Below are 45,504 nucleotides of genomic sequence, written 5' to 3'. Positions count from 1 at the left end.
AGATTTGAAGATTTGAAGATTTGAAGATTTGAAGATTTGAAGATTTGAAGATTTGAAGATTTGAAGATTTGAAGATTTGAAGATTTGAAGATTTGAAGAAGAATATTATTTTTATCAAATTTAAAGCAAAAAAAAGAAGATAAAGCTTTAGGCTTGATCTTCTTGTTGACCGTAGAACCAAGTTGCTGCGATAAACAGAGAAAAACCAATAACTGACAACACTGGAGTAACCATATATTTCACACTCTAACTTTAATGACGTCATTATGTAAAAGTTTTATGACAGTTATATGACAAATATGAAATATTCAAAAATAATAAATATCTTTTATTTTCAACAATTTAAAAATAAAAACATATCTCCCTTTCTAGTTTTGTGACAAATATTTCATGAAATATGACAGTGAAAACGTCATTTTCAGGCCATTTATGACAGCGAGACATGGCACTGTTAAACCCTATTAAACTTTCGGCCAAAGATTAAGCGAAATACCCACACAACTGTGTTTTTGTCTTATAATTTAGCCCGCTAGCTATCAGCCCGCTCAAGAGATATTTGTATGACAACTATTATCAAGCAAGATGACTTGATCACATCGGTAAAAGATGCGCTTCAGTTCATTTCTTACTATCACCCACAGGACTTCATCCAAGCGATGAGCCGTGCGTATGACCGTGAAGAAAACAAAGCCGCAAAAGACGCGATTGCACAAATTTTAATTAACTCTCGTATGTGTGCAGAAGGCCATCGTCCTATCTGTCAAGATACGGGTATTGTGAACGTATTTCTTGAAGTGGGCTTAGACGTTAAATTTGATTTAACCATGAGCCTAGACGATGCAATCAACGAAGGTGTACGTCAAGGTTATCTTGAAAACTCAAACATTCTTCGTGCATCAGTATTAGCTGATCCTGCTTTTGGTCGTAAAAATACCAAAGACAACACCCCTGCTGTAATTCACTACAAACTCGTTCCGGGTAATAAAGTTGATATTACTGTTGCTGCTAAGGGTGGCGGTTCAGAAAACAAATCTAAACTTGCAATGCTTAACCCTTCTGACTCTATCGTAGATTGGGTACTTAAAACTGTTCCAACAATGGGTGCAGGTTGGTGTCCTCCTGGTATGCTCGGTATCGGTATTGGTGGTACTGCTGAAAAAGCCATGATGCTTGCAAAAGAAGCATTGATGGAAGAAATCAACATGGACGAATTACTTCGTCGTGGCCCACAAAACCAAATCGAAGAACTTCGTATCGAAATCTTCGAAAAAGTAAATGCTTTAGGTATTGGTGCTCAAGGTCTTGGCGGTTTAACGACTGTTCTTGATATCAAAATCAAAGACTACCCATGTCACGCTGCGGGTAAACCAGTAGGTATGATTCCAAACTGTGCTGCAACTCGTCATGCGCATTTCCAATTAGACGGTTCAGGTGTAGCGCATATTCAAGCGCCTAGCCTTGAAGACTATCCTGCAGTAACTTGGGATTCATCAACGTCTAAACGTGTTGACTTAGATAACATCACTCAAGAAGAAATGAACTCTTGGCAACCAGGTGACACACTACTTCTTAACGGTACAATCTATACAGGTCGTGACGCTGCGCACAAACGTATGGTTGACATGTTAAACAAAGGTGAAGAACTTCCAGTTGACCTAAAAGGTAAATTTATTTACTACGTTGGTCCTGTTGATCCAGTCGGTGACGAAGTCGTTGGTCCTGCTGGCCCAACAACTGCAACTCGTATGGATAAGTTCACACGTCAAGTGCTTGAAGCAACTGGCATGTTCGGTATGATTGGTAAAGCGGATCGCGGCCCTGCTGCTGTTGAAGCAATCAAAGACAACAAAGCAACTTACCTCATGGCTGTCGGTGGTGCTGCGTACTTAGTATCGAAAGCGATTCGTGAAGCTGAAGTGGTTGCTTTCGCTGACTTAGGTATGGAAGCGATCTACAAATTTGTTGTAAAAGACATGCCTGTATCTGTAGCTGTTGACGTAAATGGTACTTCTGTTCACGCAACTGCACCAAAAATCTGGCAAGCAAAAATTGGTAAAATCCCAGTAGTTGATGCTGCTGCGAACTAATTTCGCCACATTCAAGATCTAAAAAAAGCACCCCATCGGGTGCTTTTTTTAATGTCAATATTTAGGCTGTTTGTCGAATGACATTCGCTATTTAATATTTTCACACACTCAAAAACACGAGCTAATTACATTACCAAGTTAATGGATTCCACAGTTTAAAAGGCTTGGTCAACTGCACATCTTCCGCAGGATCATAATGAGGTGCTTTCAACTTCTGCGCACTTTTCCGCACTTTTCCAGTGTTTTGATCTTCTGCCACAAAGTTAAAACTGTTGGATTTCAACTCTGTAAATGCGATTTCATTTCGACCAATTTTTTCAGGCATGAGCAGCAATGGCCCTGAAACCGTTCTTTTACTGGATAAATTCTCTTCATCATATTTAATGAAGTAAGTTTGACCTGCTTCAACATCAAAGTCTAAATATTTAGGTTTTTGAAAATGATTCACCCCCAAAGGGCGACTCGATGATAAGCGGTAATTCCCCGCAGGTAACTCCACCCAGTAATAATGATTATTCAATAAACTTGGAATACGCTCACTGTTCAGAAATAAGCTGCTGGCCACAATTTCTTGACGATTCCATTTACTGTCTGGACGATATAAATACACAATCGCTGCTTGATCATGCTGAGCTTTCACTTCTTGAAAATGTCGACCTTGTTTCTGATTGACCCAACCACCAATGGTAAACATACCTAAGCGATATTGCTCAATATGACCCGGTGTACTTTCGGGATCCACGGGCTTTAATGTTGAAGCCAATGACGTTTGCTCAACGGCTGATTTTCCATGACAACCCAGCAGCGCTACACTGCTTAAAAGTAGAATTGCAACTTCACGCATGATTATCCCTCACTGCGTCTTTTTTTATTTTTACACTTTTGTTTTCAGTTTTTTACATTCAGGCATCCACGCCATCCTGCTGAGATTAACATTCTGCTTTTATTTTTGGAAATAAAAAACGTGTGCAAATCTTGGATTTACACACGTTTCAGACGAATAGCGCTTAAGCAGATTTAGAGTTCACAACTTTTAAATCTGACTTCGGTCCAGCTTCTTCAGTTTTCTTTGGTTGACGTTCTGATTTAAATTCAGGTTCCGCTTCACCATTAATCACCGCTTCATTGACGACAACCGTACCCACATCTGAACGACTTGGTAGGTCATACATCGTTTCAAGCAATGAATTTTCTAAAATCGAACGTAGACCACGTGCACCCGTATTACGATCAAGGGCTTTTTTAGCCACGGCACGCAATGCTGAGTCTTCAAATACGAGGTCAACATTTTCCATTTCAAATAAATATTGGTACTGACGTGTCAATGCATTTTTTGGTTCAGTCAGAATCTGCATCAATGCTTCTTCGTCGAGTTCTTCCAAGGTAGCAATCACAGGTAAACGACCAATAAATTCAGGAATCAGACCAAATTTAACCAAATCTGTCGCTTCAACTTGGCGGAATAAGTCAGATAATTTTTTAGTTTCATCTTTCTTACGCACTTCAGCTGTAAAGCCGATACCACCTTTTTCTTGACGCTGCTGTACGATTTTCTCTAGACCAGAGAATGCGCCACCACAGATAAACAGGATATTTGAAGTATCAATTTGAATAAATTCTTGCTGCGGATGCTTACGACCACCTTGAGGCGGAATCGACGCAACCGTACCTTCGATCATTTTCAATAACGCTTGCTGAACACCTTCACCCGATACATCACGAGTAATAGATGGGTTTTCAGACTTACGGGTAATTTTGTCGATTTCATCGATATAGATAATGCCCTTTTGCGCTTTTTCTACATCGTAATCGGCTTTTTGAAGGAGTTTTTGAACAATGTTCTCAACGTCTTCACCCACATAACCGGCTTCAGTTAAAGTCGTTGCATCTGCCATCGCAAATGGCACATCTAAAAGACGCGCAAGTGTCTGAGCAAGCAGCGTTTTACCTGAACCTGTTGGTCCAACCAACATGATGTTACTTTTCGAAATCTCTACACCGTCTTCTGGTTTTTTACCACTGGTGCCAACTTTTAGGCGTTTATAGTGGTTGTATACCGCAACAGAGAGGGTCTTTTTCGCAACATCTTGACCAATCACATATTGGTCAAGCGCAGCACGGATTTCATGCGGTTTTGGTAAAGGACGAGTTGCCCAGTCATTTGATTCAACTTGCTGACTGGTCTGAACTAGGTCAAGACATACGTCCACACACTCATTACAGATGTACGCGTCCTCACCTGCAATCAGTTTCCCGACTTCAGACTGCGTTTTACCGCAAAATGAACAATGCTTTTGTCCTTGAGGATGTTCGGACATATTCACTCCAATAATTAATTCTTTAAAACTTATGGGCGTTTAGATAAAACTTCGTCCACAAGACCGTATTCTTTCGCAGCTTGCGCTGTCATAAAATTGTCACGGTCAGTATCTCGAGCAACAGTTTCGTAGTCTTGACCACTATGCTCTGCCATTAAACGATTTAAACGTTCTTTGATGAATAGAATTTCACGTGCATGAATTTCAATGTCAGATGCCTGACCACGGAAACCACCGAGTGGTTGGTGAATCATGACACGGGCATTTTCAAGACAGTAACGTTTGCCTTTAGCACCGGCGTTAAGCAGGAATGCACCCATCGATGCTGCTTGCCCCATGCAGTAAGTCACAACATCAGGTTTAATAAATTGCATGGTATCGTAAATCGCCATACCTGCAGTAACCGAACCGCCTGGTGAGTTGATATATAAATGAATATCTTTATCTGGGTTTTCTGCTTCTAAGAACAACATTTGGGCAACAATCAAATTTGCCATGTTGTCTTCAACTTCACCGGTTAAAAAAATCACACGTTCACGCAAAAGGCGTGAATAAATATCAAAAGAACGCTCGCCACGAGATGACTGTTCTACCACCATTGGCACTAGTGCGTTTTCAATTGTTGGAACATACATACGTTATTTATTCCTAAATTTTTCTGACTCAACCCATAATTCACAATATGAGGGATATTTGTCGAAATTGCAAAAGATTCCCAATTAAATAACAGATATTTTTTTCATAAGCATTGTGAAATCAGGACAACTTATTTGGGGGCAAATTTCGATAAAAAAAGGCGCTTAATGCGCCTTTTTTTGAAAGCTAGAAATTAGCCTTGTTGACGAGCTTGTTGCTCTTTCAATAAGTCTTCATAGCTCACAGTTGTATCAGTTACTTTAGCAGAAGCTAAGATGTGATCTACAACTTGGTCTTCTAGAATAACAGCTTCGATTTGAGCACGTTGCTGTTTATCGTTGTTGAAGTATTCAATTACTTCTTTAGGATCTTCGTAAGAAGAAGCCATGTCTTCGATGTAAGCATCAACACGTGCAGCATCAACTTCAATTTTAGCATCAGCTAATACTTTGCTGACTAATACGCCAAGTTTAACTGATTTTTCAGCTTGCTCTTTGAATAGGTCATCTGGAAGCATGCTTGAATCAAACGCTTTAGCGCCTTGAGCACCAAACTGTTGAGTGAATTGTTGGATCATTTGTTGACGTTGACGGTCAATTTCTTGAGCAACCATTGCTTCTGGAAGTTCTACTTCGTTTGCAGCTACAAGCGCATCAAAAGTTGCACCTTTCACTTGGTTACGAAGACCGTTTTTCACTTCACGTTCCATGTTTTTACGCACGTCAGCTTTCAGTTTTTCAACGCCTTCTTCTTCAGTTAGACCGAAGATTTTTAAGAATTCAGCATCAACTTCTGGAAGTTTTTGTTTTTCAACAAGCTTAACAGTGATTTTGAATTGAGCAGCTTTACCAGCAAGGTTTTCAGCTTGGTAGTCTTCAGGGAAAGTTACATCGATAACTTTCTCTTCGCCTTTCTTCATACCAACGATACCGTCTTCGAAGCCAGGGATCATACGACCAGAACCAAGAACGAGTTTAAAGTCTTCAGCAGCGCCGCCTTCAAACTTCTCGCCATCAACAGTACCTTCAAAGTCGAAAGTTACTTGCATGTCTTTTTTAGCCATGCCTTTAGTTTCAACCCATGAAGCGCGTTGTTTTTGAAGATTTTCAATCATCTTCTCAACGTCTTTGTCGTCAACTGAAGTTGCTTTACGTTCAACTTCTAGGCCTTCGAACTTAACTTCAACTTCTGGATAAACTTCCACAGTTGCTTCATAAACTAAAGCATCATCTTTCATTTCAGTTTTTTCAATGTTTGGCATACCAACAGCATTGATTTTTTCTTGTTGGATCGCTTCGAATACTGTGTCACGAATGATGTCGTTTACAACTTCTTGATAGATACCAGCACCGTATTCACGACGAACAACGTTTACAGGTACTTTACCTGGACGGAAGCCGTTGATCTTCACAGTTTTGGCAGTGCGTTTCAAGCGAGCTTCAAACTGCTCGTTAATACGGCTCGTCGGTACAGATACATTTAAACGACGGGCAACGCCCGAAACCGCTTCAGAAGTTACTTGCATGGCTTCCTCGATAATTTGTTAGTTAAAACAGTTTTAAAAAAAAGTGCCACATTATATGACAACAATTAAAGATATACAAAAATGGATTATAACACTATAAATTCAGGCATGGATGCCCTTCTTATTTTTAGAATTTTTCAGCTTTTTTCGAAGAAATATTGATTATTTTTTAATTCACTATTGAAAATGAGAAACTTTCTCACTATTATTCTTAATGATATTTTTTTAATTTATTTTCATATATTTATCTTGTCCATATTTGGTATTCTTTTATGAGTAAATTTAATCTCAACCCACTTTCCGCTGCTTTATTTGGGGCAATTGTAACCACCACGAGTTTCGCACATGCTGAAACGACTGAATCTCAAGCTCAACAGATGGAAACCATTGTTGTTTCTGCAGCGGGCTTTGAACAAAAGATCAAGAATGCTCCTGCTTCAATTACCGTGATTACGGCTGAAGACTTAAAAAATAAACGAATTACATCCGTTGCAGATGCATTAAGTGATGTAGAAGGTGTCGATATTAGCCCTACAGCAGGGAAAACCGGCGGATTAAATATTCGTATTCGTGGTATGGACGCCGAATATACCTTGGTTTTAATTGATGGCCGCCGACAAAATAGTACAGGTGACATTGCCCCTAATGGATTTGGTGAGTCGAATAATAGTTTTATCCCCCCTGTTTCGGCTATCCAACGCATCGAAGTCATCCGCGGACCAGCTTCTACTTTATATGGTTCTGATGCAATTGGTGGTGTAGTCAATATCATTACCAAAAAAGTTTCACCTGAATGGACTGGTTCGGTCACGTTAGAAGGGACAGTACTGCCAAATCACTCAGACTTTGGTAACCAACGCGCTGTCGATGCATTTTTAACAGGGCCAATCATTCAAGATTTATTGGGCTTACAAATCCGTGCACGTAAAGCGGAACGTGATCAATCAGATTTAATACGTAGTGATGACGATGATACTGGTGCTGAACTTAGTGGCGGAAATAGCCCAACTAAATCAGATCTAGAAACTATCGGTGCTCGCTTAACCCTGACACCGCACAGCGACCATGATATTTCAGTTGAATATGAAAAAACTGAACAATGGTATGACAATAGCAAAGGTCAATTAGGGACGCTTGGCGCAAACGGTGGTTATGGTGATGCTCAAGAATATAACCGTGAGAAAATGATCCTCGCACATACTTGGAATAATGCTATTGGCAAACTTGAGTCAAGTATTATCAATACTCAAACAGAAACGGTTGGACGTTTAATTCCTGCACGTGCACAAGGAATGTCAACAGCCATCACTCCTCGTGTGTTAGAAAGTGAAGATACGATTTTTGATACTAAATTTACCACTCAACATTTTGAAGACCACCGTATTACTCTAGGCGGTCAATGGTGGGAAGCCAGTATCAGTGATGGTTTGCGTGTAAAAAAAGAAGTTTCTTTTGAGCAATTGGGTCTATTCGCCGAAGATACTTGGTCGCTGAACGACAATCTTGCATTAACACTTGGTCTTCGTTATGACGACCACGATACGTTTGGTGACTTTTGGACACCACGTGCATATTTGGTATGGAATGCAAATGAAAACTGGACCTTCAAAGGCGGATATAGTGAAGGTTATAAAGCCCCACGTTTAGAACGTTTAACTGATGGTGTGGTCAATGTCAGTGGTCAGGGTCGTACACCAACTTTTGGCAACCCAAATCTAAAACCTGAAACCAGCAAGAACTTTGAGTTTGGTACATACTTTTCTACCAATAATAATTTTGACTTCAACGTAACAGCTTTCTTTAGCCAAATTGAAGATAAAATTATGACGGGCAATAAAGAAATTAGCTGTAATACTGATAACACAACAACTTCGGGTATTAATTGGTCTAAAGCGGACTGTGAAGCATTCATGGCGTCGGTGGGAACGCCGTGGGTGATGGATTATAACCGTGGCAAACCAGATTCATGGAATGTGACTCGTCCTGTGAATGCCGAAGAAGCTGAAGTTTATGGTATTGAAGCTGGTTTAAACTGGGCATTTGCCGACAATTGGAAATTTGGACTGAACTACACTTGGACTGAAACTGAAATTAAAGATAGCAGTTTAGGCAATCCTGTACTTAATGACACACCAGAACACATGGTCAATGCGTCGCTTAAATGGCAAGCTGCTGACTTTGTGAATTTATGGGCGCGTGGCGAGTATCGAAGTGAACGTGCACGTTTCACCTCAACCTATGACAATCTAACTGTAGCGAATCAACAGGTTTATGACGCCCTAGGTGACTACAAGGAATATGCATTATTACACGTCGGTTCAAACTTTAATGTAACGCCAAACTGGGATATAGGTGTTGCTCTGTACAATATATTTGATAAAAACTTTAACGATTACGAGAAAGTCGCAGATAGCTATTACAACCATTATAGCAATACTCAGGAAGGCCGCCGTGTACAATTAAGTACAACCTTTAAATTCTAAATAACCGCATAATAAAAAACCTGTTTCGGCAGGTTTTTTTTGCATTAACAATTACGATTTATGCTTATTTAATTCACAATCATGTCTATATTTATAATCTCAATTAAACATAAAAAAACAATATATTTTATCAATATTTAAATAAAACATAGTCTTAATTAATACTTGTTATATCATTACATTAAATACTACTATCACAATATGATTATTTATCGTGATTTACAATTACATAAAGATGTAAGAAAAAATAAGAATCATTATTATTCGCATACAAATTCACTATTCCAAATCGGGTTCGAAATGGCCTTCATTAAAACACGTAAGAAAATTGTTTCTTCAGCAATTGCTTCTTCACTTTCTGTTATTGCTGTTAATGCAGTCGCGCAAGAGCAAGTTACTCAACTTCCAACGATTAACCAAGAAGTTGTTGCTGAAAAGGCACCAAGCTTAAAAGTTGATAAATCTGCGAATGCTAAATTTGTTGCTCCCCTTCTTGATACACCAAAATCTGTATCAGTGATTTCTAAGCAACTGATTGAAGACACGCAAGTCACAACTTTAAGTGATGCTTTACGTACAGTACCTGGTATTACCCTCGGTGCTGGTGAAGGCGGCAACCCAAATGGCGACCGTCCATTTATCCGTGGCTATAGCTCTGAAAGCTCAATGTATTTAGATGGTATTCGTAATTCAACCTCACAAAACCGTGAAATGTTTGCCATAGAACAAGTTGAAGTCACCAAAGGTTCTGCTTCTGCTATGGGTGGTGCAGGTACTGTTGGCGGTAGCATCAACATGATTTCTAAAGTGGCTAAAAAAGGCGACCACTTAGAAGGTACTGTTGCTGGCGGTACAGATGCTTATGCACGTGTAACACTAGATGGCAATAAAGATTTTGGCAATGGGATTGCTGCACGTGTTGCCGTTATGGGACACATGAATGAGAAAGCAGGTCAAGCTGACGGTGCTGAATACAAACGTGCAGGTATTGCCCCTAGTATTACTTTTGGCTTAGACACCCCTACTCGTGCAACTTTAAGTTATTACTATTTAAAATCGGATGACACTCCAGATTCAGGTGTTCCATATTGGGATGCTGGTTTAAGTAAACCACAGGGTAAACCTGCGGAAGTAAAACAAGGCGTTTATTATGGTTGGAAAGATCGTGACTTCCAAAAACAAGAAAACCAAGCAGGAACAATCAAGTTAGAACATGATTTAACTGACAACTTAACCCTCACAAACACTGCAATGTACAGCAAATCTAAAAATGATTATGTTTGGACAAACCCTGATGACTCCAAAGGCAATGTAGCCAATGGCAAAGTATGGCATCGTCAAAACTCTGCCATCACAGATAGCGATACCTTTACAAATCAATTAGCATTGACAGGTAAATTCGCTACAGGTGCCATTAATCACAGTTTTAATGTCGGTGCTGAATATAGCAAGCAAGAAACTGACAAAGGTGGTTATAACATCATTAACAGTAAAGATGGCAAAGTTTCCTCAACGGGGTTTTACAGCGACTGTAAAGACCTTTCAAGCAATTGGTGTACTTCTCTAAACAATCCAACTCAAAAACCATTTTTAGACCGTTTAGAAGCCCGCCAAGACTTTGATGCCACGGTTGAAAGCACTTCTGTATATTTATTAGACAGCATTGAAATCACACCACAATGGTTACTTGATCTTGGTGTGCGTTGGGACAAGTTTGAAGCTGAACAAAACTTTCGTGCTACATCTTCAGCTGCTGCATATACAGCTAACAATGATTCAGACTTCTTTACATATCAATCAGGTATAACCTTTAAACCTGTTGAAAATGGTTCAATTTATGCAAGTTATGCTACCTCTGCCAGTCCTGTTGGCTTAAATGCTGGTTGGGGAGATAACAGCGAAACCATAAATGCTAATAACCAAATGATCGATCCTGAAGAAGCGCAAACTTACGAGTTGGGTACTAAGTGGGACTTGTTAAATGATCGTTTGAATTTAACAGCAGCGATCTTCCGTACTGAAAAACAAAATACTCGTGTACAACTTGACCCAACAACTTATGCGAATGTAGGTGAAAGTAAAGTTGATGGTGTTGAATTAGGATTAAATGGTCAAATTACTGATAAATGGGATATTTCGGCAGGTTATACTTATCTTAATAGTGAATTAACAAAAAATGGTAAATCATGCCGTGGTTCAGGTTCAACAGCAACTTGTACAGATAATGCCATTTATAATGGCAACCAAATGCCTAATGTACCTAAACAAGCAGCAACATTATGGACTACCTATAAGATATTGCCGCAATTAACTTTGGGTGGTGGTGCAGTATATTCAGACAAAGTTTATGGTGATGTTGCAAACATCAAATGGGCTCCATCTTATGTACGCTACGATGCTATGGCGCGTTATACCGTTAACAAAAATGTGGATTTACAGTTGAATGTAAATAACCTTTCTGACAAACGTTATTTCACTAAAGCCTATGCATCTCACTATGCCACTGAAGCAGAAGGTCGCAGCGCAGTTCTATCTGTTAACTTCAAATATTAAGTTAAAGATTAACCCCATAATGATTCTATGGGATTAACTCAAATAGCCTCTTCAAAGAGGCTATTTTTGTATATGATCAAAACATAAATATTACAGTTCCAAAGGGTTAGGCCGTGATTCACCATATCCCAAATGTATTGAGTAAAGAACAGGTCAACTACTTCCGCACAGAAATGCAAAAAGTAGAATGGACTAATGGTCAAAAAACTACAGGCTCACTGTCTAAAAATGTAAAAAATAATCAGCAACTCGATGTTGAACATCCACTCACCCAGCATTTGGGCGATATCATTTTGCATGAATTGTCACAACACGCGCTTTTTACATCGGCAGCCCTACCCCTCAATATTTTGCCGCCCTATTTTAACCGCTATGAAAATGGTGAAACGTTTGGTTTCCATGTCGACAATGCCATTCGCTGGATGCCTGACAGCAATCAAAAAATTCGTACCGATTTGTCCTGCACGATTTTTCTAAGTGAACCCGAAGAATATGAGGGTGGTGAACTTGTGGTAGAAGACACCTATGGCTACCACGAAGTGAAATTGCCTGCCGGAGATTTGATTTTGTATCCATCTACCAGTGTGCATGAAGTTACTCCTGTGACTGCAGGCTGTCGTATTGCATCATTTTTTTGGTTGCAAAGTATGATCCGTGAAGATGCTGAGCGTCACATGTTATTTAATCTCGATCAAAGCATTCAAAATTTGCGTATGCAATTGGGTGATGCACATAGTGAAGTCGTCAAGTTGACTAGTCTGTATCACAACCTTATCCGCAAATGGGCCGAAATTTAAAGCTTAAGGTCAATAGACATGGACAAACTACCAATGACTGATCACAACATTTTAGCGCCACTGACACAAATACCAGCTCATTTGCAAACCATTGCAGATTATGAAGTCGAGGCTGAAAAACACCTTTCTCAAATGGTGTGGCAGTACTTGCAAGGCGGCTCGATGGATGAACACAGTGTCCGTGGCAATTTGTCTCAGTTTGAACAGATACAACTGCTACCACGTATGCTGAAAGATCTAACCCAAGGTCATACCCAAATCGAAATCTTAGGGCAACGTTTCCCACATCCTATTTTTGTAGCCCCGATAGGTCATCAACAACAATTTCATCCTGATGCTGAAGCTGCAACAGCCCTCGCTGCCGAAGTCCTTGGCAGCAATATGATCCTCAGTACGTTTACCAATACAGATATGCGTGAGTTAAAGCAGGACAATCCTTACAAATGGTTCCAATTGTATTGGCAAGGAGAACGCGAAAAGTCATTATCGCTGGTCAAGATGGCAGAAGAACATGCCTATAAAGCGATTGTGGTGACTGTTGATTCCCCACATACCGGTATTCGTGACCGTGAGCGTCGAGTGTTTTTTCATTTGCCTGAAGGCATGCAACATCCGCATACCCCTACACATATCCCATTGCCTGAGCTCAATGATGGAGACCATCCCGTATTTAAAGGTCTGATGAAAATCGCACCAACATGGGCGGATATCCTTTGGCTCAGTCAAAACACCTCATTACCGATTATTTTAAAAGGCATTGTCAATCCACATGATGCTGAACTTGCCCTGCAACACGGTGTGCAAGGCATTATTGTGTCGAATCATGGAGGGCGCGTACTGGATAGTTGCATTTCCCCTCTCACCGCTTTAGAACTGATTAAAAAAGTTGTGCCTACGGATTTTCCAGTTTTATATGATGGTGGTATTCGTCGAGGTTCAGATGTGTTTAAAGCGATAGCCTTAGGTGCGTCTGCCGTATTAGTCGGACGTCCCTGCATTTATGGTTTAGCGACTGCGGGTGCTTTAGGCGTTGCCCATGTACTTAAAATACTGAAAGAAGAATTTGAGATTACGATGGCATTGATGGGAACAGCCACCGTCGATGAGATTAATAAAGATTATATTTTTCAAAAAAGCTAATTTTATAGAAAAATATTTTCCAGTAATGGCATCTTGACGCAAAAATAGGAAATTATTTCCGGAATATATGGACTAATATTTAGTTATACATTTACGAGCTTACGGTAAAGCTAAGTCATGTGAATCTTTACGGATTTATTTCGACTTTCGACTAAAGACTCCGAAATTAAACTTGTAAATTGCTAGAATAGACACAATCTATATAAGTAGTACCTTGCCGTTTATCCACGACATTTATCCACGGTGCTATAAGGAGTTTTCACATGATGTTGGCAGATCCAAGCAAAAAATACCGTCGCATGTACCAACGTGTAGACTTACCAGACCGTCAATGGCCAAATAACGAAATCAATAAAGCGCCGATCTGGATGAGTACCGACCTTCGTGACGGTAACCAAGCGATCTTCGAGCCAATGAACATTGAACAAAAGTTCAAAATGTTCCAAATGCTTGTGAAAATTGGTTTCAAACACATTGAAATCGGCTTCCCTTCTGCATCACAAATCGACTTTGATTTCACCCGTTTGTTGATCGAAGGCGGCCATATTCCCGATGATGTGTACATCGAAGTTTTGGTTCAAGCACGTGATCATTTGATTCAACGTACATTTGAATCATTACAAGGTGCAAAACGTGCCATCGTGCATATCTACAACTCAAACTCTCCAACTTTCCGCAATAAAGTGTTGAATGTTGATGTTGCTGGTGCAAAACAATTAGCAATTAACGCCGCAACGAAAGTCAAAGAATACGCTGCAAAACAGCCTGAAACTGAATTTGTATTCCAATACAGTCCAGAGTGTTTTACTGCAACAGAATTAGAAGTTGCTAAAGATGTCTGTGATGCGGTCACTGAAATTTGGGAAGCATCTCCAGAGAACAAAGTGATTTTAAACTTGCCTGCAACGGTTGAAGTTTCAGGTCCGAACGTCTATGCCGACCAAGTGGAATGGATGCATCGTAATATTGAGCGCCGTGACGGTGTGATTATTTCTGTACACTGTCATAACGACCGTGGCTGTGGTATTGCCGCTTCTGAGTTGGCGATTATGGCTGGTGCTGACCGTGTCGAAGGTTGTGTGTTTGGTAACGGTGAACGTACAGGTAACGTGGACGTTGCAGCGATTGCATTGAACATGTATACCCAAGGTGTTGCGCCAAACTTAGATTTCTCAAACATTAACGAAATTATTTCAATCATTGAAGAATGCACAGGCTTGCCGGTACACCCTCGTCATCCGTATGCTGGTGATTTGGTCTTCACCGCGTTCTCTGGCTCACACCAAGATGCCATTAAAAAAGGTTTCGAGTTCCAAAAGAACGAAGAAATGTGGGATATGCCTTATTTGCCAATCGACCCGAAAGATTTGGGCCGCGACTATGATGCCGTGATTCGTGTCAACTCACAGTCTGGTAAAGGCGGTATTGCGTACTTGTTAGAATCAAATTACAACGTGGTTTTGCCTCGCCGTATTCAAATTGAATTCTCACAAATCGTACAGCAAAAAACAGATGAAGACGGTACCGAAATTTCTGCGCAAGCAATCTGGTCTTTATTTAAGGACACTTATGTGGCGGCCAAAGACACGCATTATGCGGCGAAAAACTACCGCTTACATGATGAAAATGGCAAACAAGTCATTGAGCTTGATGTCGAAGTGAACGGTGAGATCCAGCAATTGCGCGGTGAAGGCAACGGCCCAATCTCTGCTATCTTAAATGCCTTGCAGTTGCCGATTGATGTCTTGAACTATGAAGAACGCAGCATCAGTTCAGGCGCGCATGCCAAAGCCTTGGCGTTGATTGAGCTTCAAGTGAAAGGCACAGGCAAGTCTGCATTCGGCGCAGGTGTACATGACAACATCGTGACTGCATCCATCGAAGCGATTATTGCCAGCACTAACCGTTTAATTGAACAAGGTGTTTTAAGTACTGAACAAGTGATTGCTGCTGCAGTCTAATTCAATGCTTTAAATATCAAATAGCAATAAAATGACTTTAGAAGGATACCCTCAAGTGGTATCCTTTTATTATTCATACTAAAGATTTAAGGCGAATTATTCCTGTGTCTTTTCCAGCTGACTCAGTGGGCTTAGTTACCCCACAAAAGTTTATTTTTGAAGAGCCGTTAGAGCTCGAATGCGATCGCATACTCCCACGTTTTGAGCTCATGGTTGAAACTTATGGCGAACTGAATGCGGACAAATCCAATGCCATTTTGATTTGTCATGCTCTGTCAGGCCATCACCATGCAGCAGGTTATCATCATGAAGATGACCGTAAGCCGGGTTGGTGGGACGCATGTATTGGACCAGGCAAAGCTATTGATACGTCAAAATTCTTTGTCGTAGCACTAAATAATATCGGCGGCTGTAGCGGTTCTACTGGACCGACCTCTCCAAATCCTGAAAATGACAATCGCCCTTATGGTCCTGATTTCCCATTAGTGACTGTCCGTGACTGGGTCAAAACCCAAGCCATGTTATCTGATCGTTTAGAGATTCAGCAGTGGTATGCGGTGATTGGCGGCTCTTTAGGGGGCATGCAAGCTCTACAATGGTCTGTGGACTATCCAGATCGTTTACAAAAGTGCGTGATTATTGCCAGTACACCAAAACTGTCTGCGCAAAACATTGCCTTTAACGAAGTGGCACGTCAGTCGATTTTGTCTGACCCAGATTTCCATGATGGTCGCTATTTAGAAAATGACAGTTATCCTAAGCGTGGTTTGATCTTGGCCCGTATGGTGGGTCATATCACTTACCTCTCTGAAGAAGCCATGAAACAAAAATTTGGCCGTGACTTAAAGTCAGGTAAATTTATGTATGGCTTTGACGTCGAATTCCAAGTAGAAAGTTATTTGCGTTATCAAGGTGAGCAATTTAGCCGTAACTTTGATGCCAATACCTATTTGATCATGACCAAGGCTTTAGATTATTTCGATCCATCACGTGAATATGAGCAATCATTAAAAACCGCGATGTCTAAAACCAAGTGTCAATTTTTAGTTGTTTCGTTTACAACGGACTGGCGTTTTTCCCCTGCTCGTTCGCAAGAAATTGTAGATGCATTAATTAGCAATCATAAGCCTGTGAGCTATGTGGATATTGATGCTGAACAAGGCCATGACTCTTTCTTGTTCCCGATTCCGTTATATGTGAAAAGCTTACGTGCATTCCTAGGCGGTGTAAAACACCTGCAAGAAACACCGAAGGAGACCAACTAATGCGTATTGATCATCAACTGGCTGAACGTTGGATTAAACCAGATTCAAGCGTACTCGATTTAGGGTGTGGTGACGGTGAACTGCTTGCACATATGAGCAAAAAGCACAATATTCGTGCATATGGCTTAGAAATTGATCAAGAAAAGATTGCAATTGCAATCAGTCGCGGGTTAAATATCATCCAACAGGACTTGAACTTAGGTTTAAGTCGCTTTGCCGACCAGTCTTTTGACTATGTGGTTATGGCACAAGCCTTGCAAGCTGTAGATGCACCAGACGTTCTCTTAAGAGACATGGTGCGTGTGGGGAAACAGGCTATTATTACCTTTCCAAACTTTGCACATTGGAAGACTCGTTCTTTCCTTGCATTAAAAGGAATGATGCCCGTTTCAGACGCGTTACCCTATATGTGGTATAACACGCCCAATATTCATTTATGTACTTTCCGTGATTTTGAAGCGCTGTGTGCTGAAAATAACATCCGGATTATTAACCGACTTGCCGTGAATGGGGATCAACAAGACAGTTTACTCAGTAAACGTCTCCCAAATCTATTTGGTGAAGTCGCAATTTATCGAGTGAGCGCTCTATGAAAAAATTATTATTAAGCACGACGCTACTGATTGGACTTTTTAGCATACAAGCCCATGCGGATTATGTTGCTCCATCATCTTCAGTTTCTAGCCAAGCTGCTCAATATTCAATTATGGATATTCACAGCTTAAGTAAAGCTGCTAAAGCAGGTCAGCCCGGTGCTCAGTTTTACTTAGGCACTAAATATCAACAAGGTAAAGACGTTGCCAAAGATGAACGTCAAGCTTTTGCATGGTATAAGGCTGCTGCTGATCAAGGTTTATCTGCAGCACAGCTTAATGTAGGTCGTATGCTTGCAGATGGCATTGGGACTAAAAAAGATGAAGCGCTTGCTCGTCAATATTTCGAAAAAGCAGCCAGCCGTGGTGATAACCGCGCAAGCTTTAACTTAGCCATGATGGAAGAGCAAAAGAAAAACTACATGGGTGCATACCAATGGTATGAGCTTTCTACCCGTGATGGCATGCTCGACAACAAAGTGATTAGCTTGTCTGAAGGTAAGAAAACTGCTTTGGCAGCCAACTTAAGCCAAGACCAAATTCGTCAAGCACGTGACCGTGCAGACAAATGGATTCAAGCGCAATAAGTTTTTGAATCTTAAAAAGCACCTTCGGGTGCTTTTTTATTGCCTGTCAACCACAGCATCTTGTTAAAATAGCCTCAAATCTTGTTTTATGGTGAATATTCACATGGCTTCAACTGATTGGTTATCTCAAGGCACTTTGGTGCTTGCAAGTAATAACAAAGGTAAAATTGCAGAATTTGAAAAAATGTTTGCGGAACTGAATTTGCCTGTTGAAGTGATTCCACAAGGTCAGTTGAACATTGAAGATGCCATTGAAGACGGTCTAAGCTTTGTTGAAAATGCCATTATCAAAGCGCGTCATGCGTCGAAAATTTCAGGCAAGCCAGCCATTGCAGATGATTCTGGCATTTGCGTACCTGTGCTTGGTGGCGCACCGGGGATTTACTCTGCGCGCTATGCAGGTGAACATGGCAATGATGCCGCAAACAATGCCAAGTTGCTTGCTGACCTCAAACCACTCCGTAAAGAGGGTGAAGCCATCGAAGGGATGTTTGTATGTGTCTTGGCTTTGGTCCAACATGCAGAAGACCCACTCCCACAAATTTTCCAAGGGGTTTGGCGCGGTGAAGTGATGGAAGCAGCACGTGGTGAAAATGGCTTTGGCTATGACCCACTGTTTTGGCTGCCAGAACTGAATGTTTCTAGTGCTGAATTATCAAAAGAAGAAAAAAATAAAATCAGCCATCGTGGTCAAGCGATGAAATTATTTAAAGCAAGTTTGAAATAATTTAAATTGGAGTTAATCTTAATGCCAAAGTTTAACTCCAATCCCTGAATAAAAATAGAATAATTTTGGCACTTCAACCGATACAGATCATATGCAACACTTGCCATCACACTTCAACTGAAATACCGACACGCTCTTTTCTTGGTTTTCAAAAACTAAGCTGCCCTCATTGCCATGCGCAACTAACCTACCCGCTCACCTCAGGCTTTCGTACCACTTACGCTATTTTTGCAGTGTTGATCGTACTGTCGATCATGCTTAATCTGTCGCAAGGTCAGATTGGATTTCCAGGCCTGATAGGTATCGCGATGATATATGCCCTCGTGCGTGATTGGCAGATTCGCAAACAGCTCAAGTAGTCACCCTTTGTGGGCATCTATAATTCACTTTCATTTTAAAGCGAAAAAAGATGCAAAATTAACCCATAAAAACTGACGACGATGCAGCTCATAATCGTGCCTGAAGCAATATAACGTACCGAAGTTCCTGTTCCTTGATAATGCGTTTCTAAAGCCACAATATTGGCGGCAGGGGGTAAGCAGAACAGCATAAACATCACCCCAATATATTTCTCGATCTGGGGAATCGGAAGAAAGGCATAACTCAAACTACAGATCACCGCGCCAACGGTGAGTTTCATCGCATAAATACGACTACTGTTCATCAGATCACGCCACTGTACCTTAGTTTGGCGCAGCCACATGCCTAAGACGCACATCCCTGTGAAACTCATTCCAATTTTTGCAGCCTGATACAGCCAATCTAAGAGCTGATGTTCTTCTATATGCTGTAATCCAACTATTCGACAGACACCTGCAATCATCAAGGCAAATACAGGCGGTGACATCGCCACTTTTTGAATCACGCTCGACCATGGGAGTTGGGCTGAACTGACGGCTGTCACGGCCCACATATTGCCAAAGATAGAGCCACCGACATACAGAGCCACCATCGCTGCACTAATTTCAGGACCGAACAGTGCTAATGCAAAAGGAAAACCCAGCCAAGCCAAGTTCAAATAACTGACACACAAGGCACGTAAACTATCTTTTAACAGCCAGCGAAATAAATAAAACATCAGCACGGCAACACTAAAGCTAAAGAGCATGAGCGCTAAACTGCCTGCTTGATAGAACACCATGTTGTAGATGATTACAGCTGGAATAAAACAGCGTGCAAGTAAGCTAGAGAAAATCGATTTGAGCGATGCCGTTCCTGATAATGATGCCAATCCGAGGCCACTTAAAAAACCCAATATCGGAAGAAGAAACGCCACTACACCACCCTCACTGCTCAATCCATGCATAGTAACACTGAACATAAGCTTCGCGGCTGTCTTTAAACTGCAACATCTTGGTCACTTCACTGTCATCTACAACTGCTGAAATGTTGTGCAGACCAACAAGAGGATAACAAGATGGCTGGACTATCGATTTGGCATGTACTGATTTTTGCAATTGTGGTGATTTTACTCTTTGGTACATCAAAACTAAAAAACTTGGGCAAAGATGTCGGAGGCGCAGTCAAAGATTTCAAAAAATCGATGCGTGATGAAGACGCAGCAAATACACAGCTTAATGAGCCTCGCACGCTAGAGCATGAAGCTCAAAATAAAACCAATTCCTCAGTTCAAAGCTAAGGAGTTGTCATAATGCTTAATATTGGTATTAGCGAATTACTGGTGTTCAGCATTATTGCGCTGATCGTACTTGGCCCAGAAAAACTGCCTGAAGGTATCCGCTTTGCAGGTAAATGGTACGGGAAAGTTAAACGACTGATCAGTAACGTGCAAACAGATATTGACCGTGAACTTCGCATGTCCGAACTTCGTGAAGAAATGCAAAAAGAAATGCAACGTATTCAACAGCTCGAAGCGCGTATGCAGGCGCAGATGAATGAATTGCAACAAACGCAACATCCCATAGAACAGACTGCGCAAAAACAACAAGAAGCAGTCCTACCTGACAATAAAAATTTATCCCCACGTTATCAATACATCGAACGTGATCAGAGCACGATCTTTGCCATGGTTACACCCCAAATGAAAATAAAGCACGAAATTAAAACAGATCAATCTGCTGCATTAAGCTCGACCGAAGCATTAGCAGAATATCAGGTGGCCGTATGACAGATCTTTCACTGAATAATTCACAGAACACTGTGCCTGATTTGGAAGAAATGCCGATCACCAAACATTTGGTGATTTTGCGTCGGCATTTGATCAAAATTACAGGGCTCATTTTGATTCTGTTCTTTTGTTTATTGCCCTTTGCCAATCAAAGCTATCAATTGATGTCAGAGCCTCTGCGTGCGCAGTTGCCGATGACCTCATCCATGATCGCAACGGATGTGACCGCCACCTTTATGGCGCCGTTCAAGTTGAATTTCTTTGTCGCGCTTATGCTCGCGATGCCTTTCGTGATTTATCAACTTTGGGCCTTCATCAAACCTGCACTGTATGAAAAAGAGCGGCATTTGGCGATGCCCTTATTATTCGGCAGTATCGTCCTCTTCTATATCGGAATTGCATTTGCCTATTGGGTTGCTCTGCCCTCCATCCTACATTTTTTTATGAGTGTTTCCCCTGAAACAGTCGCCCCGATGACGGATATCAATAGTTATTTAAGTTTCTGCTTAAAGCTTTTTTTGGTGTTTGGGCTGACCTTTGAAATTCCCATCATCACGCTAATTTTGATTTTGATCGGGGTGGTGTCTACTCAAACCTTGGTGGAGAAGCGTCGTTTTATTATCGTCGGCTGTTTTTTTGTCGCCATGTTTGCCACGCCACCCGATGCGCTTTCGATGATCATGCTGGCCATTCCCATGTGGATGCTCTTTGAGCTGGGTTTGTTCTTTGGCAAGCTGATTGAAAAACGACGTACATCTGCAACTTAAACAAACTGATGTTTCGACAATTTTGGTGAGTTTTACACCTAAGAGGCTGAGATAGCCTCTTTTTTTATGCGCCCATTTAATGTTTTGCAATTTTCACGCAGCGAAATCTAAACGCCTATTTCATCAGTTTGCAACATTAGCTTCAAAGCATTGTCATATTTTATCGATAGTTTTATGTGATCAACTTTTACCCAGCACACCTTTGCCAGGATTTAAATTCATGACAAACATGCCATATAACGAAGATCAAGAACTTGATAACAACACTTCGGATAACCTTCATTTTCGTGACATTTTAGAACAGCGCATCAGCCGTCGTAGCTTGATTACCAAGACTGCGAGTGGTGCAGTCGCACTTGCATTGGCATCTTCATTAACGGGGTGTAATGATGACAATGACTCAGGTTCAAATAGCAATACCAAACCTCCTGTCACTGATCCAAATCAAAAACCGACCAAGTTCAATTTCACACCGGTGAAAAAAAATTTAGACGATATTGTGACTGTTCCTGAAGGCTATCAAGCGCATGTGCTATATGCGATGGGTGACTCGATTAACCCTGCATACCCAGCGTGGGATGATAACAATGTTCCTTCTGGCCCGAGCTTCCAATTCCGCTCTGGTGACTGCCATGACGGTATGAGCTTCTTTGGTTTAAATACCACCTCTGGACGTTATGATGCCAAGCAGTCTGATCAAGGTTTGTTGGTGATGAACCATGAATACATCAACCCGACCTTCTTGCACCCGCAAGGCCCAACCAAAGTGGAAGATCGTCGCCCTGAAGATGAAGTTATCCGTGAAGTCAATGCACACGGTGTTTCTGTGATTCAAATTGAAAAAGACAGCAAGACTCAAGCCGTTAAACTGGTACAAAACTCTCCATTTAACCGTCGTATCACAGCATCGACCGTAATGGACTTTAAAGGCCCTGTTGCAGGCTCAAGCTTAGTTTGCACGAAATTTTCAACCAATGGCCAGCAAACCCGTGGTACACACAACAACTGCGGTAATGGCTATACCCCTTGGGGCACTTACCTGACAACAGAAGAAAACTTCATTGGTTACTTCGCTCGTGCAAAAGAAGATGATGCCAAACGTAGTCCTGCTGAAATTGTGGCACTCAACCGTTATGGCCTAAAAGCGGGTGCGAACTCGCGCTATGGTTGGGAAACAGCGATTGGAAGTAATGAGTCTCAAGATTTATATGACCGTTGGTCAGCGAATGTTACCGGTACTCAGGCAGCGGAAGATTACCGTAATGGTCCAAACACTTTTGGTTGGATTGTCGAAATCGATCCATTTGACCGCCGTGAAAACCCCGTAAAACGTACAGCACTGGGTCGCTTTGCACATGAAGACTGCCGTGCAAGTCGCTTACGTGAAGATGACAACCTTGCGTTTTACATGGGCGATGACTCGCGCGGTGAATACATCTATAAATTTGTATCAGACCAAAAATGGAATAAAAAAGATGTCAACGGTGGCTATGCCGCGGGCGACAAATACATGAACAACGGTAAGTTATACGTTGCCAAATTTAACAATGATGGCAAAGGTCAATGGATTGAATTGAGCTATAACGTCAATGGTTTAAACCAAAGCAACAGCGTGTATCCGTTTAGCTCACAAGCAGATGTGCTGACCTTCGCACGTCTTGCCGCAGATGCTGTCGGTGCTACCAAAATGGACCGTCCTGAATGGGTCGCTGTGCATCCAGACAATGGTGAAGTCTATGTGACCCTCACCAATAACTCGAACCGTGGTACGACGCATACACTAGATGCTGCCAACCCTCGTAACTACATCGACCCTGAAGGTGGTAAAGGCAACGTCAACGGTCATATTATCCGTTTCCGTGAAGATGGTGATACAACCACAGCACTCAGCTTTACTTGGGATATTTACCTGTTTGGTGCTGAAGCAAAAATGGCGAGCAACATTAACTTATCTGGTCTAAATGACAATAATGACTTGTCATCACCTGATGGGATGTGGTTCGACCCACGTGGTGTGTTATGGATTCAAACCGATGACGGTGCTTATACCGATACCACCAACTGTATGATGCTTGCTGCACTTCCGGGTCAAGTCGGTGACGGCTCGAAAGCCACGACCTCATCGGGTCAAGAAACCATTGTGGGGGCAAAACTGAATGATGAAAACTTACGTCGCTTCCTGACCGGACCAAAAGAGTGTGAAATCACAGGTGTAACAATGACACCTGACTACAAAGCAATTTTTATCAATGTGCAACATCCCGGTGAAGATTCAGCATCCTATGCTGAACCGACCAGCCACTGGCCGGCATCACAAACCAATGCTGCAGCGACCTCACGTCCTCGCTCAGCGACCGTTGTCATCACCCGTAAAGATGGTGGAGTGATTGCTGGTGAAGCGGTAGAACAAGCTCAGCCAACGCAAAAAACCGCATAAGACACCTCTAAAAAATAAGCCGACGAATCGTCGGCTTTTTTTATGGCTTTAAATGCACTTCTATCTGGGTGATCTGTCCTTGTTGCTCACCCTGCTGCTGTTTTTCCTGCCAATGCCACTGTGAATCCCGCATACACAATAAATTTGAACAGCGGGTGCCATACACCGGACTTTGAATAAAGGTTGAAGACAACAAATGTTCCATTTCCGCCTGAATCCCAGTATTGGGTAACAATGCTGGAATGATTTTACGTTCATCTTCCAAAATATCCCACGCAGCGGCATCTATGTCCGCCTGTGGTTGCTGGCTTTGTAGCATCGGCAAAAATTCTTGCGTGAAACGTTTACGTAAATGTCGGGTCTTTTCCCAATGTTCAGTCATTAAACCATTGGATGTGACATACACCCCTTTTGCTAAGACTTGTGGTGCTTCGCCGCGATTACTCATATAAACGGCTTGAGTAGCGTCGCCAACGAATAAATTAAAGCCAGCATAATTACATTGGATTTGTTCAAGTGCTTGCGCAAAACGAATGGGCGTTTGCTCAGATTCTAAAAATTGCTGAATCAAAGCGCCACGTGAAGTGGGATATGCAGTCTGATCACGACCATCACGAAAATTGGTCACAATCGCCCAACGCCCTTGAGCGGTTATCCCCATCCATGTTCCACCAGATTGTAAGTCCTGCCCTGCAATAATCGGACTATCTACCCATTGCTTTAGGCCTGCCGTCGGTCGATGATAAAACTCGTCACGATTCGAAATCAGGCAGAGTGGCATGTCATCCAAGACCTGCCAAGCAAAAGCCACAATGCACATATTCAACTCTCAATATCTTTACACATTGAATGTACAACATTTTTCAGCACATTCAGCTAAAATCTGTGCAAAACATAATGACAAGGAACAGCAATGCTGACATATCCAAATATCGACCCTGTGGCGATATCACTGGGGCCACTACAAGTTCACTGGTATGGTCTGATGTATTTATTGGCCTTTTTATTTGCATGGGGCTTGGCAACCTACCGTGCAAAACAACGTGACGGCTGGAACGCAGAAATGGTCTCTGACCTGATTTTCTATGGTGCATTAGGTGTCGTGATTGGTGGACGCTTTGGCTATGTCTTCTTTTATGGTTTCGATCAGTTCCTTGCCAACCCATTGTGGCTATTCCAAGTTTGGACAGGCGGCATGAGCTTCCATGGCGGTTTCCTTGGGGTCATGATTGCCATGTTACTGTGGTGCAAGAAATATAAAATGACTTGGTTCCAGACCCTCGACTTTATCGCACCCTGCGTTCCAACAGGCTTAATGTTTGGTCGTATTGGGAACTTTATTGGTGGCGAACTATATGGTCGTGCAGTGACCGACCCTAATTTTGCTTTCGGCATGATCTTCCCGACCGATCCGCTTCAGTTGGTGCGCCATCCGTCGCAGCTCTATCAAGCCCTCTGTGAAGGTTTAATTCTGTTTATTGTGCTGTGGTGGTTTAGTTCAAAACCTCGTCCACGTTATGCCGTTTCAGCTTTGTTCCTCATCGGATATGGTATCGCACGCTTCACCGTTGAATTCTTCCGTGAGCCGGACAATGGTCAACTGTTCATTGGATGGATGAGTAAAGGTCAGTTCCTGACGGTTCCGATGATTCTGATTGGCCTATGGATGATGTGGTATGCCTACCAGAAAAAAGTCTATGACTGGGGTCCACAAAAGAATCACTAATATTTTCTAAATGTCTTTAAGCAAGCGAGGTTTAAGCCTCGCTTTTTTATGCGCTGAAATTTACTCCTTCATACGCATTTACTGCACATGAAGTGACTGAATTAGACAACTGATCTGTGCTAAAGTTTATTCAGCTTATTTTTAAACTATCGATCCATGCTTGAATTTTGGTTTAACCCCAGCGTTTCTGTACTTAAAAAAATCCTGTTTTTTATTGCGATGGCCGTACTGACCGGTGTTCTCTACTGGATGGAACCCCTAACACTTCAAGCCATTCTAATGTTCATGGGTACAGGCGTCATTTTCCTGATTTGTCGTTATTGCAAGATTCATTTTGCAGCAAAAAAACCAACAGGTTTGCTCTATCGTTTATTGACCTGGATACCGATTGCACTGCTGTTAGCATTGGTTTTTATCAACATGAATAAGGGTGAAATTTTGATTCCGGGTGCTCAAGGCATTGGCTTTATGGCTTTGGCGATCTGCCTGCTCTCCCCGATTTCTCTACTGAATAAAAACGAGAAAACTTCACCCCAAGGTAAAGTTTAAATGCTGACGTTTTGGTACTCTGAGCGCTGTAACCGACAAATCAAGCTCTTCATTTGTATCAGTACCTGTGTACTTATTTTTCTATGCGCTGAACAAAAACAACTAGATCCCCGCTTTGCGGGCTTCAGTTTAGCGATTGGTTTGATGATTGATCTGCTTTATAAGCTCAGACAAGACAAACTAAAAACACTGTCTCCGTCATTAAAATGCGGTTTGGCTAGTTTGCCCATTTTATGTTTAGTGTGCTTAATTTATTTTCTACCCGATGAGCAACGCTGGATTTTAGCGCTGCAATGTGTGGGCTTTACTGCAATTGGATTATTTATCGTCTCGATCTACAGTCAGCGTGCAAAAAGATTTGAAGACTAATCTTTTTTGCAGCCATGAGCTTTAATCTGCTAAGCGGTAATAGCTGTATTTCACATTTGGAGTTCGATAGACCGCATAACCCGCTTGACGATAATCAGATACCCAGTCCTTACCTGAATATGCTGCGATATGACCATAACGGCTACTTTGATTGCGGTCGATAATATAGATATCGCCTTTCTTAGGTCGATCAAACGCTAAATTAATTTTTTGATAACCAATTTTTTGTAATGTGCTGCCCCAATCTGCTGCGGCAACGGGGTGACCGTTAAAACGTGCCCCAGCGGACTCAAGTGCTAGACGAACACTGCGGGCACATTTCTGAGTACTGCTTTGGCGGGTAATGCCTTGTAAAAATCCAGTCAAACGATCGATATCGATGCGCTGACCATTTCGGGATACCACATTTTTAGTCGCTGCTTTTTGAGTGGTATTGGACTTGCCCGTATTTTTACTCGCCTGAGAACGAATTATGATATTTGCCTGAACTGGAGCATGCACTTCACTCAAGTTTACATTGTGATCATAAGCCATTCTTTAACCCACACTCCCGCCTATATTTAGGCATTCAAAAATTTTAACGAGGGTGATAGTACCGCGTAAATCATGTTTTTTCATGTAAAAAATGTAAGATTTCTTAAACAAATCTTCACATTTAAATACGACCGTCTATTTTTAATTCAAATAGATTTATTTTTGATATCAAACTCTTATTCAGAAATAATAACCCAAAATCATCTCTTCACAATGAGAAAAATCACGTTTATTTTTTAATCAAACTTATCTGTATTTTTTTCAACGCCGAAAATAAAACATCACTCAATATAAAAACGATAGAGCTTAAATTTTCTAAGATCATGCTTGATTTAACAGACATATTGTCTCGTTAACGCTTGATGTAATTGTTATTAATAGACGTCTTCAGTTCAGGTAACTCAGCGCTAGTTGCCTGCAAAATTTGGTCATCACCCAATAAACACCGTATGTTTTGGATTTTTTAAACCTGACTATATTCAAGCGCCCATCACAGTTTCTTCCACACGCAAAACAAGCTAATATGTGCCATAAGAAATTTAGCAAATTATGAGAGAGACATGCGCCAGTATTTAGACCTTTTACAACACATTCTCGACAACGGCGGCGACAAGGGCGACCGTACGGGTACGGGAACACGTTCTGTATTTGGTCATCAAATGCGCTTCGATCTTTCTCAAGGTTTCCCTTTACTCACCACCAAGAAAGTTCATTTCCGCTCTATCGTGATTGAACTGTTGTGGTTCCTTAAAGGCGATACCAATGTTCAATATTTGCAAGACAACAAAGTCTCGATTTGGGATGAATGGTCTACAGCAGAACAAACTGCACGCTTCGGTCGTCCTGCCGGAGAATTAGGTCCTGTTTACGGTCATCAATGGCGTAATTTCGGTGCAACCAAAAAAGCCGATGGCCTATATGAACAAGATGGTTTTGACCAAATCAAATGGTTGGTCAATGAAATCAAAACCAATCCTAACTCACGTCGTCTAATCGTGTCTGGTTGGAACCCAAATGAGGCAGGTAATGTTGCATTGCCACCATGCCATACCTTGTTTCAATTTTTTGTTCAAAACGGAAAATTATCTTGCCAATTATATCAACGTAGTGCTGACGTTTTCCTGGGTGTGCCGTTTAACATTGCCAGCTATGCCCTGTTAACACACATGATTGCGCAAGTTTGTGGTCTAGGTGTAGGTGACTTCGTTTGGACCGGTGGGGATACACATTTGTATGCCAACCATTTCGAACAAGCGCAGTTGCAACTGACACGTGAACCAATGGGTCTGTGCCAATTAAAACTCAATCCTGAAATTACCGATCTTTTCGATTTTAAATTTGAAGATATTGAAATTGTAGGTTATGAATCACATCCTGCGATTAAAGCTCCAGTTGCGGTTTAATTTTTAGAAATCCCAAGTGAAAAGCAAAATCCCGCTTTACCTCAAGCGGGATTTTGCATTCTAATAGACGGCAAATAATTCGGCTATTTGAGTTCAAACTATGGCATTTCAAAATTTAGAAATCGTGCACGTTGTCGCTATGGATCAGCAGCGCTGCATTGGTAAAGGGAATGATTTGCCGTGGCATATTTCTGCCGATTTACAGCACTTTAAAGCCATCACCCAAGGTGGTGTGGTGGTTATGGGACGCAAAACCTTAGAGTCTATGGGACGTACCCTACCGAAGCGTGTCAATTGGGTCATTACACGAGATAGCAATTGGTCATTTGAAGGCACCAAAGTCGCATATAGTATCGACGAGGCGTTAACGCAAGCTGTTGCTGATGTCGCGAGTTCAGAAAAACCAACGAGTTTGTTTATTATTGGTGGTGGTGAAATTTTTAAGCAAACCATCGGCATCGCAGACCGTTTAGAACTCACGCATGTTGAACTCGATGTTCAAGGTGATGCGCATTATCCTGAAATTCCTGCGGACTTTCAAAAAGTGGCGTCAGAACAACATATCGACGACAAAACTGGGATTGCTTTTGAGTTCGCAACTTACCGAAAATAAAGAAAAATCTTAAGCTAAAAGAAAAATATGCAACAGAGTGACCAACAAGCAATGTTCAAAAAAATAGGGCGAAGTATTCTTCATGCTCTATTTAGTGTGTTTGTCCTCTGTTCTTCGATTTGGCTCTGTGCCGCCCTGTGGATACAGCAACCGGCAGGCTGGTTAGGCAGCCGCATTATCATTGGGATCTGGATTGCTTTCGCCCTGAGCATTTTAGGCATCTATATTACCCAACACTTTTTTAGCCGTCGTAAAGATGTCTTAATTTATATTGTGGGCTTTATCTGTGGTCTATTTTGGTATTTTGGCATGGAAGCACGCCAAGATCGTGAATGGAATCCTGAAGTAGCAGAAATTCTACATTATGAAAAGCAAGGCAATCTTGTCACCTTGCACAATGTGCGTAATTTCGACTGGCATGCCGATGGCAGCTATACCCCGCACTGGGAAACCCGCCAATATGACCTGAGTCAAATCAATGGCGTCAACATCATTACCTCGTATTGGATGGGGCCGCAAATTGCCCATACCTTGGTCAGTTTTGATTTTGCTGACCGACCACCGCTGACATTTTCGATTGAAATTCGCAAAGAGAAAAACGAAGAATTCTCTGCGATTGGTGGTTTTTTCCGTAAATATGAACTGAGCCTTATTGCATCTGATGAAAAAGATATCATCTATACCCGCAGCAATACACGCGGAGAACAGGTTTATTTCTTCCCCGTAAACATGCCAAAATCTGAAATGCAGGCGCTGTTTATTGAATATCTACATAAAGCCGATGAACTGCAGACTCAGCCCAAATGGTACAACACGCTCACCAGTAATTGTACAACACTGGTGTTTGATATGATTCAAGCTGTTTCCAAACATCAACTTCCAACCGATTACCGCTTATTTGCATCGGGTTATTTGCCGAATTATTTGCATGACCTTCATGCCATAGACCAAAATTGGGATATGAAAACATGGTATCAAAAAGCCCATGTTAACCCTCGTGTCTCTCAAATCAAGCAACTGAGCAGTGAACAATATTCCAAATTAATTCGACAAGGTTTGCCGCATTCACAGTCCAATCCAAGCGCCAATCAATTGTAATTCTTAAATATTGATACAAATATGGCTAGCTTATCTGTGCGATATTTGCTTAGATAGTTGAAATGCTTCCACGGGGAAATTCCGATGCTAAAACAAATATTTGTTGCTGCAACTTTGGTTTCAACTTTAGTGGTGACAGGCTGTGAAAGCATGCCTGCACAAGACAACACCATAACTGAAAATTTAAACCTATTACAGAATCGTACTTGGATTGCCACTCAGATTGGCAACACTCCAATCAAAACAGCACCCAATGCGCATAATATTCCAAGCATTCAATTCGATGCGGCTTCAAAACGTGTCTCAGGTGCAGACGGCTGTAATCGTATAATGGGTGGCTATAATGCTGGCAAAGACACCATAACGTTTGGCCCGATTGCTGCGACACAAATGGCTTGTCTCAATAACAATGGGCTAGAGCGACAGTACCATGCAGCACTCGAAAAGGTAACGCATTATCAAGTTTTTGGAAAAACCTTGAAATTGCTAGACCGTCACGGCAATTTATTAATTCAATATGAAAGCGCTGTTCAACCGCGTTAAATCATTAAAAAAGTCTGCTTCGGCAGACTTTTTTATTCACTGTTCAGTCATGCCAGAGACATTTAATGCACATAAACTAGTGATTAGTATACAGACGTACATTGCAGTTTTTAGCTATAACCCCATATTAAACATCAGGGAACAAAATAGGATTTCACTATGCAACAAGCGGTATTTGGTGGTGGGTGCTTTTGGTGTGTAGAAGCAGTTTTTCTACAACTAAAGGGCGTGCAAACAGTCGTCAGTGGTTATGCAGGGGGAGTTACTCAGCATCCGAGCTATGAGCAAATCTGTGAGGGAAACACCCAACATGCAGAAGTCATTCAGATCAATTTTGATGACAGCCAAATCAGTTTTAGCCAATTGCTAGATGTATTTTTCGCAACTCACGATCCAACCACGCTGAACCGTCAAGGCAACGATGTCGGTACACAGTATCGCTCAGTGATTTTCTATCAGGACGAATCACAAAAGCAGCTGGCTGAACAACGTATTGAAGAATTAAAAGCTGAAGGCATCAATATCGTGACTGAACTGAGTCCAATGCCGACCTTCTACCCTGCCGAAGAATATCATCAGAACTTCTTTGCACGTAACCCAAACCAAGGCTATTGTAATTTCTCAATACCACCTAAACTCATGAAATTACGTAGCAAATTTCAAGACCTACTCAAATCTGAGTGATCTATTTGTACGACGTCTTTTCAAAATAGAGACATAAAAAAAGCGACATTTCAGTCGCTTTTTTTAGTTATCTTTGCTCAGTGCTTAGTTATCACTGGCAAAGGCGATATCGCTGAGTCCGGCTCCACTCGCACGCGACATCACTTGTGCAACTGTGTCATAACGTGATTCTTTATCGGCTTTTAATACCAATGCAGGCTTACGTTCTTGCTGACCAGCTGTATTTAGACGACTTTCTAAATCTTCGAGCGTGACAATATCACCATTCCAAGCGATATCACCCGCTGAGTTAATGCTGATGGTTACGCTTTCAGTTGGCAGATCAATCACTTCTGCAGTCGTTTGTGGCAAGGTTAATGGAATTGATGGGTTGGCAACAGTCGCAGTCACCAAGAAGATGATCATCAATACCAACATAATATCGATGAGCGGAATGAGGTTCATCTCATTCATGCCAGCATCGTTGTCTTCACCCAATTGAAAAGCCATTAAGCTTGACCTCCAGCTAAACTTTGCTGTGCAGTTTTCAAGTCTTCTTTCTTCGCTGCAGATTCTTGTTGCAACATAGTATCAATCAATAAACCATGCGCTTGATCTTGCAATTCATTCGACAGTGTACGGTTAAAACGAACACAGATGTTATAAGCCAAAACCGCAGGAATCGCCACAGCCAAACCAAGACCCGTCATGATCAAGGCTTCACCGACTGGTGTTGCTACTTGTGCAAGACCCGCTTGACCGCTTTTACCCACTGCTACAAGGGCATGGAAAATACCCCATACTGTACCGAACAAACCTACGAACGGTGCAATTGAAGCAATCGTACCCAATACAGATACGCCTTTTTCAGCATTAGCTTTTTCTACCGAAATTTGACGTAGTAATGCTTGTTCAGCCACAGCCTTACGTTGTTCAAAAGCCAAAGGAGCAAATTTCGCTTTCAGTTTGCTTAGTGCATCTGCAAGGTGGTTATACGCCACTTGTTTGAGCTGACGTGTGCCCATAATACGAAGAACGAAGATCGTCCAAGTCGCAATCGACATTGCAAGTAACACGAAATACAGTGTTTTGCTGACTGCATCTGCATGTTGCCAATAAACTGAAAAGTTCATATTCGAACTCCTAATGGGTTAGCCGGAATCTTAATTAAGTTTAAAGTTGAATGGTTGATCAACTCGCGTCGGAGTTGCCACACCATTATCAATATATTTGGATAAACGTGCACGCTTCACTGCAGCAGTCACTTTACGGTTTACAGCAGCGCCACAAGTCGAGTTTTTAATCGTTGCTGATTCGACTTTACCTTCAGCACTTGCTGCAATCGCAACTTCAACTGTACACGACGCTTTTAATTCACCATCTTCAAATTGAACATTAGGTTTCTTAATCCAACTGACACCATTACCAATGCTCACAGTTTTAGGTGTCGGTGGCGCAGGTGGTGCTGGTGGCGCAGGTGGTGGTGCAACAGGTGCCGGAGGTGTTGGTTCAACACGAACGACTTTCGTTTCAGAAACCACAGTTGAAACAACAGGTGTTGGTGGTACGTTTTTGACCGCTTCAACAGTTGGTTTCGGCGCATCTTTCTTTTTCACCTGTTCCACTTTTTCCACTTTCTTCGGTGGAGGTGGTAAAGGCTTATCTACAATTTTAACTTCTTTTGGCTTTGGTGGCTCTTTCTTCGGTTCTGGTTTTGGCTTCGGAGGTTCTGGTTTTTTCTCTTCAACAATCTTCACAAAGCGAACTTTAATCGGATCTTTTTCGATCGGTTTAAGTTCTGGTGCTTTCATATTGCTGACCGCCCACAATACCCCCATATGCCCTACCACAACAGCGAGAAGCGCAGTAATGATTTTCTTTTTCATCGGGTTAGGTGATTGCATCATTGGAGCGGGAGATTGACTCATTAAACTCAGTTACCTTGAAGAAGCGATTGCATTTATTTTGTCAAAAATACAATCATGCTCATCGGTTAGCACAATTAAAGTACGGCAATAATAAATGAGAAGTGTTTTCATTTGCAACTATTAATTCGTCAGTTTTAATGACTTTTTTTAATCATAATATAAAAAAGGCATACCTAAAGTATGCCCTTTTATTCAAAAATTTATCTCGTTTTATTGAAATACAACAGTTTTATTACCATCGACAATAATACGATCTTCAAGATGCCATTTGACTGCACGTGCGAGCACATTACGTTCTACGTCCTGACCTAACTCACGCAATTGTTCAACAGTAAAGTCGTGGCTTACACGCTCTACGTCTTGCTCAATAATCGGCCCTTGGTCAAGATCAGCAGTCACATAGTGCGCTGTTGCACCAATCAGTTTCACACCTTTTTCATGCGCTTGTTTATACGGGTTCGCACCAACAAAGGCTGGGAGGAATGAATGGTGAATGTTGATCACTTTCATTTCCCATTTTTGAACAAATTCTTCGTCTAAAATTTGCATATAACGAGCAAGAACGAGTAAATCATTGCCTTGCATCAATTGATCAATTTGCTCATAAGCTTCACGTTTGTTTTCTTTGTTTACAGGAACAACTTCAAACGGAATACCGAAATTTTCTACAGATTCACGTAAAGCCTCGTGGTTAGACACGACTTTGGTGATTTCACATGGCAAACCACCACGTGCATGACGCCACAACAGTTCAAGCAAAGCATGGTCAACTTTTGACACCAAGATACCGACTTTCTTCACATCACTGACTAAAGCTAAACGCCAGTGCATGTTGTAACGCTCAGCAACATTGCTTGCAAATGTTTGAATTAGACTTTCTTTACGGCTTTGTAAATTATCCAATTCGAACTCAACACGCATGAAGTATCGCCCCCCTTGAGCTTCAGTCGCGTATTGATCAAGTGCGGTAATATTTGCTCCCTGATGATACAAAAAGCTCGATACAGCTTGCACAATCCCTGGTTTATCTTCACAGGTAATGAGTAAGCGTGCTGTGTTAGCGGTCGACATATTCATGTTGGTTTATATCACTAATCAGTTAAATTGAAAAAAGAGCCGAGTATTCTAACGCTTTTTAAAGCCAGACTAAATAGTCTTATTCAGTAACCTGATGCTTTGCGCTTGAAAGACTTGCAAATAAGTCCGACGGCCCTAAAGTTTCGAGCAATCGCTCATAGGTTTCACGGCTTTCACCACGTAGATATGCACCTTCTAAGAACACCATTTGTCGCAGTGCTTGCCACACCCACTTTTCTTCCAAAGTATTGGAGTCGGTAATATGGCCCGACATATAAAGGAAGTTGGTCCAGTTGGTCAGCACAATCCACAAGTTAATGGTTAAGGCCTCAATTTCAGAATCGGTCATCTGCATTAAGCCTGCGTCAACAAAGGCACGATAAATTTTCTGCCCTTGTTGCATAACTTGACCGGCAAAACGTGGATACATTTTGCGGAAATCTTCATTATTTTCGACCAAGTGATAAACATCACGATGTAAAAATCGATAAGCCCATAATTGGCTACTTAACACTTGGAAATAGCGAATTTTATCATTGGCATCAAGCTGACGATCATCAGGAAGCGCTAACATTTCTAGCGTTTCATGCTGATATTGCTCCATTAATTCCTTAATAATTTCACTTTTATTTCGGAAATGGTAATACAAGTTACCAGGACTCATTCCCAGTTCAGCAGCAATATGATTGGTTGTCACTGAACGCTCGCCACGCTCATTAAACAACTGCAAACTCAGCTGCAAAATACGTTCTTTCGTTTTTAAGGTTTTGGTGTGAGACATCCTAAAACAACCATTTATTTCAAAGCATTAGAACACTAACACATAAAGTAACTTGACTATTTAGAGTATTTGCTCTAAAAATTAATTAATCGCTAATTTGGATATGGTCGTGCGACATGAATAGTCAAACAAAAACAACTTCAATGACACCACATTCTTTTGATCACCAGCATCTCAACAATATGTTGGAACAGCAGAAACAAGCATATTTACGTTACCCATTGCCTACAGCGAAGGAACGTATAGACCGTTTGGCTCGGCTTAAGCGTATCTTAGTTAAGTATCAAGATCAATTTGCTGATGCAATTAATCAAGACTATGGTAACCGTTCTATTGGTGAAACCAAGATTGGTGAGTTGCTCACATGTCTTGAACACATCAAATATTATAGCAAGCATTTGACAGACTGGATGAAACCATCCAAACGCCATGTCGGAATTATTCACCAACCTGCAAAAGCATGGGTGCAATATCAACCACTTGGTGTCGTCGGCATTATTACGCCATGGAATTACCCACTGCTTCTTTCTATAGGCCCACTGATTTGTGCTTTGGCTGCGGGCAACCATGCCATGATCAAAATTTCGAGTGCCTCTGCGGCATTCGGTGATGTGCTCGAAAAAGCTCTCGCAGAAGCATTTCCTCAAGAATTGGTCGCAGTCGTCAATGGTGGTGGCCCAATTTCAGATGCGTTTAGTCACCTTGCCTTCGATAAAATGATTTTTACTGGCTCAACCAATGTCGGTAAAACCGTCATGGCGGCAGCGTCTGAAAACTTAGTTCCTGTGATTTTAGAATTAGGCGGAAAGTCACCTGTATTGGTTCATCCGTCTATTGACCTTGCGGATGTTGCACAGCGTCTTGCGGTTGGTAAACTTTGGAATGCAGGTCAAACTTGTGTTGCACCTGATTATGTGTTCTTACCTCGTGGTAAAACTGCTGAATTTTTAGATCACTATAAAGTGTGCGTTGAAGCCATGTACCCAAGTATTGCTCATAATCAGGACTACACCTCGATTATTAATGACAAGCAGTACAAGCGCCTACAAGGTTATTTAGAAGATGCACGTGATCAAGGCGCACAAATCATCAGTTTTAACCCACAAAATGAAGATGTGGACGCTGTACGTAAAATTGCACCGACTGTTTTAACGGGTGTCACTCCAGACATGCAAATTATGCAGCATGAAATCTTCGGTCCGATCCTTCCGATCATGGAATATGATCAAATTGACGAGGTTATTGCTTTTATTAATAGCCGTCCTCGTCCACTTGCTTTATACTATTTCGACTTTGATCAGGCACGTGCCGACTATGTCGCAACACGTACCCATTCAGGACATTTCGGACAAAACACGGTATTAACCCATGTGGCTCAAGATGACCTGCCGTTTGGCGGTGTGGGGGCTTCGGGTATGGGGAAATATCATGGTCCAGAAGGTTTCTTCAGTTTGTCGCATGAACGCTCGGTGATGTCGAATCCAAAACTCTATAGTTTGAAATTCATTCTTCCACCGTTCAATAAGCCGATCCACAAACTGATTTCGAAGACACTTCTTCGATAAACGATCAAGGCATGAACGATCACACCAGGTGATCGTTCGTTTTATGCAAAATCGCTTGTCTTTTAAGCGCATTTTTGATATAAAACGCCCCTTGAATGAATTCAATGTTTTTTTTGACTGGCCATACAGATTTGCTGTTGGCTAAATCAATGGAGTTACACCATGTCTAAGGTTTGCCAAGTTACCGGCAAGCGTCCAGTCGTTGGTAACAACGTCTCACACGCCAACAACAAAACTAAACGCCGGTTCGAGCCGAACCTGCATCACCACCGTTTTTGGTTAGAAAGCGAAAAACGTTTCGTACGTCTTCGTCTAACTACTAAAGGTATGCGTATTATCGACAAATTGGGCATCGAAAAGGTTGTTGCTGACCTACGTGCTCAAGGTCAAAAGATCTAAGGAGCTACGAACATGCGTGATAAAATTCGCCTAGTTTCTTCTGCTGGTACAGGTTATTTCTACACTACCACTAAGAACAAACGTACTATGCCGGAAAAAATGGAAATCAAAAAATTTGATCCAAAAATCCGTCAACACGTAATTTTCAAAGAAGCTAAAATCAAATAATTTTAGTTTTTTGAAAAAAACGACCTGCTTAGGTCGTTTTTTTTTGCATTTTTTTTATTCGAATTGCTAAACTTTCAAAATGCTTTTGGCACTTTTTGTGCTTGTCTTTTTTACCCTTAACTTAGGCTTAAGGAGTTTTTAGTGCCTCATGATGTAGAACTCATAATATTACTTGCTGTTGGCTTTGGTTTTGCCTTAATTTTTGGCTATATAGCTGCGCGCCTGCGACTTCCTCCCCTCATCGGCTATCTGATTGCCGGTATTATTATTAGCCCAAATACGCCTGGAGTAGTTGGTGACATCCATCTCGCTAACCAGTTGGCCGAACTCGGTGTCATGTTCCTGATGTTTGGCGTGGGTATGCACTTTTCACTCAATGATTTGATGCAAGTCCGTCGTATTGCTTTGCCCGGTGCCATTTTACAAATTGCAGTGGCGACCTTACTGGGTATGGGAATTTCCATGCTTTGGGGCTGGAGCATGGGCTCAGCCTTAGTGTTTGGCTTAAGTTTGTCGTGTGCAAGTACGGTGGTTCTCCTCAAGGCTCTCGGTGACCGAGGCTTACTTAACTCCGTGAATGGTAAAATTGCTGTAGGCTGGCTCTTGGTTGAAGATCTGGTCATGGTCTTGGTTCTGGTCTTACTCCCTGCCACAGCAGTATTGCTTGGTGGACAGCCACTCACAGAAAGTAGTGCAGATGAAAATATCTGGCTCACCCTTGGTATTACCTTACTCAAAGTGGCAGGTTTTATTGCCTTTATGCTAATCATTGGTAAACGCTTAGTGCCAATGATTATGCAAGTGGTTGCGCGCTTAGGCTCACGTGAATTATTCACGCTCACCGTGGTTGCAGCAGCCGTGTCTATTGCCTTTGGTGCCTACAAGGTATTTGGTGTATCCATGGCACTGGGCGCATTTTTTGCCGGCATGGTGGTCAAAGAGTCGGACTTTAGTCATCGTGCAGAAGAAGAAACTCTTCCGCTTCGTGAAATTTTTTCGATTCTGTTTTTCGTCTCCGTCGGTATGCTGTTTGATCCACGGATCTTGATTGAACAACCGCTTCACGTCTTAGCTGTGGTCGGCATTATCATGATTGGTAAGACCATCGCTGCAATGGCGTTGGTGTTGTTCTTCCGTTACCCCATCAATACCGCATTAACCGTTGGTGCAAGTTTGGCGCAGATTGGTGAGTTCTCATTTATTTTAGCGACCTTAGGTGTATCTCTAAACCTCCTTTCCATGGAAGGTCAAAATCTGATACTGGCAGGTGCATTAATCTCGATTACGCTAAATTCATTTGTATTTTCTGCCATCGAGCCTATGCAGCGACTCATCCGTGAGCGCTCGAATTTGGCCCGTTTACTGGAACGTAGTAGTGACCCATTGGCCATGTTGCCGGATGAGGTCTCACAGGATTATCTGCGTGATCAGGTGGTGCTGATTGGTCATGGTGAAGTCGGTCGTCGTATTACCCGCGAATTAATGAATGAAAACATTAAAGTGGTTATTGCTGAAGAAAACCGTGAAATCGTGGAAAACTTGCGGGAAAAAGGCATCGCTGCGGTATCCGGTGTAGCAACAGAACCTGGGGTTTTAATTCAAGCCCATATTCAACACGCACGCCTTTTGGTCATTTCACCTATGGATATTTTAGATATTCATAAAATTGTCGATATTGCCAAAATGCTGAATCCGTCTATCCAAGTATTGGTGTGTGCGGAAAGTAAAGAAGAAGCTGAAGTCATTCGTCGTGACAATGTCGGTGAGGTTTATTATGCCAAAGAGGAAATGGCGAAAAATATGAGCAATCATATTTTAAATCAAATCCAAATTGCCCATCACCAAACACCGACACACTAAGATGTCAAATTAAGCGCTTAAAGGTGATACCAAAAAGGCGATGCATTTAAGCATCGCCTTTTTTTAATGGATATAATTCATTAATTTTAAAATTACAAATAATTGAATTTAAAAAACATATTGATAAAATAAGCATCAAACGAAGCATCATTTTTAAAAACTTCAAACAAGAAACGAAAAAAACATGTACATCCTCTATTTAGGCCTTGCCATTATTTTGATTGGCGGTCTGGGCTTTCTCATCGCTGCATTTAAAACCAGTATTTTATGGGGACTGGGCTGTCTATTGTTTTATCCCATTTCCATCGTCTTTCTGATTCTGTATTGGCAAGATACCAAAAATCCTTTTTTCTTACAGCTCATCGGGGTCTTTATTGTATTTTTAGGTTCGATACTGATCTCACCTACTGAACTGGGCACAGTCTAAGTGCCATTTTGGATATAAAAAAACGCACCAAAAGGTGCGTTTTCATTATCATGATCCGCAAAGTCAGCAGCTATATGATTAGCTCATATATTTTGGCTTTTCATCAACCACTTCGGCATGCCATTCATCCACTTGTTTTTCTAACAGACCAAACAATGCAGCCTGAATCATTTGCTGAGCGATCACACTCATTTGATCGCCCAAAATATTGCGTAATTCTTCATTGAATTGGATAGTCACCAAAGGCTCTTTTTCTGAGCCTGCATTACGCAATGCCAACTCACCACCTTCCAATTGAACCAGCTCTAAAATTGCTTCCTGGTTCCCAAAGAGTTCTTTCAACTGTTCTATAGACATATATCCCTCCATGCGCAACATGGTGATAAAGGCATCTGCACTTTGTATTACTTAGATAATCTTATATCGGGTTAAATAAATTTATTTCAAGTAGCAATAGTCCGATTAGAACTCTACCATCTCGTTACGAAATCCATCAATTAATTGAGTTAGATCACGATGCCATTCACGCAAAATAGCGGTATCTGGCAACCATGCTTGCGGTGTTTGGGTAACTTTAATAATTAAATTTGAAGACGTTTCATCTTCTGGCTCCGGTGCAGACGGTTCAGGTGCATATTGACACATACGATGTGCGCGTTTCAGCTCTGCAATAAAGCCCTGCTTTGCCAATTGCTGCATAACAGTCACTTCAGGTGATACCTGACCTTTTTCAGCCATCAGCGTTTCAATCGACTTTAACGTGGGCGCAGGATCATTTAAACGATAGTAACGCACCAACTCTTGTAAAAACGCAAGTACTGCACCATGCAAATGAAAAACCGCTGCTTCGCGATAAGCCTGAGCTTGTTGAACATGATCGATCTGCTCGGCTTGCTGACATGCAAGACGGCTAAAATATAACTTTTGATTGGTACGATCAGCATGAAAGCGAGCAACACGAGACATGAACAATTCCCTAAATTTTGGCGTTTTTCTACAGGAACAAGCTTAAACGGATTTTTAGGAAATTCACAATAAATATTATGGATGATCGAATTCAATGAAATAAATGTCACGCTTTGCGGGAACAGGCATATCCCAATCAATCATCCTGATATTTTCCAGACGCCAAGCCCAGTACCCTGCTGCCCAATATGTCGCCTGCGCTTGCTCTACCTCTGTTTCAGTCCATGCATGAACGTCATATACATCGACCATCGCCACTGCACGTCCAATATCTTCATCTCCGCTTTCATGTAAGTAGCGTTGATTTTCCACGATCACTAAATCTTTTAAAGGCAAATGTTCGGGCTGCCATAAGCGGACTTCAAGCGTTTTAAGCCCGCACGCAATGTTCAAACCAGATGGCGCAACAATCGACAAAGCCGAGTAGCATTTTTTCATAGATCACCGATAAAAAAAGGAGCGTTACGCTCCTTTTTGAATTTATGCTTTAGGCTTATCTTCAGCCGCTTTTACGCGAATACCCGCACCTTTGACTTTCAAAGTATTCAGGCCTTTAATCGCTTTTACAGCTTCACGACCATTTGGCATTTCGACAAAACCAAACCCTTTCGATTTACCCGTGCTTGCATCCATAACAACAACAGCAGACTCTACTGCGCCAAATGGTTTAAACAGTTCAACCAATTCTGCTTCAGTAACTGAACGCTCTAAGTTACGTACTAAAATTTTCATTCAATCTTCCAAATAGACAGCATCATCAAAAAGCATTTGTCTATTTTGCTTTTTAACTTGCGTGTAAATCACGTCAAAAATCTATTTTAATCGAGATCGATACCAAAATCTAAATTAATCGATTTTCTTTCGATTAAGGCACTTTTTACGGTTTGCTGACGGGTTTTATAATGTGTTTCCAAACTACATAGGTTTCGAGTTAAATCATTCATAAAGTAACTTTCTACTTTACGGCCTTGCTCATCGACAGTTTCACGCGCCCAGTGGTTCAAGTTTTGCTTAGTCAAAATCAGTTCATTTTGCGCACGTGTCAGCGCCACATATAACACGCGACGCTCTTCTTCCACTTCATCGAAATTGCCTTGGGCACGTGCATGCGGGTATTGCCCTGGCGTGACATTCGCCACATAACAGACTTTTTGCTCCGTTCCTTTTGCCGAATGAATGGTAATTAAAGTCACGACATCACTGTCAGATTGGCGTTCAATTTCAGAAATGGACACTGGATCGAGCACATACTCTTCAAGAAATTCACTGAGCTGTGTATGCTTTGATGCCAGTTGTTTCACCAGATCAAAATCACCGACACGGCGGTTCCAATCTTTTTTATAGTTTTCTTCCAGCTGCTCAGAAATCGCTTGAACAGCCAAGCTTACACATTCTTTGACCTGATCTTTCAACACCGACATTTGCTTCATCATCAGAATCGCTTGGTCAGGTACTTTGCCAAATTTTTCCAACTTGGTTGCAATGGCTTGCATTTCTGGCTCGAGTAAAATCTGCTGCGATAACTTACTCGCACTTACATCACCCACACCATTCCACAAGGTTAAAAAACGCATCCATGCAATATCATCTAAAGGATTGGCCACTACACGCAGCACACTGAGCAAGTCTTTGACATGGGCTGTTTCAAGTAATTTCATGCCGCCAATAAAGCGATACGGCACGTTTGCGGCAATACAGGCTGCTTCAATATGACGAGCGGCAAAGCTTGAACGCACAAGCACCATATGATCCGACCATTTGCTGCCTTCGAGGTAATGACGCTCTTTGATGTCGATGGCAATCCATTTGGCTTCATCAAACTCATTCGGGAAAATATGCATTTTCGGCTTAATCCCTTCACCACGATAGGCATCTAAGCGTTTGTCATATTTAATTTCGCTTTCATCCAACAACCAATTCGACAGGTCTAAAATTTCTTGGGTTGAACGATAATTTTTTTCAAGTTTAAAAATCTGTGCGTCGGGTACCCGCTCTTTGAAATAATGAATATTTTCAAAGTCTGCACCTCGGAAGCCATAGATTGACTGTGCATCATCGCCGACACAGAACAAACTGACACGTTCCTTTAGCGGCTCAAGTAACGCCCATTGCAGCGGATTGGTATCCTGCATTTCATCGACCAACATGTGGCGACAAATTGAAGCGACATAATCGACCAGTCCATCTGATTCCGCCAAGGCTTTCGCCACAATCGCCAAGATATCGTCATAATCTAAAAAACTACGCGCACGTTTACGAGCTTCGTATTCTTTCATGATATCCGCGATTTGATCTTTTAAAGCAAAGTACTCAGGCATTTGCTTTTCCATGGCAATGCTAAGTTTTTGACGCGTATTCCGCGCAAAAGAATATAGGTCACAGAGTTCTTTTGGCTTGGGTAAGTGATTGGGGTTTTTCTTATCATCACGGCCACGAATCAGGCGGAACATCATGAGTTGATCATCACGATCAATAATCGAAAACTGTTCTAGACCAAAAGCTTTTGGAATGCGGCGCAAGAGGTACATACAAAAGGTATGAAAGGTTGATGCACGTAGCCCTTTGGCTTGCTCACCCAGAGCCAGCTCCACACGAGCGACAATTTCACTCGCTGCACGGCGAGTAAAAGTCAAAATTTGAATTTGATTGGCAGGCACGCCTTGATCAATTAAATAGGCAGCACGCGCCACGATAGTTTTGGTTTTACCACAACCTGCTCCTGCCAAAACCAAGCTATGCTGTGCTTCTGTTGTTGCGGCTTGTTTTTGTTGAGGATTTAATTCATCAATCAGGTTGGCTAAACTCATGGTGTCTCATCGTGCTATGTGAATTGGTAGTTTAACAGAGCTACCCTAAATTCACAGCGTAGACGACTACAAAGTGACTCAATTTGACGCGGAAACACACCGTTTTAACCATGACTATTCATTTAAAATTTTCATTGTTTATACAGTAAAAAATCAGTAGATTTACAAATCAATATCATTAGAAAAACAAAGACCTATTTAAATCCATAGGCTTATAACTTGAGAAAATAACCGTCTCTAGGAATCATGACATGTTCAATAAATTTTCACAGCTTTCATTGTTGGTACTGAGTAGTAGTTTTTTTCTAAGCCCAAGTATTCAAGCTGCAGATGGACTTAGCCCCATGACACCTAGTGAGTGCCAAAAAGATTTTAACTTTAGCTCTGAATTTATACTCAAAAATGATGCTGGTATTCGAGCAAAAAACTGGGACAACTATCCAAAAAATATTCAAAAGGTCATAAATGAGCAAAACGCTAAAATTACACAAGTAATTTCGGTCGATGCCTGTAAAGAAATCACCAATCACTTTCTGAAATCTATCCGTAAAGGTCATCTGAGCTTAGGCCGAAAAACCATATCAGAAGCCATCACAGAGAGTTCAACAATACAATCAAGCAATCTCGTGACCACGCAAAAATTATCTGAGCAGACAACCTTAATCACCATCCCAACTTTTGCTCTGTCTGTTCAAGATCAACTTGAAAAGATCATTCAAGACAATCAAAACCAAGTGTTAGACGCACGTTATTTAATTCTTGATCTACGCAAAAACTCAGGCGGATTTGATACATCAGCACAACCCCTTTATCCACTTTTGGGAGCAGCTGAGTATTGGTTTGAAATGCCCCAAATTTATGCATCTACAGAAAATATTCAATCATGGAAAGAAACAGCCAAAATCTTACCTGATGGGGAAATCAAGGTAGAATTTAATCGTATGATTGCTAAACTTGAAAGCAATAAAAATAGCTGGGTTGGGATGACGAAGCAGAAAGAGGAAAAATATGTGATCGCCCATTCAGACGTCAAAGCTACGCCCAAAAAAGTTGTTATTCTGTCAGATGAAGAATGCGGTAGTTCGTGTGAAATGTTTATTTTAACCGCACGTCAAAATCCGAATGTTTTAGTCATGGGGCGTAACACTTATGGTGCTTTAGATGCATCGAATATTCGAACCATCAAAACGCCATCTCAACAATTCACACTGTATTATGCAACCACATTTATCCACCGCCGTACGGGGCAGCAAATTGACGACATTGGTATTGCACCTAATATTCGCCTCCCTAAACCGCAAAATCCAACTGAGTACGATGCAGAAGTCACATTGGCACAGCACTATTTAGAAAATCGCTTATAGAAGTAACACTTTTCAGAACCGATCCATCTTAAGAGGAGTAGGTTCTGATCTTTTACATATAGAATTGATGAGATCTGTACAACTTTTTTCTAAGTATGTTTCGGCATTTTTTAATGCATCCTCCAACTTACAATCTGGTGGATTAATTCCAACAATCTGTGTGAAACCTAAATCATAGAGTTCTGCTATTTCCTCACCCACTAGACCAGCAAAGGCGATCACGGGTTTATTAAACTTTTTTGCAACCTGCGCCACACCAAATGGTGTTTTACCTAACTTGGTTTGATGATCAATTTTCCCTTCACCAGTGAGCACATAATCTGCCTGTGCTATTTTTTCCTTCAACTGACTTTGTTCAATGACCAATTCCACACCTGATTGCATCGATGCACCCGCAAAAGCCATCAACCCAAAACCTAATCCACCTGCAGCACCTGCACCTGCTGCATCACGTAAAGCACAATCCAGAGTCGCTTCAACCACATCCGCATAATGACTGAGGTTCTGATCTAACTGACGCACCATCTCCTGCGTTGCACCTTTTTGCGGGCTAAAGATATGGGATGCACCATTTTCACCACATAGTGGATTAATGACGTCGCTGGCAATGATAATTTCTGTATGCGCTAAACGTGAGTCGAGCTGCGTCAAATCAAGACT

General features: G+C 41.6%; 46 protein-coding genes (1 of these 46 running past the window's edge). 28 read left to right on the top strand and 18 right to left on the bottom strand.

The genetic code is table 11. From position 1 onward, the window contains the following. Window positions 1–560 precede the first annotated feature (560 nt). Complete coding sequence (locus AC25JC_RS07870) at window positions 561–2,087, top strand: fumarate hydratase (protein WP_078189659.1); 1,527 nt, start codon at window positions 561–563, stop codon at window positions 2,085–2,087. Between the two features lie 130 nt (window positions 2,088–2,217). Here the strand turns inward: AC25JC_RS07870 and AC25JC_RS07865 are convergent, their stop codons facing one another. From AC25JC_RS07865 to tig, 4 genes are all read right to left on the bottom strand, one after another. Further along, the gene (locus tag AC25JC_RS07865; protein ID WP_486923804.1) at window positions 2,218–2,931 is read right to left on the bottom strand and encodes a DUF2846 domain-containing protein; all 714 of its coding nucleotides are present in this window, start codon (window positions 2,929–2,931) and stop codon (window positions 2,218–2,220) included. A 163-nt stretch (window positions 2,932–3,094) separates the two neighbouring features. Then, entirely contained in the window at window positions 3,095–4,405 is a 1,311-nt protein-coding gene (gene clpX / locus AC25JC_RS07860; protein ID WP_486923803.1) for an ATP-dependent protease ATP-binding subunit ClpX, read from the bottom strand. A 29-nt stretch (window positions 4,406–4,434) separates the two neighbouring features. Next, window positions 4,435–5,040 (bottom strand): ATP-dependent Clp endopeptidase proteolytic subunit ClpP, encoded by a 606-nt coding sequence (gene clpP, locus AC25JC_RS07855; protein ID WP_078192707.1) that lies wholly within the window; start codon window positions 5,038–5,040, stop codon window positions 4,435–4,437. Between the two features lie 194 nt (window positions 5,041–5,234). Further along, window positions 5,235–6,566 (bottom strand): trigger factor, encoded by a 1,332-nt coding sequence (gene tig / locus AC25JC_RS07850; RefSeq protein WP_180084696.1) that lies wholly within the window; start codon window positions 6,564–6,566, stop codon window positions 5,235–5,237. 272 nt (window positions 6,567–6,838) lie between these two features. Between tig and AC25JC_RS07845 the strand changes: the two genes are divergently transcribed. From AC25JC_RS07845 to rdgB, 9 genes are all read left to right on the top strand, one after another. After that, entirely contained in the window at window positions 6,839–9,049 is a 2,211-nt protein-coding gene (locus AC25JC_RS07845) for a TonB-dependent receptor domain-containing protein (protein WP_180115874.1), read from the top strand. A gap of 300 nt (window positions 9,050–9,349) precedes the next feature. Beyond that, a complete protein-coding gene (locus AC25JC_RS07840; protein WP_180115875.1) occupies window positions 9,350–11,602 on the top strand; it encodes a TonB-dependent receptor in 2,253 nt (750 codons plus the stop codon). 113 nt (window positions 11,603–11,715) lie between these two features. Continuing rightward, a complete protein-coding gene (locus tag AC25JC_RS07835; RefSeq protein ID WP_180115876.1) occupies window positions 11,716–12,399 on the top strand; it encodes a Fe2+-dependent dioxygenase in 684 nt (227 codons plus the stop codon). A gap of 33 nt (window positions 12,400–12,432) precedes the next feature. After that, window positions 12,433–13,539, top strand: coding sequence for an alpha-hydroxy acid oxidase (locus AC25JC_RS07830; protein WP_486923812.1), 1,107 nt, complete (start codon window positions 12,433–12,435; stop codon window positions 13,537–13,539). A 263-nt stretch (window positions 13,540–13,802) separates the two neighbouring features. Then, a complete protein-coding gene (gene leuA, locus AC25JC_RS07825; RefSeq protein ID WP_180021075.1) occupies window positions 13,803–15,500 on the top strand; it encodes a 2-isopropylmalate synthase in 1,698 nt (565 codons plus the stop codon). 104 nt (window positions 15,501–15,604) lie between these two features. Beyond that, window positions 15,605–16,765, top strand: a complete 1,161-nt coding sequence (gene metX / locus AC25JC_RS07820) for a homoserine O-succinyltransferase MetX (protein ID WP_180171769.1) — start codon at window positions 15,605–15,607, stop codon at window positions 16,763–16,765. Further along, complete coding sequence (metW, locus tag AC25JC_RS07815) at window positions 16,765–17,358, top strand: methionine biosynthesis protein MetW (protein ID WP_180034926.1); 594 nt, start codon at window positions 16,765–16,767, stop codon at window positions 17,356–17,358. Before metX ends, metW begins: the two co-directional genes overlap by 1 nt. Beyond that, on the top strand, window positions 17,355–17,945 hold the full coding sequence (locus tag AC25JC_RS07810; RefSeq protein WP_078189669.1) for a tetratricopeptide repeat protein: 591 nt from the start codon (window positions 17,355–17,357) through the stop codon (window positions 17,943–17,945). The genes metW and AC25JC_RS07810 overlap by 4 nt, the downstream gene beginning before the upstream one ends. Before the next feature lie 103 nt (window positions 17,946–18,048). Continuing rightward, a complete protein-coding gene (rdgB, locus tag AC25JC_RS07805; RefSeq protein ID WP_180055642.1) occupies window positions 18,049–18,672 on the top strand; it encodes an RdgB/HAM1 family non-canonical purine NTP pyrophosphatase in 624 nt (207 codons plus the stop codon). A gap of 394 nt (window positions 18,673–19,066) precedes the next feature. On the opposite strand, the gene AC25JC_RS07800 is transcribed toward rdgB, so the two are convergent. After that, entirely contained in the window at window positions 19,067–19,948 is an 882-nt protein-coding gene (locus tag AC25JC_RS07800) for an AEC family transporter (protein ID WP_486923811.1), read from the bottom strand. 141 nt (window positions 19,949–20,089) lie between these two features. On the opposite strand from AC25JC_RS07800, the gene tatA reads away from it, so the two are divergent. From tatA to AC25JC_RS07780, 4 genes are all read left to right on the top strand, one after another. Next, a complete protein-coding gene (gene tatA, locus AC25JC_RS07795; RefSeq protein ID WP_078189673.1) occupies window positions 20,090–20,311 on the top strand; it encodes a Sec-independent protein translocase subunit TatA in 222 nt (73 codons plus the stop codon). A 12-nt stretch (window positions 20,312–20,323) separates the two neighbouring features. Next, the gene (gene tatB, locus AC25JC_RS07790; protein WP_180034928.1) at window positions 20,324–20,800 is read left to right on the top strand and encodes a Sec-independent protein translocase protein TatB; all 477 of its coding nucleotides are present in this window, start codon (window positions 20,324–20,326) and stop codon (window positions 20,798–20,800) included. Beyond that, the gene (gene tatC / locus AC25JC_RS07785) at window positions 20,797–21,567 is read left to right on the top strand and encodes a twin-arginine translocase subunit TatC (RefSeq protein ID WP_486923802.1); all 771 of its coding nucleotides are present in this window, start codon (window positions 20,797–20,799) and stop codon (window positions 21,565–21,567) included. Before tatB ends, tatC begins: the two co-directional genes overlap by 4 nt. Window positions 21,568–21,787: 220 nt before the next feature. Continuing rightward, window positions 21,788–24,004, top strand: a complete 2,217-nt coding sequence (locus tag AC25JC_RS07780; RefSeq protein WP_486923801.1) for a PhoX family protein — start codon at window positions 21,788–21,790, stop codon at window positions 24,002–24,004. Between the two features lie 40 nt (window positions 24,005–24,044). Here the strand turns inward: AC25JC_RS07780 and AC25JC_RS07775 are convergent, their stop codons facing one another. Continuing rightward, window positions 24,045–24,824, bottom strand: coding sequence for an NRDE family protein (locus AC25JC_RS07775; protein ID WP_218947984.1), 780 nt, complete (start codon window positions 24,822–24,824; stop codon window positions 24,045–24,047). A gap of 93 nt (window positions 24,825–24,917) precedes the next feature. Between AC25JC_RS07775 and lgt the strand changes: the two genes are divergently transcribed. From lgt to AC25JC_RS07760, 3 genes are all read left to right on the top strand, one after another. Beyond that, a complete protein-coding gene (gene lgt, locus AC25JC_RS07770; RefSeq protein ID WP_486923800.1) occupies window positions 24,918–25,730 on the top strand; it encodes a prolipoprotein diacylglyceryl transferase in 813 nt (270 codons plus the stop codon). Window positions 25,731–25,886: 156 nt separating this feature from the next. Then, window positions 25,887–26,279 carry a hypothetical protein gene (locus AC25JC_RS07765; RefSeq protein ID WP_486923799.1) on the top strand — a complete coding sequence of 131 codons (393 nt, stop codon included), beginning with the start codon at window positions 25,887–25,889 and terminating at the stop codon, window positions 26,277–26,279. Further along, a complete protein-coding gene (locus tag AC25JC_RS07760) occupies window positions 26,280–26,648 on the top strand; it encodes a hypothetical protein (protein ID WP_486923798.1) in 369 nt (122 codons plus the stop codon). Between the two features lie 21 nt (window positions 26,649–26,669). Here the strand turns inward: AC25JC_RS07760 and AC25JC_RS07755 are convergent, their stop codons facing one another. Next, window positions 26,670–27,182: a peptidoglycan amidohydrolase family protein gene (locus tag AC25JC_RS07755; protein WP_078189680.1), complete on the bottom strand. Its 513-nt coding sequence runs from the start codon at window positions 27,180–27,182 to the stop codon at window positions 26,670–26,672. A gap of 560 nt (window positions 27,183–27,742) precedes the next feature. Between AC25JC_RS07755 and thyA the strand changes: the two genes are divergently transcribed. The 5 genes from thyA (at window position 27,743) to msrA (ending at window position 31,523) form a co-directional block, all read left to right on the top strand. Further along, the gene (thyA, locus tag AC25JC_RS07750) at window positions 27,743–28,585 is read left to right on the top strand and encodes a thymidylate synthase (RefSeq protein WP_078189681.1); all 843 of its coding nucleotides are present in this window, start codon (window positions 27,743–27,745) and stop codon (window positions 28,583–28,585) included. Between the two features lie 100 nt (window positions 28,586–28,685). Continuing rightward, the gene (locus AC25JC_RS07745; protein WP_168377882.1) at window positions 28,686–29,198 is read left to right on the top strand and encodes a dihydrofolate reductase; all 513 of its coding nucleotides are present in this window, start codon (window positions 28,686–28,688) and stop codon (window positions 29,196–29,198) included. 27 nt (window positions 29,199–29,225) lie between these two features. Beyond that, on the top strand, window positions 29,226–30,296 hold the full coding sequence (locus tag AC25JC_RS07740; protein ID WP_180101399.1) for an Lnb N-terminal periplasmic domain-containing protein: 1,071 nt from the start codon (window positions 29,226–29,228) through the stop codon (window positions 30,294–30,296). A gap of 84 nt (window positions 30,297–30,380) precedes the next feature. After that, window positions 30,381–30,839, top strand: a complete 459-nt coding sequence (locus AC25JC_RS07735) for an META domain-containing protein (protein WP_111884063.1) — start codon at window positions 30,381–30,383, stop codon at window positions 30,837–30,839. A 159-nt stretch (window positions 30,840–30,998) separates the two neighbouring features. Next, on the top strand, window positions 30,999–31,523 hold the full coding sequence (msrA, locus tag AC25JC_RS07730; RefSeq protein WP_180024449.1) for a peptide-methionine (S)-S-oxide reductase MsrA: 525 nt from the start codon (window positions 30,999–31,001) through the stop codon (window positions 31,521–31,523). Between the two features lie 84 nt (window positions 31,524–31,607). Here msrA and AC25JC_RS07725 read toward each other — a convergent pair whose 3' ends face one another. The 5 genes from AC25JC_RS07725 to AC25JC_RS07705 form a co-directional block, all read right to left on the bottom strand. Next, window positions 31,608–32,012 carry an ExbD/TolR family protein gene (locus AC25JC_RS07725; RefSeq protein WP_078192724.1) on the bottom strand — a complete coding sequence of 135 codons (405 nt, stop codon included), beginning with the start codon at window positions 32,010–32,012 and terminating at the stop codon, window positions 31,608–31,610. After that, a complete protein-coding gene (locus tag AC25JC_RS07720; RefSeq protein WP_180101401.1) occupies window positions 32,012–32,635 on the bottom strand; it encodes a MotA/TolQ/ExbB proton channel family protein in 624 nt (207 codons plus the stop codon). Before AC25JC_RS07720 ends, AC25JC_RS07725 begins: the two co-directional genes overlap by 1 nt. Before the next feature lie 30 nt (window positions 32,636–32,665). Next, window positions 32,666–33,430, bottom strand: a complete 765-nt coding sequence (locus AC25JC_RS07715) for a TonB family protein (protein WP_111884065.1) — start codon at window positions 33,428–33,430, stop codon at window positions 32,666–32,668. Window positions 33,431–33,640: 210 nt separating this feature from the next. Then, window positions 33,641–34,507: a formyltetrahydrofolate deformylase gene (gene purU / locus AC25JC_RS07710; protein WP_486923797.1), complete on the bottom strand. Its 867-nt coding sequence runs from the start codon at window positions 34,505–34,507 to the stop codon at window positions 33,641–33,643. A 79-nt stretch (window positions 34,508–34,586) separates the two neighbouring features. After that, window positions 34,587–35,288 (bottom strand): TetR/AcrR family transcriptional regulator, encoded by a 702-nt coding sequence (locus AC25JC_RS07705; RefSeq protein WP_486923796.1) that lies wholly within the window; start codon window positions 35,286–35,288, stop codon window positions 34,587–34,589. A gap of 116 nt (window positions 35,289–35,404) precedes the next feature. On the opposite strand from AC25JC_RS07705, the gene AC25JC_RS07700 reads away from it, so the two are divergent. The 5 genes from AC25JC_RS07700 (at window position 35,405) to AC25JC_RS07680 (ending at window position 39,707) form a co-directional block, all read left to right on the top strand. Continuing rightward, complete coding sequence (locus AC25JC_RS07700) at window positions 35,405–36,853, top strand: coniferyl aldehyde dehydrogenase (RefSeq protein WP_180034939.1); 1,449 nt, start codon at window positions 35,405–35,407, stop codon at window positions 36,851–36,853. 162 nt (window positions 36,854–37,015) lie between these two features. Next, window positions 37,016–37,252, top strand: a complete 237-nt coding sequence (gene rpmB, locus AC25JC_RS07695) for a 50S ribosomal protein L28 (RefSeq protein WP_000048256.1) — start codon at window positions 37,016–37,018, stop codon at window positions 37,250–37,252. A gap of 12 nt (window positions 37,253–37,264) precedes the next feature. Then, complete coding sequence (gene rpmG / locus AC25JC_RS07690) at window positions 37,265–37,420, top strand: 50S ribosomal protein L33 (RefSeq protein ID WP_001205031.1); 156 nt, start codon at window positions 37,265–37,267, stop codon at window positions 37,418–37,420. Between the two features lie 141 nt (window positions 37,421–37,561). Further along, entirely contained in the window at window positions 37,562–39,280 is a 1,719-nt protein-coding gene (locus AC25JC_RS07685; protein WP_168377889.1) for a cation:proton antiporter domain-containing protein, read from the top strand. 184 nt (window positions 39,281–39,464) lie between these two features. After that, on the top strand, window positions 39,465–39,707 hold the full coding sequence (locus AC25JC_RS07680; RefSeq protein WP_486923795.1) for a hypothetical protein: 243 nt from the start codon (window positions 39,465–39,467) through the stop codon (window positions 39,705–39,707). A 78-nt stretch (window positions 39,708–39,785) separates the two neighbouring features. Here the strand turns inward: AC25JC_RS07680 and AC25JC_RS07675 are convergent, their stop codons facing one another. The 5 genes from AC25JC_RS07675 to AC25JC_RS07655 form a co-directional block, all read right to left on the bottom strand. Further along, window positions 39,786–40,064 (bottom strand): hypothetical protein, encoded by a 279-nt coding sequence (locus AC25JC_RS07675; RefSeq protein ID WP_078192732.1) that lies wholly within the window; start codon window positions 40,062–40,064, stop codon window positions 39,786–39,788. Window positions 40,065–40,169: 105 nt separating this feature from the next. Then, complete coding sequence (locus AC25JC_RS07670; protein ID WP_486923794.1) at window positions 40,170–40,673, bottom strand: DUF6586 family protein; 504 nt, start codon at window positions 40,671–40,673, stop codon at window positions 40,170–40,172. 75 nt (window positions 40,674–40,748) lie between these two features. Continuing rightward, window positions 40,749–41,111: an ASCH domain-containing protein gene (locus tag AC25JC_RS07665; protein ID WP_486923793.1), complete on the bottom strand. Its 363-nt coding sequence runs from the start codon at window positions 41,109–41,111 to the stop codon at window positions 40,749–40,751. A 42-nt stretch (window positions 41,112–41,153) separates the two neighbouring features. Next, window positions 41,154–41,405, bottom strand: a complete 252-nt coding sequence (locus AC25JC_RS07660) for an RNA recognition motif domain-containing protein (RefSeq protein ID WP_078189697.1) — start codon at window positions 41,403–41,405, stop codon at window positions 41,154–41,156. 86 nt (window positions 41,406–41,491) lie between these two features. Next, window positions 41,492–43,480, bottom strand: a complete 1,989-nt coding sequence (locus tag AC25JC_RS07655; RefSeq protein ID WP_486923792.1) for an ATP-dependent helicase — start codon at window positions 43,478–43,480, stop codon at window positions 41,492–41,494. Window positions 43,481–43,731: 251 nt separating this feature from the next. Between AC25JC_RS07655 and AC25JC_RS07650 the strand changes: the two genes are divergently transcribed. Beyond that, window positions 43,732–44,844: a S41 family peptidase gene (locus tag AC25JC_RS07650; protein ID WP_180115886.1), complete on the top strand. Its 1,113-nt coding sequence runs from the start codon at window positions 43,732–43,734 to the stop codon at window positions 44,842–44,844. 12 nt (window positions 44,845–44,856) lie between these two features. Here AC25JC_RS07650 and AC25JC_RS07645 read toward each other — a convergent pair whose 3' ends face one another. After that, window positions 44,857–45,504 carry the 3' portion of a glycerate kinase family protein gene (locus AC25JC_RS07645; protein WP_180115887.1) on the bottom strand. 522 nt of this gene lie beyond the right edge of the window, so the window shows 648 of its 1,170 coding nt (coding positions 523–1,170); its start codon lies beyond the right edge, outside the window; the stop codon is at window positions 44,857–44,859.

The sequence above is a fragment of the Acinetobacter sp. P37 genome (assembly GCF_057480965.1).
This window is presented reverse-complemented; position numbering and strand designations above follow the sequence as displayed.

What these genes read in the sequence shown, in the direction of transcription:
- AC25JC_RS07870 (WP_078189659.1), top strand. Translation starts at nt 561, where the DNA reads ATGACAACTATTATCAAGCAAGATGACTTGATCACATCGGTAAAAGAT.
- AC25JC_RS07865 (WP_486923804.1), bottom strand. Translation starts at nt 2,931, where the DNA reads ATGCGTGAAGTTGCAATTCTACTTTTAAGCAGTGTAGCGCTGCTGGGT.
- clpX (WP_486923803.1), bottom strand. Translation starts at nt 4,405, where the DNA reads ATGTCCGAACATCCTCAAGGACAAAAGCATTGTTCATTTTGCGGTAAA.
- clpP (WP_078192707.1), bottom strand. Translation starts at nt 5,040, where the DNA reads ATGTATGTTCCAACAATTGAAAACGCACTAGTGCCAATGGTGGTAGAA.
- tig (WP_180084696.1), bottom strand. Translation starts at nt 6,566, where the DNA reads ATGCAAGTAACTTCTGAAGCGGTTTCGGGCGTTGCCCGTCGTTTAAAT.
- AC25JC_RS07845 (WP_180115874.1), top strand. Translation starts at nt 6,839, where the DNA reads ATGAGTAAATTTAATCTCAACCCACTTTCCGCTGCTTTATTTGGGGCA.
- AC25JC_RS07840 (WP_180115875.1), top strand. Translation starts at nt 9,350, where the DNA reads ATGGCCTTCATTAAAACACGTAAGAAAATTGTTTCTTCAGCAATTGCT.
- AC25JC_RS07830 (WP_486923812.1), top strand. Translation starts at nt 12,433, where the DNA reads ATGACTGATCACAACATTTTAGCGCCACTGACACAAATACCAGCTCAT.
- leuA (WP_180021075.1), top strand. Translation starts at nt 13,803, where the DNA reads ATGATGTTGGCAGATCCAAGCAAAAAATACCGTCGCATGTACCAACGT.
- metW (WP_180034926.1), top strand. Translation starts at nt 16,765, where the DNA reads ATGCGTATTGATCATCAACTGGCTGAACGTTGGATTAAACCAGATTCA.
- AC25JC_RS07810 (WP_078189669.1), top strand. Translation starts at nt 17,355, where the DNA reads ATGAAAAAATTATTATTAAGCACGACGCTACTGATTGGACTTTTTAGC.
- rdgB (WP_180055642.1), top strand. Translation starts at nt 18,049, where the DNA reads ATGGCTTCAACTGATTGGTTATCTCAAGGCACTTTGGTGCTTGCAAGT.
- tatA (WP_078189673.1), top strand. Translation starts at nt 20,090, where the DNA reads ATGGCTGGACTATCGATTTGGCATGTACTGATTTTTGCAATTGTGGTG.
- tatB (WP_180034928.1), top strand. Translation starts at nt 20,324, where the DNA reads ATGCTTAATATTGGTATTAGCGAATTACTGGTGTTCAGCATTATTGCG.
- tatC (WP_486923802.1), top strand. Translation starts at nt 20,797, where the DNA reads ATGACAGATCTTTCACTGAATAATTCACAGAACACTGTGCCTGATTTG.
- AC25JC_RS07780 (WP_486923801.1), top strand. Translation starts at nt 21,788, where the DNA reads ATGACAAACATGCCATATAACGAAGATCAAGAACTTGATAACAACACT.
- AC25JC_RS07775 (WP_218947984.1), bottom strand. Translation starts at nt 24,824, where the DNA reads ATGTGCATTGTGGCTTTTGCTTGGCAGGTCTTGGATGACATGCCACTC.
- lgt (WP_486923800.1), top strand. Translation starts at nt 24,918, where the DNA reads ATGCTGACATATCCAAATATCGACCCTGTGGCGATATCACTGGGGCCA.
- AC25JC_RS07765 (WP_486923799.1), top strand. Translation starts at nt 25,887, where the DNA reads ATGCTTGAATTTTGGTTTAACCCCAGCGTTTCTGTACTTAAAAAAATC.
- AC25JC_RS07760 (WP_486923798.1), top strand. Translation starts at nt 26,280, where the DNA reads ATGCTGACGTTTTGGTACTCTGAGCGCTGTAACCGACAAATCAAGCTC.
- AC25JC_RS07755 (WP_078189680.1), bottom strand. Translation starts at nt 27,182, where the DNA reads ATGGCTTATGATCACAATGTAAACTTGAGTGAAGTGCATGCTCCAGTT.
- thyA (WP_078189681.1), top strand. Translation starts at nt 27,743, where the DNA reads ATGCGCCAGTATTTAGACCTTTTACAACACATTCTCGACAACGGCGGC.
- AC25JC_RS07745 (WP_168377882.1), top strand. Translation starts at nt 28,686, where the DNA reads ATGGCATTTCAAAATTTAGAAATCGTGCACGTTGTCGCTATGGATCAG.
- AC25JC_RS07740 (WP_180101399.1), top strand. Translation starts at nt 29,226, where the DNA reads ATGCAACAGAGTGACCAACAAGCAATGTTCAAAAAAATAGGGCGAAGT.
- AC25JC_RS07735 (WP_111884063.1), top strand. Translation starts at nt 30,381, where the DNA reads ATGCTAAAACAAATATTTGTTGCTGCAACTTTGGTTTCAACTTTAGTG.
- msrA (WP_180024449.1), top strand. Translation starts at nt 30,999, where the DNA reads ATGCAACAAGCGGTATTTGGTGGTGGGTGCTTTTGGTGTGTAGAAGCA.
- AC25JC_RS07725 (WP_078192724.1), bottom strand. Translation starts at nt 32,012, where the DNA reads ATGGCTTTTCAATTGGGTGAAGACAACGATGCTGGCATGAATGAGATG.
- AC25JC_RS07720 (WP_180101401.1), bottom strand. Translation starts at nt 32,635, where the DNA reads ATGAACTTTTCAGTTTATTGGCAACATGCAGATGCAGTCAGCAAAACA.
- AC25JC_RS07715 (WP_111884065.1), bottom strand. Translation starts at nt 33,430, where the DNA reads ATGAGTCAATCTCCCGCTCCAATGATGCAATCACCTAACCCGATGAAA.
- purU (WP_486923797.1), bottom strand. Translation starts at nt 34,507, where the DNA reads ATGAATATGTCGACCGCTAACACAGCACGCTTACTCATTACCTGTGAA.
- AC25JC_RS07705 (WP_486923796.1), bottom strand. Translation starts at nt 35,288, where the DNA reads ATGTCTCACACCAAAACCTTAAAAACGAAAGAACGTATTTTGCAGCTG.
- AC25JC_RS07700 (WP_180034939.1), top strand. Translation starts at nt 35,405, where the DNA reads ATGAATAGTCAAACAAAAACAACTTCAATGACACCACATTCTTTTGAT.
- rpmB (WP_000048256.1), top strand. Translation starts at nt 37,016, where the DNA reads ATGTCTAAGGTTTGCCAAGTTACCGGCAAGCGTCCAGTCGTTGGTAAC.
- rpmG (WP_001205031.1), top strand. Translation starts at nt 37,265, where the DNA reads ATGCGTGATAAAATTCGCCTAGTTTCTTCTGCTGGTACAGGTTATTTC.
- AC25JC_RS07680 (WP_486923795.1), top strand. Translation starts at nt 39,465, where the DNA reads ATGTACATCCTCTATTTAGGCCTTGCCATTATTTTGATTGGCGGTCTG.
- AC25JC_RS07675 (WP_078192732.1), bottom strand. Translation starts at nt 40,064, where the DNA reads ATGTCTATAGAACAGTTGAAAGAACTCTTTGGGAACCAGGAAGCAATT.
- AC25JC_RS07670 (WP_486923794.1), bottom strand. Translation starts at nt 40,673, where the DNA reads ATGTCTCGTGTTGCTCGCTTTCATGCTGATCGTACCAATCAAAAGTTA.
- AC25JC_RS07665 (WP_486923793.1), bottom strand. Translation starts at nt 41,111, where the DNA reads ATGAAAAAATGCTACTCGGCTTTGTCGATTGTTGCGCCATCTGGTTTG.
- AC25JC_RS07660 (WP_078189697.1), bottom strand. Translation starts at nt 41,405, where the DNA reads ATGAAAATTTTAGTACGTAACTTAGAGCGTTCAGTTACTGAAGCAGAA.
- AC25JC_RS07655 (WP_486923792.1), bottom strand. Translation starts at nt 43,480, where the DNA reads ATGAGTTTAGCCAACCTGATTGATGAATTAAATCCTCAACAAAAACAA.
- AC25JC_RS07650 (WP_180115886.1), top strand. Translation starts at nt 43,732, where the DNA reads ATGTTCAATAAATTTTCACAGCTTTCATTGTTGGTACTGAGTAGTAGT.